The sequence below is a fragment of the Clostridium nigeriense genome, from assembly GCF_050585265.1.
GTDB classification, from domain to species: Bacteria; Bacillota; Clostridia; order Clostridiales; family Clostridiaceae; genus Clostridium; species Clostridium nigeriense_B.
In genome coordinates this window covers 57,672-115,342 of the sequence record NZ_JBNOOE010000001.1, presented here as the reverse complement: position 1 = coordinate 115,342, position 57,671 = coordinate 57,672, and the positions used below count along the sequence as shown (strand labels likewise).

General features: G+C 28.3%; 44 protein-coding genes (1 of these 44 only partly in view). 40 read left to right on the top strand and 4 right to left on the bottom strand.

Annotated features, from left to right (window positions below):
• Positions 1-71 precede the first annotated feature (71 nt).
• The 23 genes from ACQPVP_RS00350 (at position 72) to ACQPVP_RS00240 (ending at position 29,779) form a co-directional block, all read left to right on the top strand.
• Positions 72-1,907, top strand: coding sequence for an O-antigen ligase family protein (locus ACQPVP_RS00350; RefSeq protein WP_430846135.1), 1,836 nt, complete (start codon positions 72-74; stop codon positions 1,905-1,907).
• Position 1,908: 1 nt separating this feature from the next.
• Positions 1,909-3,351 (top strand): penicillin-binding transpeptidase domain-containing protein, encoded by a 1,443-nt coding sequence (locus ACQPVP_RS00345; RefSeq protein ID WP_430846133.1) that lies wholly within the window; start codon positions 1,909-1,911, stop codon positions 3,349-3,351.
• Complete coding sequence (locus ACQPVP_RS00340; protein WP_430846131.1) at positions 3,348-5,336, top strand: hypothetical protein; 1,989 nt, start codon at positions 3,348-3,350, stop codon at positions 5,334-5,336. The genes ACQPVP_RS00345 and ACQPVP_RS00340 overlap by 4 nt, the downstream gene beginning before the upstream one ends.
• A gap of 40 nt (positions 5,337-5,376) precedes the next feature.
• Entirely contained in the window at positions 5,377-6,087 is a 711-nt protein-coding gene (locus ACQPVP_RS00335; RefSeq protein WP_430846129.1) for a hypothetical protein, read from the top strand.
• Between the two features lie 140 nt (positions 6,088-6,227).
• A complete protein-coding gene (locus ACQPVP_RS00330; protein ID WP_430846127.1) occupies positions 6,228-7,280 on the top strand; it encodes a cohesin domain-containing protein in 1,053 nt (350 codons plus the stop codon).
• 58 nt (positions 7,281-7,338) lie between these two features.
• Positions 7,339-9,276, top strand: a complete 1,938-nt coding sequence (locus ACQPVP_RS00325) for a glucosaminidase domain-containing protein (RefSeq protein ID WP_430846125.1) — start codon at positions 7,339-7,341, stop codon at positions 9,274-9,276.
• Positions 9,277-9,880: 604 nt separating this feature from the next.
• On the top strand, positions 9,881-10,753 hold the full coding sequence (gene galU / locus ACQPVP_RS00320; protein ID WP_430846123.1) for a UTP--glucose-1-phosphate uridylyltransferase GalU: 873 nt from the start codon (positions 9,881-9,883) through the stop codon (positions 10,751-10,753).
• Between the two features lie 430 nt (positions 10,754-11,183).
• Positions 11,184-16,055, top strand: coding sequence for a discoidin domain-containing protein (locus ACQPVP_RS00315; protein WP_430846121.1), 4,872 nt, complete (start codon positions 11,184-11,186; stop codon positions 16,053-16,055).
• Between the two features lie 50 nt (positions 16,056-16,105).
• Entirely contained in the window at positions 16,106-16,288 is a 183-nt protein-coding gene (locus ACQPVP_RS00310; RefSeq protein WP_430846119.1) for a PTS sugar transporter subunit IIB, read from the top strand.
• A gap of 494 nt (positions 16,289-16,782) precedes the next feature.
• A complete protein-coding gene (locus ACQPVP_RS00305; protein ID WP_430846117.1) occupies positions 16,783-20,721 on the top strand; it encodes a family 20 glycosylhydrolase in 3,939 nt (1,312 codons plus the stop codon).
• Between the two features lie 181 nt (positions 20,722-20,902).
• On the top strand, positions 20,903-21,130 hold the full coding sequence (locus ACQPVP_RS00300) for a DUF1659 domain-containing protein (RefSeq protein ID WP_430846115.1): 228 nt from the start codon (positions 20,903-20,905) through the stop codon (positions 21,128-21,130).
• A gap of 68 nt (positions 21,131-21,198) precedes the next feature.
• Positions 21,199-21,417, top strand: coding sequence for a DUF2922 domain-containing protein (locus ACQPVP_RS00295; protein ID WP_430846094.1), 219 nt, complete (start codon positions 21,199-21,201; stop codon positions 21,415-21,417).
• 187 nt (positions 21,418-21,604) lie between these two features.
• Positions 21,605-22,240, top strand: a complete 636-nt coding sequence (locus ACQPVP_RS00290) for a ketohydroxyglutarate aldolase (protein ID WP_430846113.1) — start codon at positions 21,605-21,607, stop codon at positions 22,238-22,240.
• Positions 22,241-22,350: 110 nt separating this feature from the next.
• Positions 22,351-22,833, top strand: coding sequence for a PTS system mannose/fructose/N-acetylgalactosamine-transporter subunit IIB (locus ACQPVP_RS00285; RefSeq protein ID WP_430846111.1), 483 nt, complete (start codon positions 22,351-22,353; stop codon positions 22,831-22,833).
• 16 nt (positions 22,834-22,849) lie between these two features.
• Positions 22,850-23,602 carry a PTS mannose/fructose/sorbose/N-acetylgalactosamine transporter subunit IIC gene (locus ACQPVP_RS00280; protein WP_430846109.1) on the top strand — a complete coding sequence of 251 codons (753 nt, stop codon included), beginning with the start codon at positions 22,850-22,852 and terminating at the stop codon, positions 23,600-23,602.
• On the top strand, positions 23,595-24,443 hold the full coding sequence (locus ACQPVP_RS00275; RefSeq protein ID WP_430846107.1) for a PTS system mannose/fructose/sorbose family transporter subunit IID: 849 nt from the start codon (positions 23,595-23,597) through the stop codon (positions 24,441-24,443). The genes ACQPVP_RS00280 and ACQPVP_RS00275 overlap by 8 nt, the downstream gene beginning before the upstream one ends.
• 34 nt (positions 24,444-24,477) lie before the next feature.
• Positions 24,478-25,404 carry a phosphoglycerate dehydrogenase gene (locus ACQPVP_RS00270; RefSeq protein WP_430846105.1) on the top strand — a complete coding sequence of 309 codons (927 nt, stop codon included), beginning with the start codon at positions 24,478-24,480 and terminating at the stop codon, positions 25,402-25,404.
• A gap of 14 nt (positions 25,405-25,418) precedes the next feature.
• Positions 25,419-26,018, top strand: a complete 600-nt coding sequence (locus tag ACQPVP_RS00265; protein ID WP_430846103.1) for an SIS domain-containing protein — start codon at positions 25,419-25,421, stop codon at positions 26,016-26,018.
• Positions 26,019-26,048: 30 nt separating this feature from the next.
• On the top strand, positions 26,049-26,453 hold the full coding sequence (locus ACQPVP_RS00260; RefSeq protein WP_430846101.1) for a PTS sugar transporter subunit IIA: 405 nt from the start codon (positions 26,049-26,051) through the stop codon (positions 26,451-26,453).
• Between the two features lie 47 nt (positions 26,454-26,500).
• Positions 26,501-27,388, top strand: a complete 888-nt coding sequence (gene dapA, locus ACQPVP_RS00255; RefSeq protein WP_430846100.1) for a 4-hydroxy-tetrahydrodipicolinate synthase — start codon at positions 26,501-26,503, stop codon at positions 27,386-27,388.
• Positions 27,389-27,607: 219 nt separating this feature from the next.
• Positions 27,608-28,684: a PucR family transcriptional regulator gene (locus ACQPVP_RS00250; protein ID WP_430846098.1), complete on the top strand. Its 1,077-nt coding sequence runs from the start codon at positions 27,608-27,610 to the stop codon at positions 28,682-28,684.
• A gap of 2 nt (positions 28,685-28,686) precedes the next feature.
• A complete protein-coding gene (locus ACQPVP_RS00245) occupies positions 28,687-29,160 on the top strand; it encodes a PTS sugar transporter subunit IIB (protein WP_430846096.1) in 474 nt (157 codons plus the stop codon).
• 400 nt (positions 29,161-29,560) lie between these two features.
• Entirely contained in the window at positions 29,561-29,779 is a 219-nt protein-coding gene (locus ACQPVP_RS00240) for a DUF2922 domain-containing protein (RefSeq protein ID WP_430846094.1), read from the top strand.
• 570 nt (positions 29,780-30,349) lie between these two features.
• Here the strand turns inward: ACQPVP_RS00240 and ACQPVP_RS00235 are convergent.
• Together ACQPVP_RS00235 and ACQPVP_RS00230 are read right to left on the bottom strand one after the other, a co-directional pair.
• A complete protein-coding gene (locus tag ACQPVP_RS00235; protein WP_430846092.1) occupies positions 30,350-30,637 on the bottom strand; it encodes a hypothetical protein in 288 nt (95 codons plus the stop codon).
• A 226-nt stretch (positions 30,638-30,863) separates the two neighbouring features.
• Positions 30,864-33,545, bottom strand: a complete 2,682-nt coding sequence (locus ACQPVP_RS00230) for a sigma 54-interacting transcriptional regulator (protein WP_430846090.1) — start codon at positions 33,543-33,545, stop codon at positions 30,864-30,866.
• Between the two features lie 415 nt (positions 33,546-33,960).
• Between ACQPVP_RS00230 and ACQPVP_RS00225 the strand changes: the two genes are divergently transcribed.
• The 4 genes from ACQPVP_RS00225 to ACQPVP_RS00210 are packed head-to-tail and all read left to right on the top strand — an operon-like array spanning position 33,961 to position 37,455.
• Positions 33,961-34,281, top strand: coding sequence for a PTS lactose/cellobiose transporter subunit IIA (locus ACQPVP_RS00225; protein WP_136006811.1), 321 nt, complete (start codon positions 33,961-33,963; stop codon positions 34,279-34,281).
• A 49-nt stretch (positions 34,282-34,330) separates the two neighbouring features.
• Positions 34,331-34,639: a PTS sugar transporter subunit IIB gene (locus ACQPVP_RS00220; RefSeq protein WP_430846088.1), complete on the top strand. Its 309-nt coding sequence runs from the start codon at positions 34,331-34,333 to the stop codon at positions 34,637-34,639.
• A 58-nt stretch (positions 34,640-34,697) separates the two neighbouring features.
• Positions 34,698-36,104: a glycoside hydrolase family 1 protein gene (locus tag ACQPVP_RS00215; RefSeq protein ID WP_430846086.1), complete on the top strand. Its 1,407-nt coding sequence runs from the start codon at positions 34,698-34,700 to the stop codon at positions 36,102-36,104.
• A gap of 28 nt (positions 36,105-36,132) precedes the next feature.
• Positions 36,133-37,455 (top strand): PTS sugar transporter subunit IIC, encoded by a 1,323-nt coding sequence (locus ACQPVP_RS00210; protein ID WP_430846084.1) that lies wholly within the window; start codon positions 36,133-36,135, stop codon positions 37,453-37,455.
• 110 nt (positions 37,456-37,565) lie between these two features.
• Here the strand turns inward: ACQPVP_RS00210 and ACQPVP_RS00205 are convergent, their stop codons facing one another.
• A complete protein-coding gene (locus tag ACQPVP_RS00205) occupies positions 37,566-38,426 on the bottom strand; it encodes an AraC family transcriptional regulator (RefSeq protein ID WP_430846082.1) in 861 nt (286 codons plus the stop codon).
• A gap of 366 nt (positions 38,427-38,792) precedes the next feature.
• On the opposite strand from ACQPVP_RS00205, the gene uxuA reads away from it, so the two are divergent.
• The 8 genes from uxuA (at position 38,793) to ACQPVP_RS00165 (ending at position 49,388) form a co-directional block, all read left to right on the top strand.
• Positions 38,793-39,836, top strand: coding sequence for a mannonate dehydratase (gene uxuA / locus ACQPVP_RS00200; protein ID WP_430846080.1), 1,044 nt, complete (start codon positions 38,793-38,795; stop codon positions 39,834-39,836).
• 25 nt (positions 39,837-39,861) lie between these two features.
• The gene (locus ACQPVP_RS00195) at positions 39,862-40,713 is read left to right on the top strand and encodes an SDR family oxidoreductase (protein ID WP_430846078.1); all 852 of its coding nucleotides are present in this window, start codon (positions 39,862-39,864) and stop codon (positions 40,711-40,713) included.
• 185 nt (positions 40,714-40,898) lie between these two features.
• Entirely contained in the window at positions 40,899-42,302 is a 1,404-nt protein-coding gene (gene uxaC, locus ACQPVP_RS00190; RefSeq protein ID WP_430846076.1) for a glucuronate isomerase, read from the top strand.
• 57 nt (positions 42,303-42,359) lie between these two features.
• Positions 42,360-43,307 (top strand): sugar kinase, encoded by a 948-nt coding sequence (locus ACQPVP_RS00185; protein WP_430846074.1) that lies wholly within the window; start codon positions 42,360-42,362, stop codon positions 43,305-43,307.
• A 65-nt stretch (positions 43,308-43,372) separates the two neighbouring features.
• On the top strand, positions 43,373-44,017 hold the full coding sequence (locus ACQPVP_RS00180) for a bifunctional 4-hydroxy-2-oxoglutarate aldolase/2-dehydro-3-deoxy-phosphogluconate aldolase (RefSeq protein ID WP_430846072.1): 645 nt from the start codon (positions 43,373-43,375) through the stop codon (positions 44,015-44,017).
• A 297-nt stretch (positions 44,018-44,314) separates the two neighbouring features.
• Positions 44,315-48,460 (top strand): immunoglobulin-like domain-containing protein, encoded by a 4,146-nt coding sequence (locus ACQPVP_RS00175; RefSeq protein ID WP_430846070.1) that lies wholly within the window; start codon positions 44,315-44,317, stop codon positions 48,458-48,460.
• 212 nt (positions 48,461-48,672) lie between these two features.
• Entirely contained in the window at positions 48,673-49,074 is a 402-nt protein-coding gene (locus ACQPVP_RS00170) for a nucleotidyltransferase substrate binding protein (RefSeq protein ID WP_430846068.1), read from the top strand.
• A 5-nt stretch (positions 49,075-49,079) separates the two neighbouring features.
• The gene (locus ACQPVP_RS00165) at positions 49,080-49,388 is read left to right on the top strand and encodes a nucleotidyltransferase family protein (protein ID WP_430846066.1); all 309 of its coding nucleotides are present in this window, start codon (positions 49,080-49,082) and stop codon (positions 49,386-49,388) included.
• A gap of 171 nt (positions 49,389-49,559) precedes the next feature.
• On the opposite strand, the gene ACQPVP_RS00160 is transcribed toward ACQPVP_RS00165, so the two are convergent.
• Positions 49,560-50,630, bottom strand: a complete 1,071-nt coding sequence (locus ACQPVP_RS00160) for an acyltransferase family protein (protein WP_430846064.1) — start codon at positions 50,628-50,630, stop codon at positions 49,560-49,562.
• Between the two features lie 305 nt (positions 50,631-50,935).
• Here ACQPVP_RS00160 and licT (ACQPVP_RS00155) point away from each other — a divergent pair, with 305 nt between their 5' ends.
• The 5 genes from licT (ACQPVP_RS00155) to ACQPVP_RS00135 form a co-directional block, all read left to right on the top strand.
• Positions 50,936-51,769: a BglG family transcription antiterminator LicT gene (licT, locus tag ACQPVP_RS00155; RefSeq protein WP_430846062.1), complete on the top strand. Its 834-nt coding sequence runs from the start codon at positions 50,936-50,938 to the stop codon at positions 51,767-51,769.
• 175 nt (positions 51,770-51,944) lie between these two features.
• On the top strand, positions 51,945-53,804 hold the full coding sequence (locus ACQPVP_RS00150) for a beta-glucoside-specific PTS transporter subunit IIABC (RefSeq protein ID WP_430846060.1): 1,860 nt from the start codon (positions 51,945-51,947) through the stop codon (positions 53,802-53,804).
• Between the two features lie 15 nt (positions 53,805-53,819).
• Positions 53,820-55,232, top strand: a complete 1,413-nt coding sequence (locus tag ACQPVP_RS00145) for a glycoside hydrolase family 1 protein (protein WP_430846058.1) — start codon at positions 53,820-53,822, stop codon at positions 55,230-55,232.
• Between the two features lie 377 nt (positions 55,233-55,609).
• Positions 55,610-56,458: a BglG family transcription antiterminator LicT gene (gene licT / locus ACQPVP_RS00140; RefSeq protein WP_430846056.1), complete on the top strand. Its 849-nt coding sequence runs from the start codon at positions 55,610-55,612 to the stop codon at positions 56,456-56,458.
• Between the two features lie 131 nt (positions 56,459-56,589).
• Positions 56,590-57,671, top strand: partial view of a beta-glucoside-specific PTS transporter subunit IIABC gene (locus tag ACQPVP_RS00135; RefSeq protein WP_430846054.1) — the 5' portion only. It continues 778 nt past the right edge of the window; only the first 1,082 of its 1,860 coding nucleotides appear in the window; the start codon lies at positions 56,590-56,592; its stop codon lies off the right edge, out of view.

Genomic DNA, 57,671 nt, shown 5'->3' with positions numbered 1-57,671 from the left:
ATTTTTTCGACAAAATACAGCAAAAAAAATAAGTGTTATATTATAAAATTTATAGGTGAAAGGAGGATAATATGGAGAAAGAAAAAAATATAAAAATACCAAGATATAAAAAATTTATTTCAATAGTTATATCAGCATTTATGGCAATCATTCCTTTTATTTCATATTTAAAAATAATGATTTTAGATAATAGTATAAAAGATGTTTTTGGAGATAGTAATGGAATATATATAGATTTATTTTTATATTACAAAAAAAATATTATAGTGTTTTTTGCAGTATTTATAATTTTATTTTTTATAGGAGAACGAATATTTCCAGATTACAAATTAGAGTATCCATTAAAAAAAATAAATTATAGAAAAGTTATAATATGTATATTTATATATTCCTTTATGGTTATATTATCCTATGTATTTTCAGATTATAAAGCTTTATCTTATATGGGGTCTCCTACAGATGGAGAGGGAGTTTTAGTTTTACTAGCATATATGCTTATACTTCTTAGTGGAATAAATTATTTCTATAATGAAAAATCAATAAAGTATTTAGAAAAATCTATATTGATACTTATTTCAATATTAATATTGCTGAGTGGCATAGAGTTTTTTTATAAGCCTATTTTTGAAATCCCGTTTTTTCAAAACTTCTTAGCAGCTAAGGAATATTCAGAAATTATAAAATCTATTAAGAATATTGAGTATACAGATATGGTTAGTTTAACCTTATATAATCCAAACTATTTTGGAGGGCTCTGCATATTATTATTTCCTATCATTATGAATTTATTTATAAATGAAGAGAATAAAATGAAAAGAGTTCTTTTTGCTTTTTTATCATCAGGACTTATATTTTGTGTTTTTTCATCTAAATCAACAGCAGCAATATATGTAATGATCTTAGAGTCAATATTTTTAATTATATATTCCAGAAGAAAAATTTATAAGTATTTAAAGTTTAATATAAGTTATTTAATTTTAACAATAGTAATAAGTATAATATTAAACTTCATAAGTGGAAATAAATTGTTGAATGTAGCCTTAAAAGGCTTGAAAAATTCACCAAGTATAGAAAATAGCAGAGAAAAATTTTATTTAGAGGATATTAATATTTATGGAGATAGACTTGAGATTATAGGAGAGAATAATTCCTTGAATATAGTTATCAATAGAGAAAATAAAAATCAATTAAGCTTCTATGATAAAAATATGGATAATATATATTTTAATGATGTTGATGGAGTCTATTCATTTGAAAATAGCGACTTTAAAATGATAAATGTAATTTATCTTGAGTATGGAATAATTGTTGATATTGGATATAACGATACTATGGAATTTTATATAAAAGATGATGGATTTAAAGGTGTAGGTCAAAATGGACAAGTTGTTGATAGTATAAAAAGAGAAAAATATATTTTAAAGGACTTATATGGATTAGCAACAGGTAGAGGATATGTTTGGATAAATACTATACCACTTATAAAAGATAAATTATTAATTGGAAGTGGACCGGGTACATTTGCTATGTATTTTAAGCAAAATGATTATATAGGTCTTATGAACACTCATGGAAGCACAAAGTTTATTATAGATAAGCCACATAGTACATATTTACAGGTAGCTCAGCAAACAGGAGTAATAAGTTTAATAGCAATAATAACAATATTTTATATTTTTGTAAAAAAAGCATTTAATACATTTTTTAAGAAGGAAATATATAATGAGAGTCATATATTTTCATTAGGATTTGGAATTTTTATAGGTATTGTAGGATTCTTAATAATATCATTAGTGAATGATAGTATAGTTACTGTTAACCCTGTATTTTGGGTACTGTTAGGAGTAGGATTTTCAATATTAGATTTAATAAATATGAAAATAAAAGATTTAGAAGTGAGGCGATAGATTGAAGAGAAAAAGAGTTAAATTTCTAAGTATTTTTATTATTTGTATCATAAGCTTATTTTTAATAATAGATAACAGAATATTTATATTTTCAAAGATAAAGGAAAGCAGTATTACTATTCTAGATGATGAAGGAAATATAATTTATGAAACAAAGGAAAAGATTAAATTTCAAGAGGATGTTCTAATAAAGGATAATGATGTTGCAGATAGCATAATGACAGATGTTATAAGTGATATAAAGAGCGAATTTAATTATAGTGACAAAGAAGCTATAGCAATTTTGAACTCTAAGAATTTAATTATAAATAGTACAATAAATAGTGAAATTCAATCTAAAATAGATGAGGTATTTAATAGTAAGGAATATTTCGCAGAAAAAAATTCAATATTATTTAATCAATCGGCTATAGTTCTTATGGATTATGATGGAAATGTAAAGGGGGTAAGAGGTGGAAATAATTTTGATACATCTATAAATAGGGCTTCAAGAAAATTATTAAAGGTTGGTTCTACTATTAAACCAGTATCAATATATTCATTAGGAATTGAAAAAGATATTATTAATTTTTCAACGATAGTAGAAGATATACCCCAGAATACAATTTATAATGGTGAAACTATAGTTTGGCCTAGAAATTATAATGATATATATGAGAGTAATGTTACAGTAACAGATGCACTTAAAAAGTCAAAAAATACAGTTGCAGTAACAGTAGGATCAATGATAGGTGAGAATGAAATTTTTGATTTTTTGAGTAATAGTTTAGGTTATTCTACATTATATAAAAGTGATATTGAGGATGATGATAGGCAGTTATCTGCTTTAGCATTAGGATATTTTAAGGAAGGAATAACTTTAGATACCTTAGTTTCATCTTATACTATGTTTGGAAATAAGGGGTATTATAATGAAAAAAAATATTATGAAAATGTTATAGATAAAAATGGTGATATAGTAATTGAAAATAAAGATATAGAAAAAAAGGTTATAAGTTATGAAACAGCATCTATAATGAATAGGTTATTACTTAATAATATAGTAGATGAAGATAGCATAATAAAAAATATGAAGAATGAAAACTATGAAGTTTTAGGAAAAACAGGTACAGTTTCAGATGACAATAATAATATTATTAGTAATTTATTTGTTGGTATGACTCCCAAATATGTAGCTGGAGTATGGATTGGATATGATGACAGTAGACCAATGATATATGGAACATATAAGTCATCTACGAGTATTTGGAAAAGTGTTCTAAATGAGATAAATGAGGATAATAGTAAATTTGATTTAAGTGAAGATATAGTTGAATTAGAATATTGTACAAAATCAGGAATGTTAAAATCTGATAAATGTAAAGAAACTAAAATTGGATATTATAAAAAAATAATATACCAGATTTATGTGATATTAATCATTAAAATTAGGAGGTTTTTATGAAAAGAGTATTTAATAAAAGTGTTTCATTTAGTTTATTTTTAATAATGTCGCTTATTATTGTAGCACCATATTTTAAAGTTTATGCATATGAAAAGAGTGACTATATGCTAATGGATTTAACTTCAATGGGATATAGTGATGGTGTAAAGTTTGGAGATGGTTATTTATTACTTAAAAATGGAAAATTTAATGATATAAACTCTAAAACTACATACACATTTGTTGATAGTAATGGAAATACTAGAGAAATAAAAAATAGTATAGGCTTTACTGAAGTTTATTTAAATACATCAGGAAGTACTTATTATGTTGATTATAGTGTGTTAGCAGTGGGAAAAGATGGCAAGGTAGCACTTATGGATATGTATGGCAATTTATATGGAGGAAGTACAAATTTTTATGAATGTGTTATTCATGCAGGGGATAATCTTTTCTACACAACAGATGCAACTAAAAATCAAGAGAATAAAGCTGATACAACTATTTGGACTTTAAGAAAAAAAGATGGAAGCATTGTGAAGGAATTTGATGATTTAAATTTTCATAGAGATAGAGTTCATTCAAATGGATATGAATATATAACATATATGAACAACAATGAACGAGAATTAATATGTGTAAATTCTTCTGGAAATATAAAGTTAATGGGAAGTGGATATGAAAGATATACAGTTTATAGTGAATATGGATATGTTTTAGCTTATAAGAAGGATAATACTAATCTTGAAGGTGAGTATACAATAGACGTTTTTAAAGAAAATGGAGATAAGTTATTTACTGTAGAAAAATGTAATAATGTTGAAGTGGATGGGCTATATAAATATGGATATGCTAGAGTATCAACAAATTATAATGGCAAAGTCACACAAAATTTAATAGATTTAAATGGAAATTATGTCTTTGAAGTTGGTAAATATGCAACAGTATCAGGATATGATGATGAACAAGCTAGTATTGTAGATTATAATGAAAATATTTATTTAGTTGATTATCATGATAGTACTATTTTAAATGTAGATAATTTTGCGAAGAAGTTTGGAGAATCTTATAAGGCTATAACATCAAGTTCATATTACATAGACTCAACATTAACATTTACAATTGTAGATGTTAATAATAATAATGATATAGGAAAATCTTTCTTTTTTGATGAAAATGGTAATGAAATTTCAGGAGATATACCTGGAAGAATAGTAGATATAAATGGATTTAATGGAAGTTATGCTTTATTATACAATAGTTCAAGAAGTGATTATGGAGTAGTAGAAAAAACTAATGAATTTTATAAGGACGGATATTCTTATCTACAATTACAAGAAGATCCAAATGAAAGTGATGTTGTAGCAATTGGAGATAATAATGGTGAAAATAAAATATTAGTTATGAAAAACGGAGAAGATATAGATAAATATGATGATATAGGAAGTTTTGAGCTTTGGGTATATATGGTATTTAATAATGGACATGCTGTTGTGAAAAATAAAGGAAAAGAAGAATATGGTGTAATAGATATACATGGAAATGAAATAATCCCAACGGGAGAATATAGTAATTTCAGATTATATAAAGATAGTGAAGTTATATTAGGATATAAAGATAATAAGCCATATTTATTTGATAAAAATGGAAATGTTCTAAATAATGAAGGTCAGTATCAAAATATAGGAGATTATAAAACCGAATTCTATGAATTTTCAGTAGGTGGTAATAATTATATAGAATATATAGATAATATATCATCTAATAATATTACATTGGTAAAAGATTATAGTGGAAATATAGGATTGGTTAAAGTTGTAGAAAATACAAATATATCAACTGATTTAAATAATGATGGAAAAGTAGATATAGAAGATATAGCATCATTAGCATTAAAGTATAATATTAAAAGTACAGATAGAGATTGGGAAGCAAAATTTGACTTAAATAAAGATGAGATTATAGATATTTTTGATTTAGTATTAGTATCAAAAGATATAAAATAATAAGTAATTTGTATAGTTTAGCAGAGGAGATTTAAGATAAGTGTTGAATAAAAAATTGTTATTAACATTAGGAGCAGGATATATTTGTACACACATATCCAATGTAAAAAAGATAAAAATTGATGAAGATTTAAAGTGCTATAATGATAAAAATAGAGATCTGTCTATATTTATATTAAATAATGGTATTTATGAAAATTTGATAATTTTAAATTTTGATAAAAAAAATAATCAAATAAAAATAGGAAATTTTCAAAATGAAAAGGAAAGATTAAGTAAGATCTATAATGAACACAAAGAAATAGAAATTATAAAATCACTTAATTTAGAAAATAATTTATCAATAAATAATTTAATTAAATTTGATTATATAATATTAAAAGAGTATGTAGATAAAATAAATGGAATAAATTTAAAGATAACTAAAAGAGAAGCAAAATTGCTAAAACTGGAAATAAATGAAGGGAATACATATAAATTTAATGGTGAAAAATTGATTGAATATTTATCACTTGATTATATAGGAGCTGATAAGGTAAAAAGATTAAAAAAAGTTTTTAAAATACTATTAAACAATATACTTAATCTTTCAAAAAAAGAGTTTTTAAATACTATATCTGAAATAATGTCTAATATTGAAACGAGCTTATCAACTAAGGAGCTAGTTTCCTTGGGGTTATATACTTTAAAATTAAATTCAAGTAATATAGAAGAATATAATTTTGATATAAGAGAAAAAGTTTTAATGTAAAAATATATCCAAGTAAGCTATAGAATAGCATTACTTGGATATATTTTATTTAACTAAAATATCAGTTATAATATGTTATAACTGATATTTATAGATACATTTTAGAGTGCTTGGCTATTAATAGTTATAAGGAGGTATTTATGAAGAAAAAGATAGTGATTATAACGTTAATTTTAATATTTTTATTTCCATTAAAAGCTTATGCAAGTACAACGTCAGTAGAAGTTAATGTAGATGGTAATATAAAAAAGGGAGAAGAGATAAACATATTAATAAATATGAAAGGCTTAGAAAGCTTATATGCTGCTTCAGTAAATTTTACTTACGATAAAAGCATTTTAAATATAGTTGATATATCAGCAGGGGATTATATAAAAAAGTATGCAGATGAAATAATGGAAATGGGGGGAGAGGTAGATACTTCTAATAATAAAACTTCCTATTCATTTACATTTTTAGGTGATAAAGAAGGTATTAATGGAGATGGAACTTTAGCTATTATTAAAGCAGAGGTTTTAAAAGATGGAAATTTATCAATAGGTGAAGATTCTATAAATATTAAACTTGTAAAAAGAGCAGGAGATAGTGTTGAAAATTACAATTATAAATTTATAGGATATAGTACTGAAAAAGATGTATCATCAGAAAGTAAAGAAGAAAATGATACAAATAATAAAGATGAAAGCAATAATATAACTGATGAAAATGTTCTTATACCTAATAATGAAAATAATACAGAAAATAATACAAATAAAGAAGATACTTTGGAAAATATAGAAGATGCAGAAGATGAAGATAATAATAAAGAAGAAAATACTTTTTGGGGTAATATATTAAATGGAAATATAGTAGAAAATATTATAAATAATATAAAGAATTTTATATCAGGGAATAATAATATAGATATATTAAATGAAGAAGATGTTAATAAAGATTACAACTTTGATGAAAATAATAATTCTAATAATTCTACTAAAGAAATAAATGACGGTAAAAACAATATAAATAATGATATAAGTATCAATAATAATTTAGAAAATAATGAAGATGAAAAACAAAATAAAGGTGAAAGTAAATCAAGTGGTGAAGTTTCTAAATATAATCTTAGCAGTTTATTTTATATATTAATAGGAGGGATATTAGGAGTTATCTATTATTATAAATTTATAAAGTCTAAAACTAAAAATAATTAAAAAGAGAGTAATATTAATATAATTTAACAAATAAGAAGAATTACTAGGGAGTATTAAAATGATTAATTTTAAAAAAGTTATTTTTGCAACTTTATTTTTAACTAGTGTTTTTGGTAGTACTGCAAAAGCAGATGTACAGGTTGGAGATGTCTATGAGGTAAAAACTGCATCAGAATTAAATAATACTGCATATTCTATTTCTATGTATGATAGTGATGAAAATATTGGTGAGAATATTGATAAAAATATTGATGAAGATGCAAAAGAAAAATTAGAATTGATGAAGGATTATAATATAATTATTCCTAAAACAAATGCTAATTATGAAGTTGCATTAGCTTATAGTGATGGAAGCTTTACTTTTGTTGGTACAGCAGATACATTAGAAGAAGCAAAGGAAATGATAGAAAATATTGTATTGCCAATGAGTGAAGAAAGTATTATTCCTTCAGTAATAAGTAGTAATGGACAAGTAGTTTATGCAATTAATTCTATGGGTAGGATATGGAAGCATATAAATGGTGTACCTGATACAACTATAAATAATATTAGTTATGTTTACTCTACTGCAGAAAGAGCTGAGCAACGATATTCAGCATTTACATATGTTAATCATGGCTATGTAGATGATGTTCCAATTGTTGAAGATAGAGGAACAGTAGCTAAAATTCAAGTAAGTGGTTATCAAGGATGGGTGAATAAAGATTCTTCTTCTAGTGATTATGATTTAATAGTTGTACCTATTAATCAAGTAAAAGATCCAAGTTGTTATTTGGTTAAGAATGGATATTTATATCATTATATTACAAAAAATATGACATCAAGTACTGTAACTGGAAGTTCTTTAAGAGTAGGTCCTGCTCCAGATTACTTAAAAGAGGGAAAGGATTATTATAGTTATGATGGTATATATTTTTATGAAGGAAATACTATAGAAGAAGGATTAAATAAATTAATATCAGATTTAAAGAATAATGTGAGTGCGAATGCTGTGAATAAGGACAACCCTTACTACAATTATTATAAATATATTCCTTTTAGAACAAGAACTAATTATACAAGTACTGAATTAAATGAGTTTATAAATGCAAATACTTCAGCTAATAGTAAATTAAGAGGGCTTGGAGAAGTATTAATTGAATGTCAAAATAAATATGGAGTAAATGCTTTGCTAACTTTAGCAGTTGCAATAAATGAAAGTAGTTGGGGAACATCTTATTATGCCCAAAATTATAATAATTTATTTGGTATAGGAGCAGTAGACTTTGCTCCTGATGGAGCTTATCAATTTCAAACACCTGGAGATTCTGTAAGAGAATTTGCTAAAAACTTCATATCATCAGGATATTCAAATCCTGATGATTATAGATATTATGGTGGATATTTAGGAGATAAATCTTTAGGAGCAAATGTAAAATATGCATCAGACCCATTTTGGGGAGAAAAAGCAGCTCAACATGTCTTTACTGCTGAATTAAATATGTCTAATTGGAACTTAAATGATTTGAAAGATTATAATGGATACCAATTAGCAATATATACTGGGGCAAATCAGGTTATAAGTAAAACAGGAAGTTTATTATATAATGTAAATTCCACAGTAAGTGGATTTGGTGCTTATTCAGGAAATGTTATAGCATTAGTATATGAGGAAAAAAATTCAAGTGGAAAATATGAGATTTTCCCGGAGGTAATTAATCCTATTAATGGAAATGGATATTCAAGCTATGATGGAGTATATAACTGGAATTCTAGAGCATATATTAGTAGTAATAATGTAAAATTAATAAACAAAACTAAAAGTAGTTTTATACCAGGGTATAAAAAGGAAGATGTTAATAAAGATGATACTATAGATATACAAGACATATCAGAATTAGCATTAAAATATAATATATCAAAGGATAATAACATATTTCTAAGTAGATTAGATGTAAATTTAGATGGAATAATAGATATTTTTGATATGGTATATGTTTCAAAATATATAAATTAAATAAATTAGTAGTTAAATATAGAAAAGTAATATTGTCGATAGGATAATATTACTTTTCTATATTTTTTATAACATTTTTGTTGGCAGAAGAAGTATATCAGTATGAAAAAAGGATTATAATACAAAATTCGACAGAATAATATTAAATATTGTGGTACTATATTCTAGGAATTCAGAAGGATGGAGGAAAGAAAATGGAGAAATTTAATTGTCATCTAAAGTTGTTATAGTAATCTATAAAATTATCAATTTCTTTAAATAATGCTTAGAATAGAAGTTTGAAATTTTCATCTCCTTTTTGATTTAAAAGTATGATATAATACAATAGAATGCTGTTAAAGAGTAGAATATTATAGTGAAAAACAAAGAATTATAAAATAATAAATAAGTAAATAAAAAATATGTAGGGTGATTTGGTTGAGTAAAAAAATATGTATTTGTACAAGGATTCTTTTATAGCAAACCAATGCCTATAGAATATATAAATAAATTATTTTAATTCGACGTTTTTTTACAAATTTATTTACCATAATGTTATATAATTATTGTTGAAAATTAGTATAAATTTATTTTATATAAAAAACCAATGTTAAGGAGATATACTATGGAAAAGAGAATAAAAAAAGCAGTAATTCCAGCAGCAGGCCTGGGAACAAGATTTTTACCAGCAACAAAAGCACAACCAAAGGAAATGCTTCCAATTGTTGATAAGCCTACTTTACAATACATAATAGAAGAATGTGTAGCATCAGGTATAGAAGAAATTCTTATAATAACAGGAAGAAATAAAAAATCCATAGAAGATCATTTTGATAGATCTATAGAATTAGAAATGGAACTTGAAAAAGCAGGAAAAAAAGAAATGCTTGAAATGGTTAGAAATATATCAGATATGGTTAACATTCATTTCATAAGACAAAAGGAACCAAGAGGATTAGGACATGCTATTCTTTGTGCAAAGACTTTTGTAGGTAATGAGCCTTTTGCAGTATTACTTGGTGATGATATTGTATATAATGATCAAAAGCCATGCTTAAAGCAACTTATTGATTGTTATGGAGAGTATAAAACTTCAGTTTTAGGGGTTCAAACAGTAGCACCTGAAAATGTTAACAAATATGGAATAGTTGGCGGAATCCAAATAGAAGATAGAGTTTACAAAGTTAAGGAATTAGTAGAAAAACCTTCTTTAGAAGAAGCACCATCAAATGTTGCAATTCTAGGTAGATATATAATAACTCCTAGAATATTTGAAATTCTAGAAAATACAGCTCCAGGAAAGGGAAATGAAATCCAACTTACAGATGCACTTCTAAAGCTTATAGAAGAAGAAGCTATATATGCATATGACTTTGAAGGAAGAAGATACGATGTAGGAGATAAGCTAGGTTTCCTAGAAGCAACAGTTGAATATGCACTTAGAAGAGAAGAATTAAAAGACGATTTTATGGAATATTTAAAAACTATTGTATTATAATTTTATAGACTATATAGAGAGATCCCTGTAAGGTATTTAACTATCTTTACAGGGATTAGTTTATTCTTTAGGAAATTATAAATATAGCAGCAAATTGAGCTTTAGACTTAACAATAAAATTAACAAATCAATCAGTAACATATTTACAAATTTTTCCTGTTATGTTACTATGTAAATGATTAAAGATGTGTGTTACCTTAATTGGGCATTAGCTAGCTTATTCGACATAGGGATAAGTTAGCTTTTTTTATGACTATAGAGTATAGTGATAAAAATTAAACTTTAATAGGTGGAATAGTTATAACATTGAAGGGGGGAGATAAAATTTTTATCTGTCATAGTAGGTTAATATCTATCCTACAAGATACCTGGAGCATCTCAGTTATATACTTTTAAAATTTAAAAATATTATTTAAGGGGGAAGGGTATAATGAAGAATAAGATGGATAATATTTCAAAGAAAATATTACCACTATTCATAGTCTTTACTATGTTGTTTTCTTTTGTGCCTGCACAGGCAGAAGTAAATACAGAAGTAGAGCGAGAAAATTTAGCTTTGGGGAAAAGTGCTACTGCATCAGGATATGAAGCAGGAAGTAAATTTACAGCGGATAAAGTTATTGATGGGACAGTAGATAGACCAACAGATATTAATAAGGGTGGAAGCTCAAGATGGGCATCATCACTTAATGCAGTTAAGCCATGGATTACAATCGATTTAAATGAAGTTAAAGCTTTTGATGAAGTTGTAATTGAATGGGAAAGAAGAAATGTAAATTCATACAAAATAGAAGTATCAAATGATAATACTACTTGGACTAATATTCATAATAGCACAACTAAAAATGAATTTAGAGAAGTTTTAGATGTTGGTTCACAAAATGCAAGGTATGTAAGAATAACTATTGATGATTATTCTCCAACACAAGAAGGTAGTACTATTAGTTGGAATACAGTATCAATGTATGAAGTAGAAATATATAATAATGAACCAGAAGAACCAGCGGTTATAGTACCAGAAGCTGGAGACAATGTTGCATTGAGTAAAATTGCAACCTCATCAAGTAATGAAACTAGTACATTTACAGCTGATAAAGCAGTAGATGGGTCAAAAGCAAAGGCTTCTAGATGGGCAAGTGCTGTATCATCAGATGAACAATGGATTACTGTTGATTTAGGTGCTAAGACTCAAATAGAAAATATAATTATTGAGTGGGAAAGAAAAAATGCTACAGAATATAAAGTACAAGTTTCTGAGGATAACAGTAATTGGACTGATATATATACAGCAACATCAGCACCAACTCAAAATAGACAAGAGATTAATTTAGATAAACCTGTTGCTACTAGATATGTAAGAGTTTATGTAGATAAACATATAGCAGATGCTGATGGTGTTAATTGGAATAATGTATCTATATATGAAATTGAAATTTACAATGGTGGAATTCCAAAGGGATTTGATGAAATTGCAAATTCAATAAAGGTTAGAGATCTTACTATTGATGATGAAGTATTACCAATGCCATCAGTACCAGAAGGATATGAAATTTCATTTGTTGGAGCCGATTATGAAGAAGTTATCGGAGCTGATATGAAAATATATAGACCTTTAGTAGATACAAAGGTTCGTGTTAATTTTGAAGTAAAGCAAGGAAATAAAAAGGCATATACTCCTGATATAGACGTAATAGTACCTGGAGCAAATGAAGTTACAGGTAATGAAGTGCCAACTGTTATTCCAGAGCTTAGAGAGTGGATAGGGGGAGCTGGTAACTTTGAAATTAATAATAGTTCAAGAATAGTTATTTCACCTTCTTCAGAAGCAGAATTAACTCAATCTATGAAAGTTTTTGCAGAAGACTATAAAGATATAGTTGGTAGAGAAATTGAAGTAGTAGTTTCAAACTCACCAAAAACAGGGGATTTCTATTTTGAATTAAACAATAAACGTCCTGAGCTTAGAACAGAAGGATATTATATGGAGATTGGTGATTTTGTTAAGGTTGAGTCTAATGAAGCAGCAGCTGCATTTCTTTCAACAAGAACAATATTACAAATATTAAAGCAAAATGGAACAACTATTCCACAAGGAATTACAAGAGATTATCCATTATCAGATGTAAGAGGATTTATGCTAGATGTAGGAAGAAAGCCTATTGAATTGGATTTCTTATATGATGTTGCAAAACTTATGTCTTGGTATAAAATGAATGATTTCCAAGTGCATTTAAATGATAACTATATCTTCTTAGAAGAGTATTCTAATAATGGAGAAGATCCAATGAATGCTTATTCAGGATTTAGATTAGAATCAGATATTAAAGAAGGCGGAAATAACGGATTAAATAAAGCAGATTTAACTAGTAAAGACACTTTCTATACTAAAGATGAATTCAGGACTTTTATTAAAGATTCAAGAGAAATTGGAGTAAATATAGTTCCAGAGTTTGATACTCCAGCGCATTCTTTGCCATTTACAAAAGTACGTCCTGATTTAAAAATGGGAAACGTAGGACGTCAAGCAGATCACTTAGATGTTACTAACCCTGGTTCTTTAGAATTTGTTAAAGAATTATGGGATGAATATTTAGATGGAGAAAATCCAGTATTTGATTCTGAAACTATTGTAAATGTAGGAACAGATGAATATGATGCAAAATATACTGAAGAGTTTAGAAAATTCACAGATGATTTATTAGGATATGTGCAAGATGAAAAAGATAGAACAGTAAGATTATGGGGAAGTTTATCAGCAAGACCAGGAAGCACACCAGTACGTTCAGAAAATGTTCAAATGAATATTTGGAATAATGGATGGGCAGATCCTTCAGATATGTTTAATGCAGGTTATGATTTAATTAATACTGAAGATGGAAAGTTATATATAGTTCCAGATGCAGGATATTATTATGACTATTTAAACTCAAGTTATATATATAATAGTTATGAAGTTAGCAAATTTGGAAATGGCGATGTAATTCCAGCAGGTTCACCACAAATGATTGGAGGAACCTTTGCAGTTTGGAATGATATGGTTGATAAAAAAGCTAATGGAATATCTGAATTAGATATTTATGATAGAATACTACCTGCTGTTCAAGCTATATCAGAAAAGATGTGGGGATTAGCAGAAGATAAGACTTATGCAGAGTTCCAAGAAGTTGCAGCTAAGGTTTCAAATGCTCCAAATTCTAATCCAAGATATAAAGTAGAATCTAAAACGGAAAAAGTTTTAGATTACAATTTTAAAGGTGCTTCAAATGGTATAGTACCTGATAATTCTGGAAATGGATATAATTCAGTAGTTCTTAATAACTCTACTATTAAAAATGGAGTATTAAAGTTAAATGGTAACAATAGTTATTTAGAAAGTTCTATAGAAAATATAGGACCAAACTATACAGTTTCATTTAGCGTAAAACGTGATGAAAATAGTAATAATGAAGAGCAAGTTCTTTTTGAATCTGAAAAAGGATCATTTAAAGCAGTTCAAAAAGAGACTGGAAAAGTAGGATTCTCAAGAGAATTCTATGATTACTCATTTGATTATGAACTACCTAAAGGAGAATGGGTAGATATAACAATAGTTGGAAGAATGACTAAAACAGAGCTTTATGTTAATGGAGAATATGTTGATGAAATTAGCAAGAGTAGTGCAGCTGGAGATAATGGGACATTTGTATTCCCATTAGAAAAAGTAGGAAGTGAAACAAAGGCATTTAATGGTGAATTAAAATCATTAGAAGTTTATAATGTTGCTACAAATGTTGCAGATGAAACAATAATACCACAAGAAACTATGAAAGCATCGGCAACAAGTGAGCATCCAAATGTAGGTTCAGAAGGATTAGCATCTTTTGCTATAGACGGAAACCCGGGAACTATTTGGCATACAAATTACAATACACCTGTACAATTACCACAAAGCATAACATTAGATTTAGGAAAAGCTTATACTATTAATAAATTTTCATATCTTCCAAGAAGTAATGGAGGAAATGGTACAATTACTAAGTATGAGATTCAAGTAAGTACAAATGGAACTGATTTTACAACAGTTTCAGATGGTTCTTGGGCAAAAGATGCTACTTTAAAAGTAGTTAACTTTGATGAAGTTCCTAATGTAACACATGTAAGATTAGTTGCAAAAGAAGGAGTAGGTGGATTTGCAACTGCTGCTGAATTAAATGTTCATAAGGTTAAGGAAGTTACACCAGAACCAAAGCCAGAAGTAGATAAAACTGCTTTAAAAATAGCTATAGATTATGCTGATGAAGTTGTAGCAGAAGGCTTACTAGAGGGGGTAGTACCAGATGTAGTAAAAGAATTCAATGCTGCATTAGAAGAAGCTAAATCTGTTTATGAAAATGAAGATGCTACAGAAGAAGTAGTAGATGCATCTTTCAAGAGATTAGTTAATGTTATTTGGATGCTTGACTTTAAGCAAGGAGATAAAGAGACATTGCAAGCACTTGTTGATTCAGCAAAAGAGCTAGTTGAGAAAGGATATACTGCTGATTCTTGGGCTATTTTACAAGAAGCTATTGCAGCTTCCGATGCTGTACTTGCAGATGAAAATGCAATGCAAAAGGAAATAGATGAGACTTTAGAATCATTAAAAGCAGCTATAGATGGCTTAGTTAGAATTCAAGTTAAGAAAGAAGCACTTCAAAGCTTAGTAAATAAAGTAGAAAAACTAGATAAGAAGGAATATACAGTAGGAACTTGGACACCATTTGAAAGCGGATTAAATTCAGCTAAAGAAGTTTTATCAAATGAATATACAACTCAAGAAGAAGTAGATTCAGCATATAATACATTATTAAAATCTTATCTAGATTTAAGATTAATACCAGATAAATCTAAGCTTGAAGACTTAATAAATAAAGCTAAAGAGATGGATTTATCAAAATATACAGAAGAAAGTGCTAATGAGGTAAGAATTCAATTAGCAAGAGCTGGTGAAGTCCTTGTTAATGAAGAGGCCACTCAAAAAGAAGTAAATGAAGCAGAAAAATCATTAGATACAGCTATAAATGACCTAATTGCTAAGGGTGATGAAAATGGTGGATCTGAGAATAATGGAAGTGGAAATGGAAGCGGAAACAATGGAAATGGAAGTGAAAATGGAAATGGAAGCGGAACAGGAACACCAAGTGATTCAAATAAAACACCTAATAATGGTGGTAAATTACCAGCTACAGGAGTTGAAAATGGACATTGGGGAGTGCTTGCTGTTATATGTGTAATGGCAGGATTAGGACTTATGTACAGTAAACGCAAAAAAACCATATCTTAAAGTAAATATTTAGGGAGATGAATTTTTTCATCTCTCTTATTTAATATAATATGTATAAAATGCAAAAATCAGCTGAAGCAAAAGGTATTGAAGCAGATATATTTGCTGTTTCAGCTGGGGAGGCAGATAGTTATTTAACAGAGAAGAAAGTAGATGTAATACCAATGACAGATTACGGTATGATGAATGGAGAGAAAGTATTGAATCAAGCTCTTAAATTAATGGATAAGTAGTATGAATTCAATTACTTAAAAGGAGTGTTATTATGGAAGAACAAGAGAGTTTAGAAGTTATTGATGTTTATAAAAGAATTAATGAAAAATAGATAATAGAATTTTATTTGGATTATTTATAATTTAATAATAGAAAATATAATATAATTAAAATTATTATTAAATAAATTTTTCCAATAGGTTTACAAATTAAAAAAACTATGTTAATATTTAAACGATAAAAATATGTGAATATTTAAATAATAAAAAGTAGCGTGTAACCATAAAGGGCATGAGCTGACTTATCTATATATTATTAGATAAGTTGGCTCTTTTTGTATTTATAGTAAAATATATGCATTTTTATGGTTAACATATATCATAACTTTAAGTAGCTTAAAAGTAGAAAATATTAAATTTAGGGAGGGGGAAAGTATTTTTTATTATTAATAAAAAATAAACTCTGCAGAATTATAAAAATCAGAGTTGGAAGTTTTTAGAGGTGAAGGTAAATTATGAAGAGAATTGTAGCAAGTGCACTATCAGCTTTAATGGTTTTATCAACATTTACAAATGTAACATATGCTAAAGATACAAAGCGCGAAGTTACGGAAACTAAAACATTTCCACAAGTTCAAAGTTATACTACAGAAAAAAGTGGTTATTGGTATTTGGGGAATAATTCAAGGTTTTACATATTACAAGGGGAATCCACATTAAATAATGATAAATTATATAATGATGTAAAGTTAATTAGTAGTGAATTTGCAAATAAAGGTTTAGCAAATAAGGAAGTTTTGGATATTGTTATAGGTCCAGAAAATAAGATTAAAAGTGGTGATATAGTATTGTCTATTGAGCCAATTGAGGAAACAGATAACGAAGAAGGATATAAAATTGAAGTTAAAGAAGATATAATTAAAATTACTGCAGCTAATGAAAATGCTTTATTTTATGGTATGCGTACTGTAGAAAAAGCTTTAGTTGGAAATGATGGAAGAATGTATTTGGGAACAATAGTAGATTATCCGGAAGTTGGAGTACGTTCTTTCCACTTAGATTTAGCACGTAAGTATTTTACTAAGGATTGGATAATATCTATGATAAAGGATCTTTCTTATCAAAATATTAGTTCAATACAAATTCATTTTTCAGAAAATGAAGGTTTTAGATTAGAAAGTAGCGTTTTAGAAAATAAAATACCAGGATTTGAATATCCTTCTGATGGATATTATACAAAGGAGGACATGAAGGAAATAATAGATGTTGCAAATAAATATCATATAGAAGTTATTCCTTCTCTAGATACTCCAGGTCATTTAGGTTATGTTCTTAACCAACTTGAATCTAAAACAGGAAAAGATTATTCAGTTAAAGAGCTTTTCCCAGATGATTCTAGAAAGAATCAAACCTTTAATATTTTTGAATTACAAGAAGCACAAGATCTTCTATTAGAAATGATAGATGAATTTGCTAAGTTCTTCTCAGAAAATGGTTCAACTAGAATGAATATTGGGGGAGATGAGTTTTTAGCTAATTTTACAGCTATGACTAATGATCAATATAAAACTCTTATGGATTATTTTAATAAGGCATCTGAAACTGTAAAGAAATATGGAATGAAAGCAAGAGCTTGGAATGATGGATTATTAGTTCAAGGCTATGATGGATATAAATTAGATTCAGATATTGAAGTTTGTTATTGGGGACTTGGAAAGGGTTCAGCACCTGTAAAGGACTTTTTAGCAAATGGAAATAAGGTTATTAATTATGTAGATGCATATATGTATTATGCTCTTTCTCCATGGTGGATGGAGAATGCAAATGCAAAGGGTGAAAAAATATACGGAGAATGGCATCCAGGTAAAATGAATGGTCTTCCAGGAGGAATTTCTCAAGATTTTGAGAACCCATATTCTAATGAATTATTAGGTGCATCTTATGCTTTATGGTGTGATATGCCAAGTTTCCAAACACAAGATGTAATTGCTGATAATTTATATATGCGTACTCGTGCTATGGCAGCTAAAACTTGGAATCCTAATGGAAATAAGGCTGATTATGCTGAATTTGAAGAGTTTGCAAAGAAAGTAGGTAGAGTTCCAGGATATAATGAAGAATTACCAGTAGCAAAAGAAGTCGTTAATGCAGATGATTTAGATATTTCAAATTTAACTGGCGAAGAATTATCTAGCTTGGTATTACCAATTGTTCAATCCTATGAAGTAGCAGAAAAAGCTCAAAATTGGACAATGGATGAAACAACTAGATTTGTCATTCCAAATACTGAAGAGTATTTAAATAATTCAAGATTAAAAGAAGTTGTAGAATTAGTTTCAGCTGAATTTTTAGAAAAACAAATTCCTACAGCTAAGGAAATTAGTAAAGTATATGCTTTAGATTCACAAGTAACACCTAAAGATATTGTTGTGACTTTAGATAAAGTAAATCCAATTACAGAAAAAAGTAATAGTGATGAAGCTTATAAAATAGAAATAAATGAAAATGGTGTAAAAATAGTAGCTGCTTCTGAAAATGCTGCTATGTATGCATTACATACAATACAACAATTGATGATTACTAACAATAATAAGTTAGTTTATGGAACTATAATTGATTATCCTAATGTAGCAGAACGTCGTGTTCATGTTGATATGGCTAGAAAGTATATATCAAAGGATTGGATAATTCAACATATAAGACAACTTTCTTATTTTAAAATGAATACAATACAACTTCATTTTTCAGAAAATATTGGTTTTAGAATAGAAAGTGATTTTGATCCAGCAATAGTATCTCAAGATGGATATTTAACTAAGGATGACATAAGAGAAGTTTTAGCAGAAGCTAAAAAGTATGGAATAAATGTAATTCCTTCTTTAGATACTCCAGGACATGTAGAACATATATTAAAAGTTCATCCAGAATATGGACAAGTTGATAAGAATGGCAATAAGAGTACAGTTGCCTTAGATGTAACTAATCCTGAAGCAGTAAACTATGTAAAGGGTCTTTATAAAGAATATATGGATTTATTTGAAGGATGTACTGATTTCCATATAGGAGGGGATGAATATATGGAATTTGATAGACCTCCATTTACTACAGAGTATAAAGAAGTTTTAGATAATTATGCTCATGAAAATTTTGGAGAAGAGTACACTTGGAAGGATACTATGGCTAACTATATTAATGATATAGCAGCATTTGTACATGAAGGTGGATTTAAGCCAAGAATCTGGAACGATGGTATTTACTATGGTGAAAATGATAATAGAGAAAATAAGCAACAAATAAAGATGCACGATTTTATTGGTATAGATTTCTGGTCTCAAATGGGATGGAATCCAAGTATTGCAAAGCTTAATACATTTATAGAAAAAGGTCATAAAGATATTTATAATGTTAATGCAAGCTTCTTTTATTATGTATTAAGACCAAGTAAGCCAGAAGATGGACGTGAGCAACATTCTTTTGATTACTTAGATCAAGATGTAAGAATATATAATGATTGGACACCAGGACAATTCCAAGCAAATACTATTGATGATAATTCAGAAGTTATAAAGGGAACATCTTTAGCTATATGGTGCGATAAGCCAGATTTAGTTAGTGAGGATGTTATAACTGAAGATATTTCTAAAGAATTACGTTCTTTAGCATCAAAGGCTTGGAATACATCAAGTAATAAAATAGCTGATATAAACCAGTTTAGAGAGAATTATGCAAAGCTTGGAAATGTAGCAGCCTTTGACAAGGGAAGTTCTTTACCAAAAGTTAAACCAGTTGAAGAAATAGTAGAATTAAAATATGATGAGTTAAACAAATTAATTGAAAAAGCTGAAGGGTATAAAGCAGAAGATTATACTGAAGAAAGCTTTAGTGTGTTAAGTGAAGCTTTAAAAGAAGCTAAAGCTTTAGTAGGAGTAGCTAATACTCAAGAAGAAATTGATAATATGACAAAGAAATTAGATGATGCTATTAATTCTCTTGTTATTAAAGAAGAAATAGTGGAATTAAATTATGATGAGTTAAATAAATTAATTGAAAAAGCTGAAGGATTAAAATCTGAAAATTATACTGAAGAAAGCTTTAGTATGTTAAGTGAAGCTTTAAAAGAAGCTAAAGCTTTAGTAGGAGCAGCTAGTACTCAAGAAGAAATTGATAATATGACAAAGAAATTAGATAATGCTATTAATTCTCTTGAGATAATAAAAGATGGTAATGGAAGCGGAGAAACTCCAAATAAGCCAGATAATACAGATAAACCTGGAAGTGGAAATAATGGAAATGGAAATGGAACAGAAACACCAAGTGATTCCAATAAGACACCTAATAATGGTAAATTACCACAAACAGGGGTTGAATCTGGACCTTGGGTTATGGTTTCAGTTACAAGTGTACTTTTAGGATCAGCACTTGTTTATAGAAAGAAAAATAAAAAGTTATCATAAAATTTTTAAGGAAGATGATTTTCATCTTCCTTATTTACTTATTAGCACCAAATGATTTAGAAGTATTTTCAGAAGTTGTATTTTTATTGATACTTTAGTTTTTTATATAAAGATAAATTTTTTCAATTTCTTTAAAAATCATCTTTTATCAACGTATATATAAGTTGAGGAGGTGATAAATATGGCAGCAAGTTCAGTATTAGTTGGAAATGCTTTAGGAATAAGCTATCAAACTGGAGTTAACTCTAAGGGAGAAGATGTTTTTGGAGGACAAAGCTTCAAAAACATATCAGCAACTGCAACAGATGATGAGTTAGTAGCTTTATCTGATGCAATAGGTGGAATCCTAGCATACACTGTTTCTACTATTAAAAAAGAGCAAACTTATGTAATAACTAGAGGGGAGTAGGTTTAGTTATAAGTAGTTTGTAAGAGAAGAAATTTATTATTAATTTAATGGGGAAAGGAGGAATGGTTATGATTCAAAGAACTGCAAGTATGAGTTTTAAAGATGCAGCGGGAAAGAAGTACACAGTATCTATAAAGGATATTAAGGAAGATGTTGAAGATGTAGCAGTAGTATCTTTAATGGATACTATTATAAATAATAATCTTATTAAAACAGAAAATGGAGATCTAGTTGAAAAGCAAGCAGCTCAAGTAGTTGTAAAAGATACTACAGAAATTGAGCTTTAGTCTTATAGGTTATAGTTAATATAGAAGCCCTTAGTAGAATTAATTATACTACTAGGGGCTTTTCTAAACTTTATTTAGTATTATTGTTTTCGTTTACAGTAACAAAATATATAGATTTATTTGGTTTCTCGTCCTATTGATGATTGTAGGTAAAAGTGTAAAATAATGATTAAAGGAGGCGTTGGTTATGAAGAAATTAAAAATAACTCAAAAAATGTATGAAAGCGGTGCTCTTGCAATTGTAAGAACAAAGAGTTTTGAAAGAGCATGTGAAATTGCTGATGGATGTATAAAAGGTGGTATACCTGTAATGGAAATGAGTTTTACTCTAAATAATGCTGGTGATATCATTGAAGGATTAGTTGAAAAATATGGTGATGATTTATGTGTAGGAGCTGGTACAGTATTAGATGTTGAAACTGCTAGATACGCAATATTAAAAGGGGCTCAATTTATTATAGCTCCAAATTATTCTGAAGAAGTTGCAAAGATGTGTAATAGATATCAAATACCTTATGCACCTGGATGTACTTCATTCACAGAAGCTGTAGAGGGATTAAGTAGTGGAGCTACTTTTATAAAAGCATTCCCAATATCTGATTTCTATGGAGCAAAATTAGCTAAGGTATTTAAGACTCCAATACCTGATATGCCAATATTAGCTAGTGGTGGTATAACATTAGATAACCTTGAAGAATGGCTAAGAAATGGTGTTGATATTTGTGGACTTGGTGGATTATTAACAAAAGGAACTTCTGAAGAAATTGCAGAAAATGCTACAAAAATTAGAAATATAATTACAGAATTCCGTAATCAAAAATAAAATAAGTTTTATGTTGGTACATTGAACCAAAATTACATTGGTTTTTTGTTACAACCAATGAAAACGATTATAGTATAATGAAATCAATAAGATACAAGGGAGGATTTTTTATGAGTATTGAGTTAACAAGAGTAGATTTTAGACTGATTCATGGACAAGTTATTACTAGGTGGGTTACTTTATTGGGGATTAATGAAATCGTTACGATTGATACAGTATTAAGTAAAGATGATTTTATGCAAACTGTATTTAAGATGGCAGCTCCAAAGGGAGTAAAAATTAGAATTTTATCTGTAGAGGATGCAGTTAAGTCTCAACAAAATGGTGAGTTTGAAAGCAATAAGGTAATGATTTTATTTAAAAGTGTTAAAGAACTAGATAATGCAATTAGATCTGGTTTAAAACTTAAAGAAGTTCAAATAGGTGGATTAGGTGGAGGTCCAGGCAGAAAGGCAGTTAATAATGCTATTACATTTGATCGTGCAGATGCTGATACTCTATTAGCTCTTGAAGATTTAGGAGTAAATATATATTTACAAACAACTCCTGATTACCCATCTGAAACATTAAAAAAAGCTGTTGAAAAACTTTAATTAAGGGGGAAGCAAAATGGTTATAAAAGCTGTATTAGTAGGATTAGTTTATTGGCTTACAATGGGAAGAGCTTTTTACTATATTTCATTTGCACTTCGTAAACCTGTAGTTCTAGGTGTAATAATAGGTTTGATTTTTGGTGATGTTCAAGTAGGGCTTGTATATGGGGCAACAATACAATTAATGTATATGGGAGGTATTGAAGCTGGGGGTAATATACCAAGTGACCAAGCATTAGCTGCTTGTATTGCTATACCAGCCGCTATTATTAATAATATAGATCCATCTGCTGCAGTTGCAATTGCAGTTCCATTTGGAGTTTTAGGAGTTTTAATTAATAACGTTCGTCGTACAATTAACTCATTTTACAATACTAAAGCTGATGATTTAATAGAAAAGGGAGAATATGATAAGGTATCTAAAATTTCATTTATTTTACCATGGTTAACAAATGGTGTATTATACTTCACTCCTGTATTTATAGCAACTTTATTTGGTCCTAGCGTAGTTCAAAAGTTTATAGATATTATTCCAACATGGCTTATGAATGGTTTAGCTAATGCGGGAGGAATGTTACCGGCTTTAGGATTTGCTTTAACATTAGTAGTTATGGGTAAAAAGCAATACATGCCATTCTTCGTTCTAGGATTCTTCTTACATGCTATTTTAGGATTCTCTATGTTAACAGGTGCTGTTCTAGCATTATGTTTAGCATTAATAGTTTCATTATTTAAACAAAATGAGGAAGGAGACGCGCAATATGAATAGTATTAAAGAAAAAGTAGTTGAAAAGCAAAAAAGACTTGTTACTAATATTGATTTACTTAAAGTTTGGTTTAAGTGGTGTATGGCTGTCGAAGTACCTGTAAGCTTTGATAGAATGCAAGCATTAGCGTTTAGTTATTCTGTAAATAAAGTATTAAGAAAAATATATAAAGATGATCCAGAAGAATTAAAAGAAGCAATGAAACGTCATGCATCAATGTTTAATACTAATTGCGATTGGGGAAGCCTTATACATGGAATTGTTATTTCATTAGAAGAAGAAAGAGCTTTAGGTAATGAAAATATTACTCCTGAAATTATTGAATCTTTAAAAATAGGATTAATGGGACCTTTAGCAGGTATAGGAGATAGTGTTGACCAAGGTATTGTTGCTACTATTCCACTTGCAATATTTGTTCCAATGGCACTTAATGGATCAGTATTTGCAGCATTCATACCTGCTATTATTTACTTAGCTTGGTCTTACGGTTTTTCATGGTTCCTTGTGAAAAAGGGATACACACTTGGAAAAAATGCAATATTAGATATATTACATTCTGGTAAAGTAAAGAAAGTTATTGATATTGCAAGTATTGTTGGTTTATTTATGATAGGTTGTTTATCATCATCTTATGTAAAATTCACAACAATTTGGACATTTGTAAACGATACCTCAGAAGTTGCATTACAAAGTATATTAGATCAAATGTTACCTAAAATGCTACCATTTGCAGTAGTTATGGGAATGTATTTATATATTACAAAAAGAGGACCAAAATATTTACGTATAATGGCCTTCACTATGATATTTGCTATAGCATTAACATTCATAGGAATAATTTAGACTTTATTTAATGGAATAAAAAGGAGGAATTAAATTGAAGGTTTTGATTACACCAAGAGGATTTGCTAATTATGGTCTAAAAGAAGTAGAAAATATGAGATCTAAGGGATTAGATGTATATTATAACAATACAGGTAAGGCATATACTAAAGAGGAGTTTTATAATCTAGCATCAGATGCAGATGCAATAATTGTTGGAGTAGATATTATAGATAAGGAACTTATAGATAATTGTCCTAATCTAAAGGCTGTATGTAAATTTGGAGTAGGAACTGATAATATAGATTTGAATTATGCTAAGGAAAAAGGAATATTTGTTGGTAGAACAGTAGGATCAAATTCTAATGCTGTTGCAGAACATGTCTTATCATTAATGTTTGCAGATGCTAAAAATCTTTATAATACTTTCAAAGAAGTTAAAGATCATAAATGGAATAAGCCTACTGGACAAGAACTAAGTGAAAAAAAATTAGGTATTATTGGATTTGGAATGATTGGTAAAAGAATAGCTAATTATGCAAATGGACTTTCAATGAAGGTTTCAGCTTATGATAGTTTTGAAATTTCAGATGATGATGCTAAAAAGTATAATATTGAAAAGAAATCATTAGAAGAAATTATTTGTGAAAGCGATTATATATCATTACATGTACCTCTAGTTGATTCTACTAAAAATATGATTTCTACTGAAGAATTTAAGAAAATGAAGAATACTGCATGTTTAATTAATGCTGCTAGAGGTGGAGTTGTTGATGAAGAGGCACTATATAAAGCATTAGTTAATAAGGAAATTCGTTCAGCTTACTTTGATGTTTATAGTTGTGAACCACCAACAGCTAATGACAAGTTATTGGAACTAGACAACTTTTTATTAACACCTCATACAGCAGCTAGAACTATTGAGTCTGAAAAGAGAACATGTAAAATGTCTAGTGAAATTATTATGGAAAATTTACTGTAAAATAAGGTGGTAATATGAATAAAGATTTACAACAATTTATAGATAACATTAAATTTGAGTTTGAGAAAAATATAGATGAGCTAGATACAGAAGCTATTGACAAGGCCGCTGAAATAATAATAGAAAGTGAAAAAAAAGGCGGTAGAGTCCATGTTACTGGAATTGGAAAACCTGGTCATGTAGCAGGATATGTTGCATCATTGTTATCTAGCACTGGAACTAGTGCATATGAACTTCATGGAACAGAAGCAGTTCATGGTTCTAGTGGCCAAGTTAAAAGTGGGGATGTTGTAATTGCTATATCTAATAGCGGTGAAACAGAAGAGTTAAAAGCAACGGTAACTACTCTTAAAGGAAATGGGGCTAAAATTATTTGTTGCACTGGTAAATCAGGTTCATGGCTATCGAATAATTCTTTAGTAACGTTAATTGCACATGTAGATATTGAAGGGGATATATTAAATAAACCTCCAAGGGCTTCAATATTATCTGAAATATTAATATTACAATGTTTAAGTGTGGTATTACAAAATAAAAAAGGATTAGACTTAAATCAATATGTAAAATGGCATCCAGGTGGAGCTCTTGGTAAAAGCATATTAGAGAAGGTATAAAATCAGCATAAAGGAAAGAGGGCGATATATGTGTCAAAATTAAATATAGTAATTGCAACTCATGGTAAATTTGGAGAAGAAATAATAAAGTCTGCAGAAATGATTGTTGGAAAAATGAATAATCTTAAATCAGTATCATTAATGCCATCAATGTCATTTGAGGATTTTACTAAAGAAGCTGATGCTGTACTAAGTAATTTAAGTGGAGATACTTTAGTTTTGGTTGATTTATATGGAGGAACTCCTTGTAATGTATTCACAGCTCTAACTAAAAAGTATAATCATAATGTTATTACTGGTCTAAATCTACCTATGTTAATAGATTTATATATTAATACTAATGATAGTAATGATGTAAACGTTAAAGAAGTAATAGAAAATTGTATTTCTATATTAAAGACAAGCTGCGTACATACTAATACTATGCTTGATTAAATATTAATTTATAAAAATAAGTTATAATTTGATTTTAGGAGGAAAAAATGTTTGAAGGAATTATTACCCCTATAGTTACACCATTTAATCGTGATAAAGAACAATCTATAAATTATGAGGCTACTGAACAATTAATAGAACACTTAATTAAAAAGGGTGTTAATGGCATATTTATTTTAGGTAGTAATGGTGAATTTCATGTTATAGATGAAGAAGAAAAAATTGAGTTTGCTAAAAAGGTTATAGAAATTGTGAATAAGCGTGTTCCAGTTTTTGTTGGAACAGGTGCTTGTTCAACCAGAGAAGCTATTAGGTTATCAAAAAAGATGGAGGAGTTAGGTGCTGATGCATTATCTGTTATCACTCCATACTTTATAAAGCCTATGGATGATGAGATTTATGATTATTTTAAGGAGATTGCACATAGTGTAAAAATCCCTATAGTTTTATATAATATTCCAAAGTCTACTGGATGTAATATCTCAAAGGAAACTCTTAAAAAGCTAGCTAAAATAGATAATATTAAAGCTATAAAAGATAGCAGTGGAAATATTGATACATTGAAGGGATATATAGAAGTAGCTAAAAATAGTGATTTAAGTGTTTTAGTTGGCTCTGATTCTAAAATATCTATTGGATATAATTTAGGAGCAAAGGGTGCTATTGCTGGGACTAGCAATGTAATTACAGATGTTTTAGTAAATTTATATAAGGCTCTTAAATCTAATGATACTGAAGTGGCTAATAAATTACAAAGTGATATTGATGTTCTTCGTGATACACTACCATTAGGAACAGTGCCTTCTGTTATGAAGCGTGCAGTTGAATTAGCTAATATTGCACCGGTTGGTCCAGCGAGAAAACCAGTAAATGAATTAAGTTTGGAAACTGATGAAAAAATTAAAGAAATGCTAAAATATTATAAGATAATTTAATAATTGTAACATGCATAAACAAAATTAAACAGCTATAGAACTTAACTTAGTCGTTTCCATATGAAGAGAATTATGGTAAAATAAAGAGTATATGTAAATGTTTAAATAGAATTTTTTTATTAGTTATATCACATAAATTGCAACTGAATTTAGCTGCAGTTTATGTGATAATATTTACTTTTAGAGCTTTATTTATTAGAATTAAGAAGGGTAGAGAATATGACTTTAGTTAAAATTTTTAAAGAGTTTATTACAGTTTTTGAAGAAAATAAAAAATATACTATTGGTTTGTTAAATGAATATGGAAAAGTACTTTGTTGTAGTGATAGTAAATATGTAGATACTTATGTAAATATTAATAGTAAAGAAAATAATATTGTTATACGTAATATCTCGATAAATAATGATAATTATGGTTATTTATGGATTACAGGAGACGTTGATAGTTTAAAAATGATTAGTAGTTTAGTATATGATGCATTGATTACTAGATTAACTTATCATATTAACACAAATTCTATTAAGCAAAAAGTAACACTTGATGATGAATTGGTAAAGTGTTTATTGGATGTTAATAATTTTGATTTAAATCATATATTAAATCTAGTTTCTATATTAGGAATATATGAAAAGAAAAGTAGGGCAGCTATTTATATAATTAATGATAATGGATTTAATTCTGAAGAAGTAATTAATCTAAAATTAAGAAAAGATAGTAAGGAACTTATTTATTCTTTATTAGATGATAATAGATTACTTTTGTTTAAAGATATACCAGATGATTTAGATAAATTACAGATAAAAAAATATTTTCGAAAATATATTCAGAGTCTTCAAGACTGGGGATTTCAAGATTGTAGATTTATAATTGGATCAATACAAAATAAGTTAAAAAAGTATAATGTAAGCTATAAAAATTGTACATGGCTAGAACAAAATAATCAATTAACTGAAAATGAACCTATTTTTTTTATGGATTATCTATTGGAATATGTTTTTTCTAAAATCCAAACAACTGACATTAGTGATATATTTGATTTCTATAAAGATCAACATAAAGAGATTGATATAGATGAGTTCGTAAAAATAAGTGATCAATTGATAGTAAATGATTATAATATTACTCAAACAGCTCAAGATTTATTTTTGCACAAAAATACTTTAATTTATAAAATTAAAAAATATGAAGAAATTTTTAATATAGATATTAGGGGAAGCTTTAATGGAAAAATATTGTTAGCTTTAATATCAGCGACTCTAAAAAAATATCAGAAACAAAAACAGGTTGGTGAATAAGTATGAATACAAGAATTAAGCTTGTCCGGGTTGATAATAGATTATTACATGCAACGGTAGCCTTAAATTGGAATAAGTTTGTAAATGCTAATTATGCCATAATTGTTGATAATAATTATAATAAAGATCCTTTTTTTATTAAAGTAATGCAATTATGCCTTCCAAAACCAATGGAAGTTAAAATTTTTTCTCCTGCAGAGCTAATGGCTTTTTTAAATGAAGATAGTATTGAAAAACGTCATTTAATGATAATATTTAAGGATTTGAAGACTGCTGAACGTGCAGTTGAATTAGGGTTTACTCATAAAGAAATACAAATTCCTTATCCAGCAAGTAGAATTGTAATAAAAAAACTATCGGATTTTTTTAACAATGAGGAAATAGAATCAATACGTTTTATACAAAATCATTCTATTAAACTATTTTTTCAAACATCACCAATGGACAATAAAGAATATTCGATTTTCTTAAAATAAATAATTAAGGCTAATACCTTGTGAAGTAACCTAGATCTAAGGGTGGATTATTTACAGTATGCTAATATAGAATACTAATGGAAAAGAGCGTGTTTAATTATATTAAAATAACAAAGTGCAGTTAGAGTTTTTACCAAGTTAAAAACTCTAACTGCACTTTGTTATTTTTGTGACTTTAAGTTTATGATTATGAGTACTTTATAGATAATAGTAAAATTAACTTCAAGATAATGAGTTAGTAGCTTTATCTGATGCAATAGGTGGAATCCTAGCATACACTGTTTCTACTATTAAAAAAGAGCAAATTTATGTAATAACTAGAGGGGAATAGGTTTAGTTATAAGTAGTTTGTGAGAGAAGAAATTTATCATTAATTTGATTGGGGAAAGGAGGAAAAGATATGATTCAAAGAACTGCAAGTATGAGTTTTAAAGATGCAGCTGGAAAGAAGTACACAGTATCTATAAAGGATATTAAGGAAGATGTTGAAGATGTAGCAGTAGTATCTTTAATGGATACTATTATAAATAATAATCTTATTAAGACAGAAAATGGAGATCTAGTTGAAAAGCAAGCAGCTCAAGTAGTTGTAAAAGATACTACAGAAATTGAGCTTTAGTATTATAGGTTATAGTTAATATAAGGTCCATAGTAGAATACTATAAGTATTTTACTGTGGGTTATTTTACTTTTTATGAAATTGTAAAAGTGTTACCTGTGATGAAGTTCCTAATGTAACACATGTAAGATTAGTTGCAAAAGAGGGAGCTGTTGGATTTGCAACAGATACTGAGTTAAATGTTCATAAGGTTAAGGAAGTTACACCAGAATCAAAGCCAGAAGTAGATAAAACTGCTTTAAAAATAACTATAGATTATGCCGATGAAGTTGTAGCAGAAGGTTTACTAAAGGGTGCAGTACCAGTTGTAGTAAAAGAATTTAATGCTGCATTAGAAGAAGCTAAATCTATCTATGAAAATGAAGAGGCTACAGAAGAAGTAGATTCAGCATACAATGCATTATTAAAATCTTATCTAGATTTAAGATTAATACCAGATAAATCTAAACTTGATGATTTAATAAATAAGGCTAAAGAAATAGATTTATCAAAATATACAGAAGAAAGTGATAATGAGGTTAAAATTCAATTAGCAAGAGCAAGTGAAGTTTTTGTTAATGAAGATGCAACTTAAAAAGAAGTAAACGAAGCAACAAAATTCTTAGATACAGCTATAAATGATTTAATAGCTAAGGGTGATGGAAATGGTGGATCTGGAAATAATGGTAGTGGAAACAATGGAAGCGGAAGTGAAAATGAATCTGGAAATGGAAGCGGAACAGAAAAACCAAGTGATTCAAATAAAACACCTAATAATGGTGGGAAATTACCAGCAACAGGTGTTGAAAATGGACATTTGGGAGTACTTGATGTTATATGTGTAATGGCAGGGATAGGACTTATGGACAGTAAAGGCAAAAAAACTATATCTGAGAAGAACTAATCCAGGTGCGTAGCAGTGCTTAGCTCCGACCTTGAAAAATGGAACTATTAGCAATGGTAGCGATTAGATAAATATTTAGGGAGATGAATATTTTCATCTCCCTTATAAATTCCATCATTTAGATTTGAAAGGAAAAATTAATAATATTATTGTTCCTTGGAGCATAGCGACGGAATAGGTAAAATTACATAGATACATATTTTATTGAGGTTCTGGTAAGCTTGATTTAATTAAGTTCATTATATAGCATATCTCATCATCAGATATTTTAATCTTATATTTGCTATTTAAAAAAGAGAACTCACCATTTATTAAATTGTATAAATCTCTATTTTCAGCAATATACTGTTCTTTATCTAAATATTCTGAAGTAGTATCACCATTTTTTAATCGTCCTACAACAAAGGCTAGATGAAGAGTTACACCAACAGTTTTTTCATAAGATAAGGTAACAGAATGCTTGGATAGTATACTGTTTAAGAATTTAGTTACATCATTAAATAAATCTAAACCATCTATATTATCTATATTTTCATTTATAACTATAGGAATATTTAGCATAGCAGTTTTAAAATTAATTAAATCTTGAAGAGTTTTAATTACATTCATGTTAAATACTTCGTACATAGAATACTGTTTTATATCTAAATCAACAGGAAAAGATGAAACTATAAATAATATTTCATTTTTTTCTTGGAGGTTTATTATCTGTTGTTTAAAATATTTTTTATCTAAGCAATTTAAGCATATTATTTCAAATAAATTTTTATTATAATTAAGATTTGTTTCTAAAAAGCTTTTAATAGCAATTGCAGCACCTTCAGCTGTTAGGCAAGCTGTTATTATTAAGATTTTATTATTATCTATATTTTTTTCATTAATGTTTTTATGAGTTTCCACATAGGAGTTAACCATAATGACGTCATTATAAATATCCTCTAAAGATAATCCAGATAAGGCTTTTCTTGTAGCCTCTAATACATGCAGGGTTGAAATAAGAGATATAACTTTTATTGGAACATTGAAGTTCTTTCTTATAACATCTGCAAAAGTAGTTAATGAACCCATGTCTACCAATAGAAGATAACCTGCATCAGAGGGATTGTTTTTTATTGCATCTTTTAAGTCTTCTAAAACTTCTAGGGGTGCAACTTCTAAGGGAGCATTTATAGAGATTACATAATCTTCACCTAAAAGTTTATTTGCAACGTTTGCCATTGATGTAGCTGTAGACTCTCCATGGGCAATAAGTATTATTTTAACTTTATCTTTAAATTCATTGTTAAAAGTATTATCAGGAATTAAAAATAATGCTAGATATCCTATTTCATCTATTGGAATTGGAGTACGGATATAATCTTCTATAATATTTTTAATTTTAAATGCTACATTAAATTCTTTAGGATAAAGAGTTTTAATTTTACCTAAATTAGAGTTAGAGATAACTTTATTACTCTTTATTCTATTTATTAATGTATTTATATGTAAAGCAAAGGCTGCATAGAGATTATTATCAAAAACTACGTTTAATTCTTGTACGATAAATTCAACTAGTTTGTCTATGAATTCTAAAATATTAGAATCAATTATTGTCAATAAGTTTTGTCTATTATTTTCTATTGATGTATTAGAAGTATTTTTAGCAAAATGTTGAAGTATATCTTTTTCTAATATGTGTTCAATATCAATGTCTGATATTTCTCTAGACTTTAGCTTGGCTAATTTTTGTTCTATAAAATTATATATTGAGTCTATATCTTCTTTATAATTGGTATCATCAAGGTTTTGAGCATATCCAGGAAACCTGAAATATTCGACTTCTTCACCTATTAACTTATTCCATAGAACTCTATGTTCTTTTTCTTTATAAAGACCTTCTTTAATATATGAAGGTAAAATTTTACTTGATATTCTTACATCAGGTTTTTTATTAGTTAAAAACTCTGAATAAGCTTTAGCACAAAGAAGCTGAACATCACTTTTTAATTGACCTATATTATTAGGACAATCATATGAAAGTAAAGCACGAAGTGAATTTAAAGATACATAGATTTCCTTATTTATTCTATTACTTTCAGCTTTGAAGAAGGTTTTAATTAAGTGAAGACGCTCCTCTAAAGTTCTATCTTTAAGAGATGGAATTGTAATTGTCATAGGAATTCTTCTAGTAAATGTGCTTAATAAAGCAGAGGTTGGATCTTCGGTAGTTGCTGATATTATTAAAACGTCAGAAGTTCTTATTTCAGAATCACCAACTCTCCTAAAGGTTCCAGTATCTAAAAATATAAAAAGAGCTTCTTGGCCTTCAGGTGGTAGTCTATGAACTTCATCTAAAAAGAGAATTCCTCCATCAGCTTGTTCAATTAATCCTACTTTATCAGACTCAGCACCAGTATAAGATCCTTTTTTTACACCAAAAAGTTGTGATGTAAGAAGTTGAGGGTTATTACTATAATCAGCACAGTTAAATATTATAAAAGGTGAGTCTTCAGATTTAATCTTCATTTCTACAGCATAGCTGTGCATTAAAGAAGCAAACATAGATTTACCCACACCAGTATTACCTAAAATTAAACTATTAATACCATTAGGTGGATATAGTATAGCTGATTTAGCTTGTTCTATAGCATGTCTTAAAGATTCGTTATTTTGTGCTAATAAATCTAATTTAGATTTTGTATTAGGCTTATTATTTTCTTGAATAAAAAATAAAACTGGTCTTCCAGAAGACTTGTATAGTTTTCCTTCCTTACATAATTTATTTAATTCATGACTTACATTTGCTCTAGACATATTCATCAGTGAGGATATAGTATTTGTATCTATTCCATCTAAACAATTTAATTGAAGAATTGTTTTATATATTAAATCTTTTTTATTCATAATTAAATAACCTCCTCAATAATTCTTAAATCTGTAAGATTTGCATCCATATAATGAAAAGGATATCACAAAAAAATGTAAATATCAAACAGTATTTAAACATAATTTGCAATTAGTGTTTAAAATAAAAACACTATTTTTAAAATTTAAACACTATTAAATTTAATTAAACAGTAATGTTTATTGTTTAAATTTTAAATTGAAGTAGTAAAAAATAAAATTTATTTAAGTTTTATAACAATTAGCATAAACCATTGATTTTAATAGCTTAATATTAATATAAAAAGAAGAAATGATAGAGTGAAATAGTGTTTAAAGAAATAAAATATATATTTATATAGAGTTTGGCACAAGTATTGCTGTATATAATTGCGTAAGAATAAAAATCAGTAATGGAGGTAGGCAAATGGAAGAAATGAATGAATTAGAAATGGCAGTAATGAACATAATTATTAATGCTGGAGACTGTAAAAATCATGCGTATACGGCTCTTAACAAAGTAAATGAAGGTAAATATGATGAAGCTGATGAAGAATTAAAAGCGGCTAATGAAGCTTTAGAGAAAGCACATAATGGTCAAACTTTATTTATACAAAAAGAAGCTAATGGAGAAAAGGTAGATATGTCAGTTTTATTTGTACATGCACAAGACCATTTAATGACAGCAATAACTGAAAAGAACTTAATAGAACAAATTATAGAGTTAAGAAAAGTTGTTAATAAATTAATTAAATAAAAATATAAAAATAAAAAAATGAAAATGTTAAATTTTAGGAGGAAGAGATATGATAGTAATAAAATTATTTTGTGCATCAGGAATGTCAACAAGTGTTTTAGTTAATAAAATGAGAAAGGCAGCTGCGGATAAAGGAATAGAGGTGGAAATTTCAGCTTTTCCAGAATCTCAAATAGACAAGCATTTAGATAGTATGGATGTTGCACTTTTAGGACCTCAAATTGGATTTAATTTAGCAAAGAATAAGAAGATTTGTGATCCAAAAGGAATTCCAGTTGAAGTAATACCAATGGTTGATTATGGAATGATGAATGGAGCAAAAGTATTAGACTTAGCTTTAAAATTACTAGGAAAATAGATTTTTAATAAAATTAATTAATAAAAAAATTAATTAATAATAGAAGGAGGAATAACTAATGAAGTTTCCAAATGATTTCTTATTTGGTGCTGCTTCAGCCTCTTACCAAGTAGAAGGTGGATGGAATGAAGGAGGAAAAGGTGTAACTAATTGGGATGTCTTTTCTAAAATACCAGGTAAAACTTTTGAAAATACAAATGGTGATGTAGCAGTAGATCATTATCATAGGTATAAAGAAGATATTAAGCTAATGGCAGAAATGGGATTGGAATCTTATAGATTTTCTATTTCTTGGGCTAGAATAATACCAGATGGTGTTGGAGAAGTAAATCAAGAAGGAATAGAATTTTATAATAATATAATAAATGAGTGTTTGAAATATGGAATTGTCCCTTTTGCAACTCTCTATCACTGGGATTTTCCACAGATTTTAGAAGAGCAAGGTGGATGGTTAAATAAAAAAATGATTGATGCTTTTGCTAAATATGCAGAAGCGTGCTTTAAAGCATTTGGTGATAGAGTTAAGCATTGGATAACATTTAATGAAACTATTAATTTCTGTAGATTAGGATATATAGCTGGGGTTCACCCACCAGGTATTACAATGGATCCTAAAAAATATTTTCAAGCTTCTCATAATGTATTTGTGGCACATGCTAAATCAGTAAAGATATATAAAAGTTTAAGACAATTTGGAGAAATTGGAATAACTCATGTATTTAGTCCTGCTTATAGTATAGATGATAAAGAGGAAAATAAATTTGCAGCAAATCATTGTAATAATTATGAGATATTCTGGTACTATGATCCTATTTTAAAAGGAGAATATCCTGAATATGTTGTAAAGGGTTTAATGGAAAAAGGATTAGCTCCTGATTGGACTCAAGAAGAATTAGATTTATTAAAAGAGGCTGCACCGTACAATGACTTTATGGGATTGAATTATTATAAACCTCAAAGAGTGATGAAGAATATTGCTAATGAAGAAATTAATCCAACAAGAGAAAACTTTACTGGAGCTCCTGGCAACCCTTCCTTTGATGGAGTTTATAAAACAGTAAAAATGGCAGATAAGGTTTATACTAAATGGGGATGGGAAATATCACCTGAAGGTTTCTTAGGTGGATTAAGAATGTTAAAGGAAAGATATGGTGATATTAAACTATATATTACTGAAAATGGACTAGGAGATGTAGATCCGATTATAGAGGATGAAGTAATGGATATTCCAAGAATAAAGTACATAGAGGAACACTTGAAAGTAGTTAAGAAAGCTATTAATGAAGGTATAAATCTTAAAGGATACTATGCTTGGTCTGTTATAGACTTATTAAGTTGGTTAAATGGATTTAAGAAGCAATATGGCTTTATATATGTAGATCATAAAGATAATTTAAATAGAAAGAAAAAAGCATCATTTTATTGGTATAAGGAAGTAATTGAAACAAGAGGGGAAAACTTATAAAAAAATTTGTAAGAAAGGTGATATTATAATGAAAAAGATGGATGAAATTAGTGCTAAGGTTATACCTGCAGTCTCCAAATTTGCAGGAGCAAAGCCTATAATGGCACTTAAAGATGGTTTTGTTTTAACAATGCCTATAACACTTATAGGATCAATATTTATGCTTATTAAAAGCTTCCCGATTAAAAATTGGTCAAATATTATGTCAGGTATATTTGGAGAGCAATGGGCTGCTCCATTAAACCAAGTAACAGGAGCCACTTTTGATATTATTGCATTAGTTGCAGTTTTTGGTATAGCTTATTCTTATGCAAAAGCTAGTAAAGTATCAGCTGTACCAGCAGGTATTTTATCGATTGTTTCATTTTTAGTAATAAGTAATGCTTTTGTAGCAACAAAAACAGGGGAAATAGTTACTGGAGTTATTCCTAAGGTATGGACTGGTGGACAAGGTATGATTACCTCTATAATAATAGGGTTATGTGTTGGTGCTATATATTCTTGGTTTATAAATAAAGATATAAGAATTAAAATGCCAGAGAGTGTTCCAGAAGGGGTAGCCAATGCTTTCTCAGCACTTATTCCAGGTTTTGTTATTGTACTATTATCAATGATAGTATATGCAGTTTGTAATGCGACTCAAGGAATTTCAATGACAGAAATTATCTATAATATTTTACAAGTGCCAATGCAAAATCTTTCAGATTCTTTAGTAGGAAGTATACTTATAATGGCATTTATGTCTATATTCTGGTGGTTTGGATTACACGGAGCAAACATTATTTTAGGAATAATATCACCAGTTCTTACAGCAAATTCTTTAGCTAACCAAGCAGTAGTAGATGCTGGAGGAACTTTAGTTGTAGGAGAAAATGCAAAAATTGTTACATCTCAATTTGTATCTATATATGCAAAGTTTGGTGGAGTAGGAATAACATTAGGATTAATAATAGCAGTACTTATTGTAGCTAAATCTCAACAATTAAGGCAGTTATCAAAAATGTCATTATTACCAGGATTATTCAATATTAATGAACCAGTTATATTTGGTTTACCAATAGTATTTAACCCAATAATGGCAATTCCATTTATAATAGTACCAGTAATTGCAGTATTAATGATATATTTCTCATTAGTTACAGGATTCATTCAACCATTTACAGCGCTTCAATTACCTTGGACAACCCCACCAGTTATATCAGGATTTATATTATCCGGATGGCAAGGGGCAGTACTTCAAATATTAATAACTGCAATGTCAGTTGGAGTATATCTTCCATTTGTTAAAATGCAAGATAAAGTTGCATATGAACAAGAAGTTGCATATGAACAAGAGAATAAAGTAGCTTAATTAAGTATATATAAAGTAAGAAGTAAAGTTTACTTGAAAAATAAACTTTACTTCTTATTTTTTTAGAGCTATAAAAATATTATTTTTTATTCTTAATTTTTTTAGTTATTTTACTTAAGGGATGCAAGATATTTTTTGGGAGATAATCCAAACTCATCTTTAAAAGCTTTAATAAAATTTTGATAGTTATTAAATCCACTATAAATATATGCAGAATCGATAGAAGCTCCATTAAGTAAATAAATTTTAGCTATAATTAGCCTTTTTTTCATAATATATTGATGTATAGTAAATCCAACATACTTCTTAAATTGACGACTTAAGTGATACTTACTTATGTAAAATTTCTGGGACAGTGTGTCAAGAGATAAATCTTCACATAAATTTTCATTTATAAATTGCACCACATCGCTTATTTTTGAGTTATGTTCAATATCAATATCTATTTCTTTGGATGAATCAAAAGATGCTCTATTTAGGTATATTAAAAGTTCTGTTATATAAACTTTCCTAAGAAGATTATCACCATAATCGTCGCTAGAGCAAACTTTCTCAAGCTTTTCATATATTTTATTAATAATGTGAAAAAGATCAATATTCGGACGAAGAAGGTTATGATGATGCTTTGATGAATTTTCAAAGCAAAGTGTAAGATTAGTTTCATCATTTTCAATAGTTTTCACAAAGTTTGGGTCAATCCAAATAACGATTCGTTCATAGTTCATTCCATTTTCAATTATAGGTTTATGTAACTCTTTATTATTAGTTAGAAGAATATCATTAGGTTTAAGAGTATATGTTTTTCCTTCAATAATATATTTAACTTTTCCAGAAATGAAGAAGAATATTTCATAAAAGTCATGATTATGGTATTCAACATTTATAGGAATATTATCGGAATAATGAAAGAGTTCAAAGTCTTTTGAATGCATTACTTGTCTTGATGAGAATGTTAATATCTTCTTATCCATTTTATCACCCCAAAAAAATTCTTATAAATATAGAGTATAGCAACTTTTGTTATTTTTCAAGCAAGATAAATAATAAAAATTGTAAATTATTATATATAATTTAAGTATGGAAAGAAAAAAGCATCATAAGGTATAGTGAGGAATATACTAACCTAAAACGTATGTAGAATTATTTTCTAAGTTTAATGTAATCATATTCCTAAATTTATATATGTGATTTTTATATTAATAAAAATTGCTGAATTCTAGTTAATTTTATTTATAAAAGAGTAAGAAATATATTTAAAAAGGATGAAATATTGGTGCTAAGAGATAATAAAATCAATAAAAAATGATTAATTAAAATTTGAATAAGAGGTGGTTAATATGAAATTATCATTTAGATGGTATGGAGAAAGTGATCCTGTAAAATTAAAATATATAAGACAAATTCCTAAGATGAGAAGTGTTGTTACAGCTGTTTACGATGTACCAGTAGGAGAAGTATGGAGTCGTGAAAGTATAGCAAAATTAAAAGAGGATATAGAATCAGCAGGTCTTATCTTCGATATCGTTGAAAGTGTACCTGTTCATGAGGACATAAAGTTAGGAAAACCTACAAGAGACAAATACATAGAAAATTATAACGAGAATATTAGAAGATTAGCTGAAGTTGGTGTGAAGGTTATCTGCTACAACTTTATGCCTGTATTTGATTGGACAAGAACTCAACTTGATAAAGAATTAGAAGATGGATCAACAGCACTTGTTTATTATAAGGATCAACTTGAAAAGATGGATCCTTTAACTGGAGAATTATCTCTTCCTGGCTGGGATTCTAGTTATAAGAAAGAAGATTTAAAAGATTTATTTGAAGAGTATTCAAAGATTGACAAAGAAATTCTTTGGGGAAATTTACAATATTTCTTAGAAAAAATTATTCCAGTTGCAGAAGAAAATGATGTATGTATGGCAATACACCCAGATGATCCTCCATTTGATATATTTGGGCTTCCAAGAATAATAACTGATGAAAATAATATAGATAGATTTTTAAAACTAGTTGATAGTCCTAATAATGGGTTAACATTATGTACAGGATCATTAGGATGTACAAAATCAAATAATATATATGAAATGATTGATAAATACAGTGCACAAGGGAAAATTCATTTCATGCATGTAAGGAATGTAAAAATATTAGATGATGGAAGTTTTGAAGAGTCAGCTCATTGCTCAGATTGTGGTTCACTTGATATTGTTGAAATTATGAAAATTTTACACAAGAATAAATTCAAAGGTTATTTAAGACCAGATCATGGAAGAATGATCTGGGGTGAAACAGGTAGAGCTGGATATGGATTATATGATCGTGCATTAGGTGCAAGTTATATTAACGGTATATGGGAGACTCTTGAAAAAATAAAATAAATTATTAAAAATTGGAGGAGATATTATGAAAATACCATTTGAAATAGATTTAAAAGATAAAGTAGTTGTTATTACAGGAGCAGGTGGAATACTTTGCAGTATGTTTGCAAAAGCAATTGCTGAATGTGGAGCTAAGGTAGCTCTTTTAGATAGAAATCTTGAAGGAGCACAAAATTATGCAAATGAAATTATTAAAGAAGGTCATATAGCGAAAGCATATGAGGTAGATGTACTTAATAAAGAGAGTTTAGAAGCTGCTCGTGAACAAATTGTTGCAGATTTAGGAACTTGCGATATCTTAATTAATGGTGCAGGTGGAAATAATCCTAGAGCAACAACAACTAATGAGTATTATTTTGAGGGAGATATAGATAAGAAAGATATTACTACATTCTTTGATTTAGATCCTAAAGGAGTTGAATTTGTATTTAATTTAAACTTCCTTGGAACATTAATTCCAACACAAGTATTTGCTAAAGATTTATTAAATAAAGAAGATGCAAGCATTATAAATATTTCTTCAATGAATGCATTTACTCCACTTACAAAAATTCCAGCTTACTCAGGAGCTAAGGCAGCAATAAGCAACTTTACTGAGTGGCTTGCAGTTCACTTTGCAAAATCAGGAATTCGTGTAAATGCTATTGCACCAGGATTCTTTGTAACTAAACAAAATAAAGCATTACTATTTAATGCAGATGGAACTCCAACTCCAAGAACAGGTAAGATTTTAGCAGCTACGCCAATGGGACGATTTGGTGAAAGTGAAGAACTCATAGGAACATTATTATATCTACTTTCAAAACCTGCTTCTAGTTTTGTAACAGGAGTTGTAATTCCAGTAGATGGTGGATTTAATGCTTATTCAGGTGTATAGATAAAATTTTAATTATATATTTATTAATTTAAAGAGCATATTTAGTAAAAGTAATATTAGCCTTCCTTACTGTAAGATTGGATTCAAGTTATATCTTTATATTATAATCTTAGCTTGAAAAAGATCTTACTTAAGTTAGACTAATAAAGTTAAATATTTAACGAAGTTTAAGAAGGATGATTAAAATGAAAAAATTTATGGATGAAAACTTTTTACTATCCAATCAAACAGCAATAGCTTTATATCATAACTATGCAAAAAATATGCCTATTATAGATTATCATTGCCATATAGATCCCAAAGAGATATATGAAAATAAAAAATTTAAGAATATCACTGAAGCATGGCTATATGGGGATCACTATAAATGGAGGGCAATGAGAAGTAATGGTGTAGATGAAAAATACATTACAGGTGATGGAAGTGATTATGATAAATTCCTAGCTTGGTCAAAAACATTACCAATGGCTATAGGAAATCCACTTTATCATTGGGCTCATTTAGAACTTCAAAGATTCTTTGGAATATATGATGTTATAGATGAAGATACAGCTCCATTAATATGGGAAAAGGCTAATAAATTACTTACTGGAGAAGGATTTAGAGTAAGAGACTTAATTAAAAAGTCAAATGTAAAGGTAATTTGTACTACAGACGATCCAACTGATACATTAGAATATCATTTAAAACTTAAAGAAGATGAAAATTTTGATGTAAAAGTTTTACCAACATTTAGACCAGATAAAGGTATGGAAATAAATGCAGAGGGATTTGCTTCATGGGTAAAAAAATTAGAGGAAATATCTAAAGTTACTATTACTAACTATGATAATTATTTGCAGGCATTTGCATCTAGAGTAGAGTTTTTCCATTCAGTTGGATGTAGAATATCAGACCATGGTATGAATAATACAGTATTATATGCTGAAGTTTCAAAAGAGGAAGCAGAGGTAATATTTAAAAAAGCATTAGAGGGACAATCTATAAGTTTTGAAGAAGAAAAGAAATATAAGACTTATACATTTAGATTTTTAGCTAAATATTATTATAAACTAGGATGGACAATGCAACTTCATATTGCAGCACTTAGAAATAATAATACAAGAATGAATGAAAAACTAGGAGCAGATGCTGGATTTGATTCTATAAATGATGAAAGTATAGCTTATCCTCTTTCTAGACTTTTAGATTCCTTAGATAGAGAAAGTTCTCTTCCTAAAACTATTTTATATACTTTAAATCCAAAGGATAACTATGTTTTAGGAACTATGATAGGAAACTTTCAAGGGGATGGAATTCCAGGGAAAATACAGTTTGGAGCAGCTTGGTGGTTTAATGACAACAAGGATGGAATACTTGAACAAATGAAAGCCTTATCCAATCTTGGACTATTAGGTCGTTTCGTTGGTATGCTAACTGATTCTAGAAGCTTTTTATCATACACAAGACATGAATATTTTAGAAGAATATTATGTAATTTAATTGGAGAATGGGTTGAAAATGGTGAAGTACCAGAAAATCAAAAATTACTTAAGAAAATTGTTCAAGGTATATGTTATGACAATGCCAATGAATACTTTGGTATTTAAATAGTAATTTATTAAATATAAAAAGCAGATAAGGCTGATGAAAGAGGGAGAGGCTTAATGGACGTAATTACCATAGGAGATGCTATGATTGCAATGTGCCCTAGAGAAAAGGGGCCGATAATATTTTCAGATACTTTTAAAAGAAAAGTAGGTGGAGCAGAGTTAAATGTTGCAATAGGATGTGCAAGATTAGGACTAAAAGCAGGTTTTATAAGTAGACTTGGTAACGATGATTTTGGAAAATATATAATAAAAACTGCTAGAGGGGAGGATATTGATATTTCAGAAGTTAAACTTGTGGATGGATATCAAACTTCAGTATACTTTAGAGAAGTTTTATCGGATGGATCTAGTAGATCATTTTATTATAGAGAAAATTCACCAACAAGTACAATGAAATGCGAAGATTTAAATGAAGAATATTTTAGGGCGGCAAAAATCCTTCACATAACAGGAGTATTTCCTTCAATAACTAAAAATAATCAAGAGATTATATTAGAAGCAATAAAATTAGCAAAGAAAAATAACTTAACTATATCTTTTGATCCTAATATAAGATTAAAAATGTGGACAAAAGAAGAAGCAAAGAATTATATAGAGAAGATATTACCTGATGTTGATATCCTTTTAATTGGTGATGAAGAAATAAATATATTATTAGGAGATGTTTCTATAGAAGATGCAATAAAAATATTCCATGGTTATGGAATAGCAAAAGTTATTGTTAAAAAAGGTTCGAAAGGTGCTATTGGTTCAGATGGTAGAGATATTTATGAGGTAGATGCTATTAAGCCAAAAGCTTTAGTAGACACAGTAGGTGCAGGAGATGGATTTGCAGCAGGTTTTTTAACAGCATTATGTAATGGCGAAAATTTAAAAGAATGTGTCGAATTTGGAAATGCAGTTGGTTCTTTAGTAGTTGGTGTTGAAGGTGATAATGAGGGGCTACCTTATTATGATGATGTTTTAGTACATTTAGGCAAATCAAAAAAAATAGAACGCTAGAGTTATTTATAGAAAGTAAAAGTAGATTAATGAGATAATTCAAAAAATGTAATGAGGTATAAAAGATGTTTGAAAAAATTTATAATATATTCAGAGAAGAAAAAGCAGTAGCTGTTATTAGAACTAAGACATATGAAGAAGCTAAAGAAATTAGTATAGCAGCAATTGAAGGTGGAATGAAGGTCATAGAAATAACTATGAGTGTACCAAGTGCTCCTCAATTAATAAAAGAATTAAAAGATAAATACAATGGTATATGTGTTGGAGCAGGAACTGTATTAACTAAAGATGCTGTAGATGAATGTATTGAAAATAATGCAGATTTTATTGTTTCTCCTTGTGTTGATGAAGAAATAATAAAATATTCAAATCAAAGAAAAGTATTAATAATTCCAGGATTAATGACAATGTCAGAAGTGAATCAAGTATATAAAATGGGATTAAAATTTATAAAAGTATTTCCGGGAACAGTTGTTGGAAAAGGATTTATAGGTGCAGTAAAGTCAATATTTGAAGATATTAATATAATGCCAACTGGTGGTGTAAACAAGGACAATATTAGAGAATGGATAGATAGTGGAGCAGATTGTAGTGGTATTGGCAGTGATTTAAATAAAGTATATAAAACAAGTGGAGCTACAGGTGTAAAAGAATATTGCAAAGAAGTTATAACAAATGTAAAAAAATACAATTCCATGGAGATGCTTTAAGAATAAGCTATGAAACTTGAATTAATTCTAAGGGAGAAGATTTTAAAGATACTACAAAAATTTAGTTCTAGACTTTAGATTATAGATTATAGATTATAGATTATAGTTAATATGAAGGCCATTGATAGAATATAAATAATTATTCTATTAATGGCCTTTTATGTTAAAATTTTCTGATAATCGTTAAAAAGTCTTTACTTTATTTTACACAAATGCGATATTGAGTAAATTATATACATGATATACTCCCTAGTATAGTTCCATAATTTAGAAAATTATGTTTTGAGGGAGGATATTATGGCTAAAAGAAAATTATATAAAAATAAATTATTTATTTTAGGACTAACAGCTTTAATTTGTACAAAACCACTGGAGACTATGGCGGTAAGTTCAAGAACATTATTGGTAGCTAGTAATACTGAAAATAATGTTAAGCTAAATAAGGTGGAAAATCCAGAATTACTTATTACTGAAATATTACCTGATTCTAAGAATGTTAATGGAGCAGATACTTACGAGTTTATTGAAGTTTATAATAATTCAAACAGGGAAGTAAACTTAAAGGATTATAAATTATATTATAATTATCCAGATAAGGGTGATGCTAGTGATGTATTATGGGTAGGTATTAATGAGGATGTTAAAGTTAAAAGTGGAGAAGCAGTTGTTTTTTGGATTAAAAATGGAAGTAACAATGATTTAACTGCCGATGATTTTAATAAGAATTTTAAAACTAATTTAAAGTTAAATGAGAATTTATTTGAATTATACAATGGTGGTATGGCTAATAGTGGGGCAAGAGCTTTAAGACTTACTACTAGTATTTATGAAGAGTTAGATTTCATAGCTTATAATATGGATGGTGTAAAAGATACATCAGCAGATAAATCTATTAAGTATAAGTATGATGAAAATTCTAAAAAAAGTGTTATGACAACTAATAAAGGAACTCCAGATCCAGGAGTTGTTAATGATAGTGATAAGCCAGTACAAGTTGCTCCTACTGTTCCAGGAAATTTACCTGTAGCAGAAAATATCACAGCTGATAATTTTACAGCTGAAGAGGAAGTAGTTTTTAAGGTAAAGGCAAAATCAGATGAAACTAATATTAAGACTGTTAGGTTAAGTTATAAAAGTAATAAAATGAGTGATTATGAAACATATAATTTAACTAAAACAGATGGAGAAATATTCTCAAAGTCAATTTCAAAGTATGATTTAATAGGAAAAGCTTATTTTGATTATTATTTTGAAGTTAGTGATGGCTTTAATACTGTAAAAACTGATGTTAAGAGAATAACTAATAATGAAATAGATACTTCAAATATTAGATTTAACATAAGTGAAAATCAGTATTTATTTGGAATAGATAACTTAATTACTACAGGTGATAAGTTACTTATTGATGGAGAGGATAAGACTTCTGAAGCCGTTCCATCTATAGAAAATAAGGCTAAGATAGTTTTTGATATTAAAGAAACAGATACTTTCTTTAAAAATGCAGTTGCAATTGGAGATACTGTTCTTGGAATATTTAATGAAGGAACTTACGATAAGTGGGATACAGTAGCATATGATGTAGATCCAACTTATTTCACTAAGGGTGAAAATATTCAAATAGATATTCATGCAGGTAATAAGGCAAATGCTTTAGAACATAATTGGGAAAATAATGATGACTTTGTTGTTAAGAATATTAGATTAGTATTACCAGATGGAAGTATATTACGTCCAGCAGGATTTGAAAATCCAGAACAAGTTATTAATATGGGAGACTCAGCAGGAAAGATTGAAATATTAAATGCAATATTTACTCCAAGTGATGATTCCTTTAATGCTTTAAGATATAACTTAGATACAACAAAGCTTAAGGATGGAGATCATATATTAACTGGTAACTTAACATCTTCAAATGAAAGTGAAGCAGTTAAATTTATAGTAGATAATACAGCACCTGAAATTACTACTAATATTAAAGAGGGAGAAATATATAAGGGTACAAATTCAATTACAGTAGATGCTTCTGACAAGCTTTCTGGTGTTAAGAATGTTATTACAAAGCTAGATGGGAAAGTTATTGAACTACCTTATACTTTTAGAGCTCTTGAATTAACGAACGGTGAGCATACTTTAGAAATATATGCAGTTGATAATTCTAATAATGAAAATACAAAGACTGTTAAATTTATTATTCCAGAAGAAAATGCAAGGTTAGGTTTAGAAATAACTCCAGGAGCTGGAGCAATATTAGATAGTGACCCTGTATTTTCTATAAAAGCTATAGATATCACAGATGATAATATGACTGTTTCATTTAAAAAGGGTGCAAGATATGTTTTAGGTGATTATAATATTTCTAAAACAGAGGGGGTTAGTCAAACTTCTGGAAGTAATGGACAAATATTTGATAATAACTCTAGCAATGGATTCCCTTATGAGGAATTTGATATTGCTTTAAGTGATAAAGTAAATGAAAATGCTACAATTCAAGTAGATTGGACTGGAACTTCAAATAATTCAAAAACTAAAATGTATGTATATAATTATGCAACGGATTCCTTTGATATAGTTACAACTGAAATGGAGCAAAATGATGATGAAATTAAATTAACTGGTTCTGTTCTACTAAAGGATCATCTAAAAGATAATAAGGTAAAAGTAATGGTTCAAAATGGTGAAGGATATACTCCGACACAATATGAGGCTGGTACACCAGCAGATCCTTCTGAAAATACTACTATTACTACAAGTAATGAAAATGATGTAGATAGAAATACTTATGATTTTAGTTTTGCACTTGAAAGTGACACACAATATTATAATGAGGATACTCCAGATAACCCAGATATTGTTGGAAAGTATGAGCATCAATTAAATATACATGATTGGCTACTTGCAAATCGTTCAAGGATGAATATACAATATTTATTCCATGATGGAGATATTATTGATGATGTAGATATGATTTCTCAATGGGAAAATGCTGATGCTGCTTATAAGAAGTTAGATGAAGCAGGACTACCTTATGGTGTATTAGCTGGTAATCATGATGTTGGTCACTTAACAGGAGATTATACGAACTATGGTACTTATTTTGGAGAAGATAGATTCAAGAATAATCCATGGTATGGTGAAAGTTATAAGAATAATAGAGCTCACTATGATTTAATAACTGTAGGTGGAATTGACTTTATAATGATGTATGTAGGTTGGGGAGTTTCTGACGAAGAAATAGAATGGATGAATGATATCCTTAAGAAATATCCAGAAAGAAAGGCTATTTTAAACTTCCATGAATACTTACTAGCTAGCGGAGGTCTTGGAGAAGAGCCACAAAGAATATTTAATGAAGTAGTTGCTACAAATCCAAATGTAGCTATGGTTTTATCAGGACATTATCATAATGCTCAAACTGTAATAAATGAATTTGATGATGATGGTGATGGAGTAAATGATAGAAAAGTATATCAAATGCTATTTGATTATCAAGGACTACCTGAAGGTGGTATGGGATATATGAGATTAATGCACTTTGATTTAGAAAATGAACAAGTTTTATTTAGAACTTATTCACCTTCCTTAGATGATTATAATGCAAAGGATACAGTTTCAGGTGGAGATACTATATTAGGAGAAGAATCCTTTGATATTTCATTTGCTGACTTAGGAATTGAGCCAAAGCAAAAGACTATTGAAACAACTGATATAGATGTAAATGTATATACTGATGAAGTTTTTGGGACAGTAACTAATGTAACTAATGATACTGAAATTTCATATACATTAGAAAATGCAGAAAATGGCTTATATGGATGGTATGCAGAAGTAACAGATGACTTTGGTGGACTTTCTAGAACAAATGTAAATTACTTTACTGTAGATAAGGATCTTGTAAAGCCAACCATTACTTTACCTAAAAATAATGAAATTCTATTAGGTACAGAATTTAATCCACTAGATGGAGTTACTGCAAGTGATGATAGAGATGGAGACTTAACTTCTAAGATTGTCGTATCAGGTACTGTTGATACTTCAAAAGAAGGAGAGTACACAATTACTTATACAGTAACAGATAAGGCTGGAAATACAGAAGTAGTTTCAAGAACTATCACTGTTAAGAAAATAGGAGGATCTACTCCAGGAGAAGATGATAATAATGGCAATAATGATGGCAATAACAATGAAAATAATAATGGAAGCAATGGTGGAAATAACAGCGGGAACAATGGAGGTTCAGGATTAGGAAGTGGAAATGATGATGGGACAAACTCTGGATCAGACTATGGTTCTAATTTAGGGAATAGCCTAGATCATTCAAATAAAGAAAGCTTACCTGAAACAGGAAGTGAATCAGTTATATACCTTGCTTTAGGAGCTTTAACTTTAATTGGAGCTGGATTAGTACTAGCTAAGAAAAAAATATTAGGATTTAAAAGTAAATAGTACCATTAATAATAAAACAAATAAACAAATAATATAAGAATATATAAAGGGACTAGAAGGTTGTAAAACTGCGACTTTCTAGTCCCTTTTAGTATAGTTTAATGAGTTGTTTTATAAAAAGGAAAAATAGGATATAATAATTATAAGAAGTTAGAGCTTTTGATTAAATTAGTAGTTATTATATAAGTTAAGTTAATGTTAGAGGTGATATAGTGGATGAATTAAAAGAGATAAGATGGAAGCAAAGGTTTGAAAATTTTAACAAGTCATATACATTATTAGATAAATATTCAAAAAAAGAAGACTTATCAGAGCTTGAACAAGCTGGAATAATACAGTTTTTTGAAATGACTTTTGAATTAGCTTGGAAGGTTCTAAAAGATTATTTAGAATCAGAAGGTTATATAGTAAAGAGTCCAAGAGAAACTATAAAACAAGCTTTTCAAATTGGATTAATTAATGATGGACATATTTGGATGGAAGCCTTAACAGTTAGAAATTTAACTACTTATACCTATGATGAAAATTTAGTTAAGAAACTAATAAGTGATATAATAAACATTTACTTTCCAGAATTAAAGTTATTACATGAAAGACTAGAAAAGGATTTATAGAGAATATGTTTGGGTTATTAGATAAAGATATTAATTATATTAAAGAGGCTTTAAGTAAATTTCCTGAAATAGAAAAGGGAATTATTTTTGGAAGTAGAGCAATGGGAAATTATAAAAAAGGTTCTGATATTGATTTAGCATTAATAGGAGAAAATATAACTAATAATATCCTATTTAAATTAGACGATTATTTAAATGAAGTTTATCCTATACCTTACTTCTTTGATATTGTTCATTATGAGAATATTAATAATACAAATTTAAAAAATCATATAGATGAGTATGGAAAAGTTGTTTATGAAATTAATGATTAATTCAAAACTAGATAATATGTATATTTAAAAGTGTCAAGAGCATGATATGCTCCCATTATAGTATGAATCAACTAAATTAGAAATTTGAAATAAATAAAGATAAAATAGTACCCCAGGGTAGCAGAATTTTGAGATAACTCAACTTTCTGATATCCTGGGGTATAGATTAACCTAGGCTACATTAGGCGTATTTTCATCAATTATTAATTCGAGGTTTTTAATTTTTAATTCAGTAGCATCTCCTAAGAAGATAATTCTAAATAATTTAACTCTTCTTATTACATAAGTTGAAAAAGGTAAACATAGTGAACCTATAATAAGGTTGCTTACAAAAAAGATAGAGTAATTTTCGATTTTAAGTATAGTACTTATTAAAATCATTGATGCTATTTGGAAAAACCATGAGAATATATAGATATCTATGGAACGTTGCCCAATAAATTTTAGCATATTATTTGATGAATTTACCTTTGTTGCTAAGTTATAAACTAGTATTATTCCCAAAAAACCAGATATAAATATTAATGAATTAAGTAAATAATTATTAATTGGAAAATTACTAGTATAGATATAGGTAGTAATGCTAATTATTAAAATAGAAATAAATATAAGATAGATTTTTTCAAATAATATCTTTGACTGAGAATAAAATTTTCTAAATATAATACCTAATAAAAAGAAAACTAAGAAAAAAGTAACTCTATTAAGAGCTAGAAAACTTATATTATTTGGGAAAAATATATTTAATATTATAGCTATAGCTAAAGTAAATTTAATAGGTAGCTTTAAGATTAATGGAGCCAAAATAGAAATAAAAAGTAAAGTATATAAAAACCATAATGCACCCATTATTCCATTTTCAGGATATAAGAAAATCACTTTTATCATCTCTAACAGTTCTTTTATCCCTACAGGTGAGTTAGTTATTTGTTTCAAAATAATAATCAAAGTATTAGTTATTATAGAAATTGTTAAAAAAGGTAATCCTAAGCGATAAAGTTTTTTCTTTATAAAAGGTAAGTATTGTGTTTTTAAATTCATATCCAATAATTTTAATGAGAGAAAACCTGATACGAAAAAGAAAACAGGCATATGGAACATATAAATAAATTGTACAATAAATTCATATATACCTGGACGTGGTAAAAATGAAGGGGTAGCAGCATGTCCAATAAAAACTAGAATTATTGCTATCCCTTTCATATAATCTACTTCATTAAAATAGTCTGAATTTTTAAGCATTAGCAAGCCTCCTTATAAAATTAATGTAACCATTTACGGATAACTATTTAATATTATAACATTATTAGTCAGTAGTAAATACTAAATGAGTATATAATTCTTTTGATAACGTTACAAATTCATTATTGACAACGTTATACTGATGTGATATTATGTAGACAAGTTAATAATGTTAGTAATTAGGATTGTTACTGGGGAGCAGGCAAGACCTAATAGGTATATAAATGTAATTTTATGTGTAATGAATTATATTTATATACCTATTAGGTCTTTTTTAAAATTCATATATGCTAGGAGTTTTATATATGAGGATTACACGCATAATAAATAATAATGTAATATGTGCAGTAAATGAAAGAAATCAAGAGAGGATTCTTTTAGGAGCAGGAATTGGATTTCAAAAGAAAAAGGGTGAAAAAGTAGATAAGAGTAAAGTAGAGAAGGAATTTTTCTTGAAATCAAGATCTGTATCAGGAAAGCTTTTCTCAATATTAACTCAAATTCCTATGGAGTATATGAGGGTTACAGAGAGTATTATAAAGTATGCTAAAGAAACCCTTAATGAAGAACTAAGTGAAAATATTTATTTAACATTAACAGATCATATTAGTTTTTCTATAGCAAGACAGGAAAAGGGCTTACCTTTTAGTAATGCGTTATTATGGGAAATAAAAAGATTTTATCCTAAGGAGTTTGGCATAGGATTGAAAGCATTAGAGCTTTTAAATGAAGAGTTTAATATAACTTTACCAGAGGATGAAGCAGCTTCAATTGCAATGCATATTGTAAACGCAGAACTTGGTGGTGAAGCTATAAGAGATACTATACAAGTTACTGAATTTATTCAAAATATATTAAATGTAATAAGATATCATTTTAAAATTGATATTGATGAAGATTCATTATATTATAGTAGATTTTTAACTCATTTAAAGTTTTTTGCTTATAGAATACTAAATAGTACTTTGAGTGAAATTGGGGATGAAGATTTTGAAGAGGTTGTTAAATTAAGATATCCAGAAGCTTATGAATGTACTTTAAAAATTGCTAAGTTAATTAAGGATAAGTATAATAAAGAACTAAATTCAGATGAATTAGTTTATTTAACTGTTCACATTAAGAGAATTATTACAAGTTAGTAAAAATTGAAGGAGACCTATTTAATAGGATTGTTACTGGTAGTGCAGGCAAGACCTAGAGTATTAAAAAGAGTTTATCTATAAATTGAATTTTTTATAAATTTAAGTTTATATTTAAAGATTCTTTCTAATATTCTAGGTCTTTTTTTATAAAAATTTAAAGGAGAGAAGAGATATGGATTTTAAGAAGATGGCTAGCGAAATATTAAAATTAGTTGGCGGAGAGAAAAATGTAGCTAGTGTTACAAATTGTATGACTAGATTAAGATTTAATTTAAATGATGTTAGAAAGGCTAATACAGAGGTTATAAAGAAGCTTGATGGAGTTCAAGGAGTAGTAAATAAAAATGGACAATTCCAAATAATAATTGGAACAAATGTAAGTAAAGTTTGTGATGAAATACATAAGTTAGGTAATTTTGCTGAAAATTCAGCTTCAGATTCAGAAGATAAAGAAACTGGAGTTATAAATAAAGTTTTAGGTACTATTACAGCAATATTTACTCCAATTATACCAGCTCTTGCAGGATCAGGTATGATAAAGGCTTTATTAGCAGTATTAAAGCTTTTTGGATTAGTTGATGCAGGTACTCAAACTTATGCTTATTTAAGCTTTTTAAGTGATACAGTATTCTATTTCTTACCAGTTATATTAGCTTATTCAGCTGCTAAGAGATTTAAATGTAGCCCTTATTTAGCTGCTGTACTTGGAGCTGCTTTATTACATCCAAGTTTTTCAGCCTTAAATACTGGTGATCCAGTTGCTTTCTTTGGTATACCTGTAAATATAATTTCTTATAGTTCAAGTGTTGTTCCTATACTTTTAATAGTATTTGCACAATCATATATTGAAAAATTTGCAAAGAAAATATCACCTGCTTCAGTAAAGGTATTTTTAGTACCACTTATTACTTTAATAATAACTTCTTTAATAGGATTTACTGTTTTAGGACCTTTAGGAAATTATATTGGACAAATTCTTGCTATTGGAATGAACTTTATAAATGATAGAGCTGGATGGCTTATTCCTGTAATTATGGGTACATTTACTCCATTATTTATCATGACTGGTATGCATTATTGCTTTGCACCAATCCAACAAATTCAATATGCAACTTTAGGATATGGTACAATTTTAGGACCTGGTATGTTATCATCAAATATAGCTCAAGCAACTGCAAGCTTAGTAGTTGGATTAAAAACTAAGAATAAATCATTAAAACAATTAAGTTTATCAAGTAGTACAACTGCATTTATGGGTATTACAGAACCAGCTTTATATGGTGTAAACTTTAAGCTTAAAAAACCTTTATATGCATCTATGATAGGTGGAGGTATAGCTGGTCTTTATGCTGGTATTACTGGAATAAGAACTTATGCATCTGCAACAGCAGGACTTGCTGCAATTCCAGTTTATATTAGTGATGATATGTCAAATGTTTTAAATGCATGTATTACAATAGTTATTGCAATAGTTGCTACTACAATAGTTACTTTAATACTTGGATTTGATGATATTGAAGAAGAAAATAAAGAAGTTTCCACAGAAAAAGTTGAAAATACAAGTAAATCAATAGTAGGTGAAATATCTGTATCTGCTCCAGTAGAAGGTGAAGTTATTCCATTATCAGAAATGAATGATGATGTATTTGCTGAGGAGCTTATGGGTAAAGGTATGGCTGTTATACCAACAGTAGGAAAAGTTTTTGCCCCATTTGATTGTACAGTTGAATCTTTATTTAAAACTAATCATGCTATTGGATTAAAGGATGAAAATGGTGTAGAATTATTAATTCATATAGGAATTGATACAGTTAAGTTAGAAGGAAAATATTTTAAATCTCATATAAAACAAGGTGATGTAGTTAAAGCTGGAGATTTATTAATAGAATTTGATAAAGAAGCTATTAAAAATGCTGGATATGATATAACTACAGCAGTTATTGTTACTAATACTGCAAATTATATGGATGTATTAGGAACTGAAAAAACTTATATTAAGAAGGAAGATACATTAATAAGAGTTCTTAATTAAGGAAGGAGAATTTTAATGAAATCAAGATTTAATGAGGGTTTCTTATGGGGAGGTGCTATAGCAGCTAACCAATGTGAAGGAGCTTATAATGAAGATGGAAAAGGATTATCTATTCAAGATATAATGCCAAATGGAATAGTAGGTCCAATTTCAGATGGACCAGTAGAAGAAAATTTAAAACTAGTAGGAATAGATTTTTATCATAGATATAAAGAAGATATAAAATTATTTGCAGAAATGGGCTTTAAGACATTAAGATTTTCAATTGCATGGTCTAGAATATTTCCTAAGGGAGATGAAGAAACTCCAAATGAATTAGGATTAAAGTTTTATGATAATGTTATAGATGAATGTTTAAAATATGGTATTGAACCATTAGTAACCTTATCTCATTATGAGACACCACTTCATTTAGCTAAAACTTATGATGGATGGAGAAACAGAAAATTAATAAAGTTCTTTGAAAATTATTGTAGAGTAGTTTTTGAACGTTATAAGGGTAAGGTAAAATATTGGCTTACATTTAATGAGATAAATTCTGTAATACACTTTCCATTAATGGGAGCTGGTATATTAACTCCAAAATCAGAGTTAACAAAGCAAGATGTTTATCAAGCAGCACATCATGAATTAGTTGCAAGTGCATTAGCTGTAAAACTAGCTCATGAAATTATGCCAGATGCAAAGGTAGGATGCATGGTACTTGGAGTAGTAAATTATCCTATGACTCCACATCCAAATGATATGATAGCTTCAATGGAACGTGATCAGGATCTTATGTTCTTTACAGATATTCATGTAAGAGGTAAGTATCCAAGATATACTAAGAAGTTATTTAAGGAATTAGGCATTAATATTCAAATGGAATCAGAAGATGAAGAAATACTAAAAAATACAGTAGACTTTATATCTTTTAGTTACTATATGAGTAAATGTACAGCTAAAGACTTATCAAAGTACGAAAAAGGAAGAGGAAATTTAACCTCAGGAGTTAAAAATCCATATTTAGAAGAATCAGAGTGGGGATGGCAAATAGATCCACAAGGATTAAGATATATATGTAACTATTTTTATAATCGTTATGAAAAACCATTATTTATCGTTGAAAATGGCTTAGGTGCTGTAGACGAATTAGTAGAAGTAAATGGTGAAAAAACAGTAATAGATGATTATCGTATTAAATACTTAAATGACCATTTAGTTGAACTAGGAAAAGCAATAGAAGATGGCGTTGAAATAATGGGATACACAAGCTGGGGATGTATTGATTTAGTTAGTGCTTCTACAGCAGAATTAAAGAAAAGATATGGATTCATATACGTTGACCGTCAAAATGATGGTTCAGGTACTCTAGAACGTTATAAGAAAAAGAGCTTCAATTGGTATAAAGAAGTTATAAGAACTAATGGTGGAAGTTTAGTTGAGTAATTAAAAAATACTATAAAAATTTATGAAAAAGGTACTGTCATATCATGATAATAGTACCTTTTTTATGTTTATATGATATTATTTATAGAATTATATAGTGTTTATTACAAAAAAATATTTTATAAGAGATTACAATGAAACTTTAATTAATTATAAAGTTTTAAAGGTTATAGTAAAAAGTAGAATAATCTTATAATATTCCGAATTTAGTAAAATTGTGGAATGTAATTGTTGACATAAAATTAATTAGAGTGTATTATATAATTAAGTTATAAATGTAGGTCGTTATTATTTAAGGTAAGCGAGACTATCAATTTATATGCATTATTTTGTATATAAATTGATGGCTCGTTTTTTTTTATTTAGGGGGTAGAGATATGATAATTAAAAGATTGATTAATAATAATATTGTAGTTGTAGATAGGGAAGATGGAAAGGAAATAATAGTAGTAGGAAAAGGAATAGGATTTAAAAAAAAATCAGGTGATTATGTAGACGGCTCTAAAATTGAAAAAAGCTATCATATGGTAGATAATGAAACATCCTTAAGATTCCAGGAATTACTCCAAAGTGTTCCTATGAAATATGTTTTATTATCAGATAAAATGATTTGTTATATAAAAAAAGTATATGATAAAGAGCTAAGCGATACGTTAAATATTTCTATTATCGATCATATTACTTCTGCCTTAACTAGATATGAGAAAGGAATTCAGTTAAAGAATCCAATGGCTTGGGATATAAAGAAACTATATTCTAAGGAATATACTGTTGGATTAGAGTTACTTGATATTATAAAAGAAGAAACTGGTATAGAATTACCTATTGATGAAGCGGGATTTCTAGCATTACATATTGTTAATGCACAGTTAGAGTCCAATATGGATAGTGTTATGGATGTTACACAAATAATGCATGATGTTTTAAATATAGTAAAATATCAGTTAAAAATAAATTTTGATGAAGAATCTTTAAATTATTATCGTTTTGTAACACATTTGAAATTCTTTGCACAAAGAGTAATAACAAAACAAAAAACAGGATTAGAATCTGAAGGAAATGAAGAGTTAATTGAGTTAGTAAAAGAAAAATATTTAAAGGCATATGAAGTAACATTTAATATTGAAGATTATTTAAAAAAGACTTTTGAATATACTATGACAGATGATGAACGCCTATATCTAACTATTCATATTGCAAGAGTTATTAAAACCTGTTTATCTTGAAAAGGTTTTAAATAGATAATAATTTGTGAAAGGAGGGTAAAATTAAATCTTTATACTTAAACCAAAATTAGGGTAGTTACATTAAGTTGGCTAGACCTTCATTATTAATTAGAAAATGGAGGTAAAAGAAAATGGATAACAAACAACTAGCAATTAAGTGTATTGAACTTATTGGTGGCAAGAAAAATGTAAAAAGCGTTGCTCATTGTGCAACAAGATTAAGATTTACTTTATTAGATCAAAAGAAATCTGATTTAAAAGAAATCAAAAATTTAGATGGTGTACTAGATGTACAAGTTGTAGGAGCGCAAACTCAAATAATAATTGGCCCAAATGTTCAAAATGTTTACAAAGAAGTAAGAAAAATCGTTGGAGAAACATCAGAAAGTGCAGGTGAAACTTGTGAAAAGAAAAATCCTGTAGATAAGTTGCTTGATACAGTAAGTGGTATATTCGGACCAATAATTCCTGTTATTACAGCTGCTGGAATGGTTAAGGCTGTTTTAGCTATCTTAGTATTGTGTGGATTGTCAAAGCAGTCTCAAGAATACTATATTATTAACTTTATCTCTGATGCAACATTTTACTTCTTCCCTATTTTATTAGCATTCTCAAGTGGAAATAAATTTGGATGTAATCCTTATTTAGCTGCTGTTATTGGAGGGGTATTGCTTCATCCAAGCTTTATAGCTTTAGTAGAAGCTGGGGATCCAGTAGCTTTATTTGGAATTCCAATTAAACTATATAAATATGCTTCAAGTGTATTACCAATAATTTTAATTGTATGGTTTATGTCTTATGTTGAAAAATTTGCAGATAAAGTATCTCCAAACTTTATTAAAGCAATATTAAAACCATTGTTAATAGTAGCAATTACAGCGCCTATTGCTTTAAGTGCAATTGGACCTATTGGAGCATTCCTAGGTGACCTTTTAGCAGCAGGTGTGAATTTTCTAGATACAAATATTCCATTCTTAGTGCCGACATTAATGGGTACATTCTGTCCATTATTAGTATTTGTTGGTATGCATACAACATTAACACCATTAGCTTCATTATCATTGGCAGACAAGGGATTTGAGACAATTCAAGGTCCAGGTATGTTAGCAAGTAATATTGCACAAGGATCAGCATCTTTAGCAGTTGCCTTAAAAACTAAAAATCCTAAAGTAAAACAATTAGCATTTTCAGCTAGTGCTACTGCATTATGTGG

Excerpts from the sequence above, each read along its gene's own strand:
- ACQPVP_RS00300 (WP_430846115.1), top strand. The coding sequence starts at position 20,903 with ATGGCAGCAAGTTCAGTATTAGTTGGAAATGCTTTAGGAATAAGCTAT.
- ACQPVP_RS00150 (WP_430846060.1), top strand. The coding sequence starts at position 51,945 with ATGGATTTTAAGAAGATGGCTAGCGAAATATTAAAATTAGTTGGCGGA.
- licT (WP_430846056.1), top strand. The coding sequence starts at position 55,610 with ATGATAATTAAAAGATTGATTAATAATAATATTGTAGTTGTAGATAGG.
- ACQPVP_RS00230 (WP_430846090.1), bottom strand. The coding sequence starts at position 33,545 with ATGAATAAAAAAGATTTAATATATAAAACAATTCTTCAATTAAATTGT.
- ACQPVP_RS00215 (WP_430846086.1), top strand. The coding sequence starts at position 34,698 with ATGAAGTTTCCAAATGATTTCTTATTTGGTGCTGCTTCAGCCTCTTAC.
- ACQPVP_RS00250 (WP_430846098.1), top strand. The coding sequence starts at position 27,608 with ATGACTTTAGTTAAAATTTTTAAAGAGTTTATTACAGTTTTTGAAGAA.
- ACQPVP_RS00290 (WP_430846113.1), top strand. The coding sequence starts at position 21,605 with ATGAAGAAATTAAAAATAACTCAAAAAATGTATGAAAGCGGTGCTCTT.
- ACQPVP_RS00285 (WP_430846111.1), top strand. The coding sequence starts at position 22,351 with ATGAGTATTGAGTTAACAAGAGTAGATTTTAGACTGATTCATGGACAA.
- ACQPVP_RS00295 (WP_430846094.1), top strand. The coding sequence starts at position 21,199 with ATGATTCAAAGAACTGCAAGTATGAGTTTTAAAGATGCAGCGGGAAAG.
- uxuA (WP_430846080.1), top strand. The coding sequence starts at position 38,793 with ATGAAATTATCATTTAGATGGTATGGAGAAAGTGATCCTGTAAAATTA.
- galU (WP_430846123.1), top strand. The coding sequence starts at position 9,881 with ATGGAAAAGAGAATAAAAAAAGCAGTAATTCCAGCAGCAGGCCTGGGA.
- uxaC (WP_430846076.1), top strand. The coding sequence starts at position 40,899 with ATGAAAAAATTTATGGATGAAAACTTTTTACTATCCAATCAAACAGCA.
- ACQPVP_RS00160 (WP_430846064.1), bottom strand. The coding sequence starts at position 50,630 with ATGCTTAAAAATTCAGACTATTTTAATGAAGTAGATTATATGAAAGGG.
- ACQPVP_RS00315 (WP_430846121.1), top strand. The coding sequence starts at position 11,184 with ATGAAGAATAAGATGGATAATATTTCAAAGAAAATATTACCACTATTC.
- ACQPVP_RS00225 (WP_136006811.1), top strand. The coding sequence starts at position 33,961 with ATGAATGAATTAGAAATGGCAGTAATGAACATAATTATTAATGCTGGA.
- dapA (WP_430846100.1), top strand. The coding sequence starts at position 26,501 with ATGTTTGAAGGAATTATTACCCCTATAGTTACACCATTTAATCGTGAT.
- ACQPVP_RS00245 (WP_430846096.1), top strand. The coding sequence starts at position 28,687 with ATGAATACAAGAATTAAGCTTGTCCGGGTTGATAATAGATTATTACAT.
- ACQPVP_RS00145 (WP_430846058.1), top strand. The coding sequence starts at position 53,820 with ATGAAATCAAGATTTAATGAGGGTTTCTTATGGGGAGGTGCTATAGCA.
- licT (WP_430846062.1), top strand. The coding sequence starts at position 50,936 with ATGAGGATTACACGCATAATAAATAATAATGTAATATGTGCAGTAAAT.
- ACQPVP_RS00310 (WP_430846119.1), top strand. The coding sequence starts at position 16,106 with ATGTATAAAATGCAAAAATCAGCTGAAGCAAAAGGTATTGAAGCAGAT.
- ACQPVP_RS00210 (WP_430846084.1), top strand. The coding sequence starts at position 36,133 with ATGAAAAAGATGGATGAAATTAGTGCTAAGGTTATACCTGCAGTCTCC.
- ACQPVP_RS00275 (WP_430846107.1), top strand. The coding sequence starts at position 23,595 with ATGAATAGTATTAAAGAAAAAGTAGTTGAAAAGCAAAAAAGACTTGTT.
- ACQPVP_RS00325 (WP_430846125.1), top strand. The coding sequence starts at position 7,339 with ATGATTAATTTTAAAAAAGTTATTTTTGCAACTTTATTTTTAACTAGT.
- ACQPVP_RS00175 (WP_430846070.1), top strand. The coding sequence starts at position 44,315 with ATGGCTAAAAGAAAATTATATAAAAATAAATTATTTATTTTAGGACTA.
- ACQPVP_RS00340 (WP_430846131.1), top strand. The coding sequence starts at position 3,348 with ATGAAAAGAGTATTTAATAAAAGTGTTTCATTTAGTTTATTTTTAATA.
- ACQPVP_RS00195 (WP_430846078.1), top strand. The coding sequence starts at position 39,862 with ATGAAAATACCATTTGAAATAGATTTAAAAGATAAAGTAGTTGTTATT.
- ACQPVP_RS00180 (WP_430846072.1), top strand. The coding sequence starts at position 43,373 with ATGTTTGAAAAAATTTATAATATATTCAGAGAAGAAAAAGCAGTAGCT.
- ACQPVP_RS00185 (WP_430846074.1), top strand. The coding sequence starts at position 42,360 with ATGGACGTAATTACCATAGGAGATGCTATGATTGCAATGTGCCCTAGA.
- ACQPVP_RS00205 (WP_430846082.1), bottom strand. The coding sequence starts at position 38,426 with ATGGATAAGAAGATATTAACATTCTCATCAAGACAAGTAATGCATTCA.
- ACQPVP_RS00305 (WP_430846117.1), top strand. The coding sequence starts at position 16,783 with ATGAAGAGAATTGTAGCAAGTGCACTATCAGCTTTAATGGTTTTATCA.
- ACQPVP_RS00220 (WP_430846088.1), top strand. The coding sequence starts at position 34,331 with ATGATAGTAATAAAATTATTTTGTGCATCAGGAATGTCAACAAGTGTT.
- ACQPVP_RS00240 (WP_430846094.1), top strand. The coding sequence starts at position 29,561 with ATGATTCAAAGAACTGCAAGTATGAGTTTTAAAGATGCAGCTGGAAAG.
- ACQPVP_RS00265 (WP_430846103.1), top strand. The coding sequence starts at position 25,419 with ATGAATAAAGATTTACAACAATTTATAGATAACATTAAATTTGAGTTT.
- ACQPVP_RS00165 (WP_430846066.1), top strand. The coding sequence starts at position 49,080 with ATGTTTGGGTTATTAGATAAAGATATTAATTATATTAAAGAGGCTTTA.
- ACQPVP_RS00280 (WP_430846109.1), top strand. The coding sequence starts at position 22,850 with ATGGTTATAAAAGCTGTATTAGTAGGATTAGTTTATTGGCTTACAATG.
- ACQPVP_RS00330 (WP_430846127.1), top strand. The coding sequence starts at position 6,228 with ATGAAGAAAAAGATAGTGATTATAACGTTAATTTTAATATTTTTATTT.
- ACQPVP_RS00350 (WP_430846135.1), top strand. The coding sequence starts at position 72 with ATGGAGAAAGAAAAAAATATAAAAATACCAAGATATAAAAAATTTATT.